The organism is Mesorhizobium erdmanii USDA 3471 (assembly GCF_000472705.1).
GTDB lineage: Bacteria > Pseudomonadota > Alphaproteobacteria > Rhizobiales > Rhizobiaceae > Mesorhizobium > Mesorhizobium erdmanii.
This window is the reverse complement of sequence record NZ_AXAE01000015.1, coordinates 1-54,925: the sequence shown is the minus strand read 5'-3', so window position 1 is coordinate 54,925 and position 54,925 is coordinate 1. Positions and strand designations below refer to the sequence as shown.

General features: G+C 63.5%; 58 protein-coding genes, 1 tRNA gene, 1 other RNA gene and 1 pseudogene. 44 read left to right on the top strand and 17 right to left on the bottom strand.

The window, feature by feature from the left end:
* Positions 1 to 19: 19 nt before the first annotated feature.
* A tRNA-Ser gene (locus tag A3AU_RS0112045) sits at positions 20 to 109 on the bottom strand.
* Between the two features lie 395 nt (positions 110 to 504).
* Between A3AU_RS0112045 and A3AU_RS0112040 the strand changes: the two genes are divergently transcribed.
* From A3AU_RS0112040 to A3AU_RS0112025, 4 genes are all read left to right on the top strand, one after another.
* Positions 505 to 1,173, top strand: a complete 669-nt coding sequence (locus tag A3AU_RS0112040) for a 50S ribosomal protein L21 (RefSeq protein WP_027053049.1) — start codon at positions 505 to 507, stop codon at positions 1,171 to 1,173.
* A gap of 98 nt (positions 1,174 to 1,271) precedes the next feature.
* Positions 1,272 to 1,541 carry a 50S ribosomal protein L27 gene (gene rpmA, locus A3AU_RS0112035; protein WP_027053048.1) on the top strand — a complete coding sequence of 90 codons (270 nt, stop codon included), beginning with the start codon at positions 1,272 to 1,274 and terminating at the stop codon, positions 1,539 to 1,541.
* Positions 1,542 to 1,678: 137 nt separating this feature from the next.
* On the top strand, positions 1,679 to 2,266 hold the full coding sequence (locus A3AU_RS0112030) for a GNAT family N-acetyltransferase (RefSeq protein WP_027053047.1): 588 nt from the start codon (positions 1,679 to 1,681) through the stop codon (positions 2,264 to 2,266).
* Positions 2,267 to 2,287: 21 nt separating this feature from the next.
* On the top strand, positions 2,288 to 2,821 hold the full coding sequence (locus A3AU_RS0112025; protein WP_027053046.1) for a GNAT family N-acetyltransferase: 534 nt from the start codon (positions 2,288 to 2,290) through the stop codon (positions 2,819 to 2,821).
* A 7-nt stretch (positions 2,822 to 2,828) separates the two neighbouring features.
* Here the strand turns inward: A3AU_RS0112025 and A3AU_RS0112020 are convergent, their stop codons facing one another.
* The gene (locus A3AU_RS0112020) at positions 2,829 to 3,698 is read right to left on the bottom strand and encodes an endonuclease/exonuclease/phosphatase family protein (protein WP_027053045.1); all 870 of its coding nucleotides are present in this window, start codon (positions 3,696 to 3,698) and stop codon (positions 2,829 to 2,831) included.
* 132 nt (positions 3,699 to 3,830) lie between these two features.
* Here A3AU_RS0112020 and obgE point away from each other — a divergent pair, with 132 nt between their 5' ends.
* From obgE to A3AU_RS0111995, 5 genes are all read left to right on the top strand, one after another.
* Complete coding sequence (obgE, locus tag A3AU_RS0112015; protein WP_027053044.1) at positions 3,831 to 4,862, top strand: GTPase ObgE; 1,032 nt, start codon at positions 3,831 to 3,833, stop codon at positions 4,860 to 4,862.
* A gap of 4 nt (positions 4,863 to 4,866) precedes the next feature.
* Entirely contained in the window at positions 4,867 to 6,000 is a 1,134-nt protein-coding gene (proB, locus tag A3AU_RS0112010) for a glutamate 5-kinase (protein WP_027053043.1), read from the top strand.
* 3 nt (positions 6,001 to 6,003) lie between these two features.
* On the top strand, positions 6,004 to 7,290 hold the full coding sequence (locus tag A3AU_RS0112005; RefSeq protein ID WP_032917255.1) for a glutamate-5-semialdehyde dehydrogenase: 1,287 nt from the start codon (positions 6,004 to 6,006) through the stop codon (positions 7,288 to 7,290).
* A gap of 72 nt (positions 7,291 to 7,362) precedes the next feature.
* The gene (locus A3AU_RS0112000) at positions 7,363 to 7,950 is read left to right on the top strand and encodes a nicotinate-nucleotide adenylyltransferase (RefSeq protein WP_027053041.1); all 588 of its coding nucleotides are present in this window, start codon (positions 7,363 to 7,365) and stop codon (positions 7,948 to 7,950) included.
* Positions 7,951 to 8,119: 169 nt separating this feature from the next.
* Positions 8,120 to 9,412 carry an MFS transporter gene (locus A3AU_RS0111995; RefSeq protein ID WP_027053040.1) on the top strand — a complete coding sequence of 431 codons (1,293 nt, stop codon included), beginning with the start codon at positions 8,120 to 8,122 and terminating at the stop codon, positions 9,410 to 9,412.
* A gap of 21 nt (positions 9,413 to 9,433) precedes the next feature.
* Here the strand turns inward: A3AU_RS0111995 and A3AU_RS0111990 are convergent, their stop codons facing one another.
* The gene (locus A3AU_RS0111990) at positions 9,434 to 10,285 is read right to left on the bottom strand and encodes a mechanosensitive ion channel family protein (protein ID WP_027053039.1); all 852 of its coding nucleotides are present in this window, start codon (positions 10,283 to 10,285) and stop codon (positions 9,434 to 9,436) included.
* A 320-nt stretch (positions 10,286 to 10,605) separates the two neighbouring features.
* On the opposite strand from A3AU_RS0111990, the gene rsfS reads away from it, so the two are divergent.
* The 10 genes from rsfS to A3AU_RS0111940 all read left to right on the top strand — a co-directional run bounded on the left by rsfS (position 10,606) and on the right by A3AU_RS0111940 (position 20,416).
* Complete coding sequence (gene rsfS / locus A3AU_RS0111985; RefSeq protein WP_023777607.1) at positions 10,606 to 10,983, top strand: ribosome silencing factor; 378 nt, start codon at positions 10,606 to 10,608, stop codon at positions 10,981 to 10,983.
* 72 nt (positions 10,984 to 11,055) lie between these two features.
* The gene (gene rlmH, locus A3AU_RS0111980; protein WP_027053038.1) at positions 11,056 to 11,538 is read left to right on the top strand and encodes a 23S rRNA (pseudouridine(1915)-N(3))-methyltransferase RlmH; all 483 of its coding nucleotides are present in this window, start codon (positions 11,056 to 11,058) and stop codon (positions 11,536 to 11,538) included.
* A 209-nt stretch (positions 11,539 to 11,747) separates the two neighbouring features.
* The gene (locus A3AU_RS0111975; protein WP_027053037.1) at positions 11,748 to 13,094 is read left to right on the top strand and encodes a murein hydrolase activator EnvC family protein; all 1,347 of its coding nucleotides are present in this window, start codon (positions 11,748 to 11,750) and stop codon (positions 13,092 to 13,094) included.
* Between the two features lies 1 nt (position 13,095).
* Positions 13,096 to 14,427 carry a S41 family peptidase gene (locus A3AU_RS0111970; protein ID WP_023777611.1) on the top strand — a complete coding sequence of 444 codons (1,332 nt, stop codon included), beginning with the start codon at positions 13,096 to 13,098 and terminating at the stop codon, positions 14,425 to 14,427.
* Between the two features lie 185 nt (positions 14,428 to 14,612).
* Positions 14,613 to 15,794: a divergent polysaccharide deacetylase family protein gene (locus tag A3AU_RS0111965; RefSeq protein ID WP_027053036.1), complete on the top strand. Its 1,182-nt coding sequence runs from the start codon at positions 14,613 to 14,615 to the stop codon at positions 15,792 to 15,794.
* Positions 15,795 to 16,043: 249 nt separating this feature from the next.
* On the top strand, positions 16,044 to 16,565 hold the full coding sequence (locus A3AU_RS0111960) for an RNA pyrophosphohydrolase (protein WP_027053035.1): 522 nt from the start codon (positions 16,044 to 16,046) through the stop codon (positions 16,563 to 16,565).
* Between the two features lie 73 nt (positions 16,566 to 16,638).
* On the top strand, positions 16,639 to 17,784 hold the full coding sequence (gene alr, locus A3AU_RS0111955; RefSeq protein ID WP_027053034.1) for an alanine racemase: 1,146 nt from the start codon (positions 16,639 to 16,641) through the stop codon (positions 17,782 to 17,784).
* Between the two features lie 270 nt (positions 17,785 to 18,054).
* Positions 18,055 to 18,492: a nucleoside diphosphate kinase regulator gene (gene rnk, locus A3AU_RS0111950; RefSeq protein WP_027053033.1), complete on the top strand. Its 438-nt coding sequence runs from the start codon at positions 18,055 to 18,057 to the stop codon at positions 18,490 to 18,492.
* Entirely contained in the window at positions 18,492 to 19,034 is a 543-nt protein-coding gene (locus tag A3AU_RS0111945; RefSeq protein ID WP_027053032.1) for a GreA/GreB family elongation factor, read from the top strand. The genes rnk and A3AU_RS0111945 overlap by 1 nt, the downstream gene beginning before the upstream one ends.
* Positions 19,035 to 19,159: 125 nt before the next feature.
* On the top strand, positions 19,160 to 20,416 hold the full coding sequence (locus A3AU_RS0111940; protein WP_027053031.1) for a D-amino acid dehydrogenase: 1,257 nt from the start codon (positions 19,160 to 19,162) through the stop codon (positions 20,414 to 20,416).
* A 22-nt stretch (positions 20,417 to 20,438) separates the two neighbouring features.
* Here A3AU_RS0111940 and A3AU_RS0111935 read toward each other — a convergent pair whose 3' ends face one another.
* A complete protein-coding gene (locus A3AU_RS0111935; protein WP_081709511.1) occupies positions 20,439 to 22,577 on the bottom strand; it encodes a phospholipase D-like domain-containing protein in 2,139 nt (712 codons plus the stop codon).
* 17 nt (positions 22,578 to 22,594) lie between these two features.
* Positions 22,595 to 23,038: a hypothetical protein gene (locus A3AU_RS0111930; RefSeq protein WP_027053029.1), complete on the bottom strand. Its 444-nt coding sequence runs from the start codon at positions 23,036 to 23,038 to the stop codon at positions 22,595 to 22,597.
* 202 nt (positions 23,039 to 23,240) lie between these two features.
* On the opposite strand from A3AU_RS0111930, the gene A3AU_RS0111925 reads away from it, so the two are divergent.
* The gene (locus A3AU_RS0111925; protein WP_032917251.1) at positions 23,241 to 23,816 is read left to right on the top strand and encodes a hypothetical protein; all 576 of its coding nucleotides are present in this window, start codon (positions 23,241 to 23,243) and stop codon (positions 23,814 to 23,816) included.
* An 8-nt stretch (positions 23,817 to 23,824) separates the two neighbouring features.
* On the opposite strand, the gene A3AU_RS0111920 is transcribed toward A3AU_RS0111925, so the two are convergent.
* Positions 23,825 to 24,706 carry a LysR family transcriptional regulator gene (locus A3AU_RS0111920; protein WP_027053027.1) on the bottom strand — a complete coding sequence of 294 codons (882 nt, stop codon included), beginning with the start codon at positions 24,704 to 24,706 and terminating at the stop codon, positions 23,825 to 23,827.
* A gap of 159 nt (positions 24,707 to 24,865) precedes the next feature.
* Between A3AU_RS0111920 and A3AU_RS0111915 the strand changes: the two genes are divergently transcribed.
* Entirely contained in the window at positions 24,866 to 26,362 is a 1,497-nt protein-coding gene (locus A3AU_RS0111915) for a CoA-acylating methylmalonate-semialdehyde dehydrogenase (protein ID WP_027053026.1), read from the top strand.
* A 144-nt stretch (positions 26,363 to 26,506) separates the two neighbouring features.
* On the opposite strand, the gene A3AU_RS0111910 is transcribed toward A3AU_RS0111915, so the two are convergent.
* The gene (locus tag A3AU_RS0111910; protein ID WP_051355344.1) at positions 26,507 to 27,199 is read right to left on the bottom strand and encodes a GntR family transcriptional regulator; all 693 of its coding nucleotides are present in this window, start codon (positions 27,197 to 27,199) and stop codon (positions 26,507 to 26,509) included.
* A 69-nt stretch (positions 27,200 to 27,268) separates the two neighbouring features.
* On the opposite strand from A3AU_RS0111910, the gene A3AU_RS0111905 reads away from it, so the two are divergent.
* The 13 genes from A3AU_RS0111905 (at position 27,269) to A3AU_RS0111845 (ending at position 42,404) form a co-directional block, all read left to right on the top strand.
* A complete protein-coding gene (locus A3AU_RS0111905) occupies positions 27,269 to 28,204 on the top strand; it encodes a dihydrodipicolinate synthase family protein (protein ID WP_027053024.1) in 936 nt (311 codons plus the stop codon).
* A 14-nt stretch (positions 28,205 to 28,218) separates the two neighbouring features.
* Entirely contained in the window at positions 28,219 to 29,535 is a 1,317-nt protein-coding gene (locus tag A3AU_RS0111900) for an NAD(P)/FAD-dependent oxidoreductase (RefSeq protein WP_027053023.1), read from the top strand.
* 17 nt (positions 29,536 to 29,552) lie between these two features.
* Positions 29,553 to 30,554 carry a 4-hydroxyproline epimerase gene (locus A3AU_RS0111895; RefSeq protein WP_027053022.1) on the top strand — a complete coding sequence of 334 codons (1,002 nt, stop codon included), beginning with the start codon at positions 29,553 to 29,555 and terminating at the stop codon, positions 30,552 to 30,554.
* Between the two features lie 335 nt (positions 30,555 to 30,889).
* The gene (locus A3AU_RS0111890) at positions 30,890 to 31,792 is read left to right on the top strand and encodes a branched-chain amino acid ABC transporter permease (protein ID WP_027053021.1); all 903 of its coding nucleotides are present in this window, start codon (positions 30,890 to 30,892) and stop codon (positions 31,790 to 31,792) included.
* Positions 31,793 to 31,796: 4 nt separating this feature from the next.
* Positions 31,797 to 33,392: a high-affinity branched-chain amino acid ABC transporter permease LivM gene (livM, locus tag A3AU_RS0111885; RefSeq protein ID WP_027053020.1), complete on the top strand. Its 1,596-nt coding sequence runs from the start codon at positions 31,797 to 31,799 to the stop codon at positions 33,390 to 33,392.
* Positions 33,392 to 34,951 (top strand): ATP-binding cassette domain-containing protein, encoded by a 1,560-nt coding sequence (locus tag A3AU_RS0111880; protein WP_027053019.1) that lies wholly within the window; start codon positions 33,392 to 33,394, stop codon positions 34,949 to 34,951. The genes livM and A3AU_RS0111880 overlap by 1 nt, the downstream gene beginning before the upstream one ends.
* Entirely contained in the window at positions 34,951 to 35,679 is a 729-nt protein-coding gene (locus tag A3AU_RS0111875) for an ABC transporter ATP-binding protein (protein ID WP_027053018.1), read from the top strand. The genes A3AU_RS0111880 and A3AU_RS0111875 overlap by 1 nt, the downstream gene beginning before the upstream one ends.
* A gap of 110 nt (positions 35,680 to 35,789) precedes the next feature.
* Complete coding sequence (locus A3AU_RS0111870; RefSeq protein WP_027053017.1) at positions 35,790 to 36,137, top strand: DUF6867 family protein; 348 nt, start codon at positions 35,790 to 35,792, stop codon at positions 36,135 to 36,137.
* Between the two features lie 137 nt (positions 36,138 to 36,274).
* A complete protein-coding gene (locus A3AU_RS0111865; protein WP_027053016.1) occupies positions 36,275 to 37,390 on the top strand; it encodes a branched-chain amino acid ABC transporter substrate-binding protein in 1,116 nt (371 codons plus the stop codon).
* 293 nt (positions 37,391 to 37,683) lie between these two features.
* Positions 37,684 to 41,142, top strand: coding sequence for a pyruvate carboxylase (gene pyc / locus A3AU_RS0111860; protein WP_027053015.1), 3,459 nt, complete (start codon positions 37,684 to 37,686; stop codon positions 41,140 to 41,142).
* 159 nt (positions 41,143 to 41,301) lie between these two features.
* Complete coding sequence (locus tag A3AU_RS0111855) at positions 41,302 to 41,562, top strand: DUF2312 domain-containing protein (protein ID WP_027053014.1); 261 nt, start codon at positions 41,302 to 41,304, stop codon at positions 41,560 to 41,562.
* Between the two features lie 101 nt (positions 41,563 to 41,663).
* Complete coding sequence (locus A3AU_RS0111850; protein ID WP_027053013.1) at positions 41,664 to 42,104, top strand: hypothetical protein; 441 nt, start codon at positions 41,664 to 41,666, stop codon at positions 42,102 to 42,104.
* Positions 42,105 to 42,404, top strand: a complete 300-nt coding sequence (locus A3AU_RS0111845; protein ID WP_027053012.1) for a hypothetical protein — start codon at positions 42,105 to 42,107, stop codon at positions 42,402 to 42,404. It abuts the gene before it with no gap.
* Between the two features lie 60 nt (positions 42,405 to 42,464).
* Here A3AU_RS0111845 and msrB read toward each other — a convergent pair whose 3' ends face one another.
* The 5 genes from msrB to A3AU_RS0111820 all read right to left on the bottom strand — a co-directional run bounded on the left by msrB (position 42,465) and on the right by A3AU_RS0111820 (position 46,373).
* On the bottom strand, positions 42,465 to 42,869 hold the full coding sequence (gene msrB, locus A3AU_RS0111840; RefSeq protein ID WP_027053011.1) for a peptide-methionine (R)-S-oxide reductase MsrB: 405 nt from the start codon (positions 42,867 to 42,869) through the stop codon (positions 42,465 to 42,467).
* A 111-nt stretch (positions 42,870 to 42,980) separates the two neighbouring features.
* Complete coding sequence (locus A3AU_RS0111835; protein WP_027053010.1) at positions 42,981 to 43,778, bottom strand: MBL fold metallo-hydrolase; 798 nt, start codon at positions 43,776 to 43,778, stop codon at positions 42,981 to 42,983.
* Between the two features lie 18 nt (positions 43,779 to 43,796).
* Positions 43,797 to 44,987: a vWA domain-containing protein gene (locus tag A3AU_RS0111830; RefSeq protein WP_027053009.1), complete on the bottom strand. Its 1,191-nt coding sequence runs from the start codon at positions 44,985 to 44,987 to the stop codon at positions 43,797 to 43,799.
* Positions 44,988 to 44,995: 8 nt separating this feature from the next.
* Positions 44,996 to 45,442 carry a GNAT family N-acetyltransferase gene (locus A3AU_RS0111825; RefSeq protein ID WP_027053008.1) on the bottom strand — a complete coding sequence of 149 codons (447 nt, stop codon included), beginning with the start codon at positions 45,440 to 45,442 and terminating at the stop codon, positions 44,996 to 44,998.
* 91 nt (positions 45,443 to 45,533) lie between these two features.
* Complete coding sequence (locus A3AU_RS0111820; RefSeq protein ID WP_027053007.1) at positions 45,534 to 46,373, bottom strand: AAA family ATPase; 840 nt, start codon at positions 46,371 to 46,373, stop codon at positions 45,534 to 45,536.
* Between the two features lie 146 nt (positions 46,374 to 46,519).
* Here A3AU_RS0111820 and A3AU_RS0111815 point away from each other — a divergent pair, with 146 nt between their 5' ends.
* The 5 genes from A3AU_RS0111815 (at position 46,520) to A3AU_RS0111800 (ending at position 49,536) form a co-directional block, all read left to right on the top strand.
* A complete protein-coding gene (locus A3AU_RS0111815) occupies positions 46,520 to 46,945 on the top strand; it encodes a DUF4345 domain-containing protein (protein ID WP_027053006.1) in 426 nt (141 codons plus the stop codon).
* A 25-nt stretch (positions 46,946 to 46,970) separates the two neighbouring features.
* Positions 46,971 to 47,126: non-coding RNA, 6S RNA (gene ssrS / locus A3AU_RS1000000137790), on the top strand.
* 97 nt (positions 47,127 to 47,223) lie between these two features.
* A complete protein-coding gene (locus A3AU_RS0111810) occupies positions 47,224 to 47,811 on the top strand; it encodes a 5-formyltetrahydrofolate cyclo-ligase (RefSeq protein ID WP_027053005.1) in 588 nt (195 codons plus the stop codon).
* A 64-nt stretch (positions 47,812 to 47,875) separates the two neighbouring features.
* Positions 47,876 to 48,700: a TIGR00282 family metallophosphoesterase gene (locus A3AU_RS0111805; RefSeq protein ID WP_027053004.1), complete on the top strand. Its 825-nt coding sequence runs from the start codon at positions 47,876 to 47,878 to the stop codon at positions 48,698 to 48,700.
* A gap of 68 nt (positions 48,701 to 48,768) precedes the next feature.
* Positions 48,769 to 49,536: a TerC family protein gene (locus A3AU_RS0111800; protein ID WP_027053003.1), complete on the top strand. Its 768-nt coding sequence runs from the start codon at positions 48,769 to 48,771 to the stop codon at positions 49,534 to 49,536.
* 24 nt (positions 49,537 to 49,560) lie between these two features.
* Here A3AU_RS0111800 and A3AU_RS1000000136830 read toward each other — a convergent pair.
* From A3AU_RS1000000136830 to A3AU_RS0111785, 3 genes and pseudogenes are all read right to left on the bottom strand, one after another.
* Positions 49,561 to 49,928, bottom strand: a pseudogene (locus A3AU_RS1000000136830) (VOC family protein).
* A gap of 61 nt (positions 49,929 to 49,989) precedes the next feature.
* Entirely contained in the window at positions 49,990 to 50,382 is a 393-nt protein-coding gene (locus tag A3AU_RS0111790; protein WP_027053002.1) for a VOC family protein, read from the bottom strand.
* 17 nt (positions 50,383 to 50,399) lie between these two features.
* Positions 50,400 to 50,882: an SRPBCC domain-containing protein gene (locus A3AU_RS0111785; RefSeq protein WP_027053001.1), complete on the bottom strand. Its 483-nt coding sequence runs from the start codon at positions 50,880 to 50,882 to the stop codon at positions 50,400 to 50,402.
* A 51-nt stretch (positions 50,883 to 50,933) separates the two neighbouring features.
* Here A3AU_RS0111785 and A3AU_RS0111780 point away from each other — a divergent pair, with 51 nt between their 5' ends.
* From A3AU_RS0111780 to A3AU_RS0111770, 3 genes are all read left to right on the top strand, one after another.
* Entirely contained in the window at positions 50,934 to 51,257 is a 324-nt protein-coding gene (locus A3AU_RS0111780; RefSeq protein WP_027053000.1) for an ArsR/SmtB family transcription factor, read from the top strand.
* A gap of 203 nt (positions 51,258 to 51,460) precedes the next feature.
* A complete protein-coding gene (locus A3AU_RS0111775) occupies positions 51,461 to 52,210 on the top strand; it encodes a YebC/PmpR family DNA-binding transcriptional regulator (protein WP_027052999.1) in 750 nt (249 codons plus the stop codon).
* Positions 52,211 to 52,227: 17 nt separating this feature from the next.
* A complete protein-coding gene (locus tag A3AU_RS0111770) occupies positions 52,228 to 52,539 on the top strand; it encodes an Rdx family protein (protein ID WP_272481088.1) in 312 nt (103 codons plus the stop codon).
* Between the two features lie 34 nt (positions 52,540 to 52,573).
* On the opposite strand, the gene A3AU_RS0111765 is transcribed toward A3AU_RS0111770, so the two are convergent.
* Positions 52,574 to 53,053 (bottom strand): anthrone oxygenase family protein, encoded by a 480-nt coding sequence (locus A3AU_RS0111765; RefSeq protein WP_027052997.1) that lies wholly within the window; start codon positions 53,051 to 53,053, stop codon positions 52,574 to 52,576.
* Between the two features lies 1 nt (position 53,054).
* Positions 53,055 to 53,882: an NAD(P)H-binding protein gene (locus A3AU_RS0111760; RefSeq protein WP_027052996.1), complete on the bottom strand. Its 828-nt coding sequence runs from the start codon at positions 53,880 to 53,882 to the stop codon at positions 53,055 to 53,057.
* Positions 53,883 to 54,006: 124 nt separating this feature from the next.
* Between A3AU_RS0111760 and A3AU_RS0111755 the strand changes: the two genes are divergently transcribed.
* Together A3AU_RS0111755 and A3AU_RS1000000140115 are read left to right on the top strand one after the other, a co-directional pair.
* The gene (locus tag A3AU_RS0111755; protein WP_027052995.1) at positions 54,007 to 54,636 is read left to right on the top strand and encodes a TetR/AcrR family transcriptional regulator; all 630 of its coding nucleotides are present in this window, start codon (positions 54,007 to 54,009) and stop codon (positions 54,634 to 54,636) included.
* A gap of 84 nt (positions 54,637 to 54,720) precedes the next feature.
* Positions 54,721 to 54,925: hypothetical protein (locus A3AU_RS1000000140115; protein WP_032917242.1), on the top strand; the 205-nt coding region annotated here is incomplete at its 3' end.

Sequence of the window (54,925 nt, the reverse complement as noted above, 5' to 3'; positions counted from 1 at the left end):
GTGTGATAGCTGAAAATGATGGCGGAGAGGGAGGGATTCGAACCCCCGATGGGCTTGCACCCATGCCGCATTTCGAGTGCGGTGCATTCGACCACTCTGCCACCTCTCCGCGGTCATGGTCGGCCGTTGCCGGCGCGGCGCACTAGATAACGGCTGAACGGACAGGTTACAAGGCCAATCCGCGAGATATTTGGCTTGCCGGACGAGCCGTGGATTCAAGATGGTGTTTACCGTCGAGCCAACGCGGTTTTGCGGCAGCCACGCATCGTCGTCGTGGTAACGCTGGCTCGTCATGGTGACACGACCAATGGTTTGCCCGCCAATGACAAGTCTCGGCGCGGCCGTTTGCCTTGACTCCCGCTCAACCTTCGGTTACGGACAGCGCGCAATCGGCGTGGAGGGTTCTTCCGCGCCGCTTGTTTTTTGAACCCGCAGACTGACAAAAAGACGGCCGAACCGCCTCAGGTGGTTCATCAAGGCCGACCGAACAGCGAAAGGCAAAAAATGTTCGCAGTCATTAAAACGGGCGGTAAGCAGTATCGCGTTGCCGCCAACGATCTCCTGAAGATCGAAAAAGTCGAAGCCAATGTCGGCGATATCGTCGAGATCGGCCACGTGCTCGCGCATGGCGAGGGCGAGAATGTCACGTTCGGCGCGCCGTTCGTCGATGGTGCCCTGGTTACCGCCGAAGTCGTCGAGCAGGGCAAGAACCGCACGGTCATCGCTTTCAAGAAGCGCCGCCGCCAGAATTCGCGCCGCAAGATCGGCCATCGCCAGCTTTTGACCACCGTGCGGATCGCCGAGATCCTGCTGGGTGGCGCCAAGCCCGCCAAGAAGGCCGCCGTCAAGGCGGAAGCCAAGGCAGAGGTTGCCGCCGAGGCGAAGGCCGAGCCGAAGGCAAAGAAGGAAGCCGCCCCGAAGGACGACGTGAAGGCCGAGACGGCCGCGGCGCCGCTGTTCAAGGCGCCGAAAGGCGAGCCGGACGACCTGACCGTGATCAAGGGCATCGGCCCGGTCGCCGCCAAGGATCTCGCCGAGCAGGGCATCATCACCTTCGCGCAGCTGGCCAAGCTGTCCGACAAGGATGTCGCCAAGATCGACGAGCACATGCCGTTCAGCGCCGAGCAGATCAAGGACTGGCGCGAACAGGCCAAGGAACTGGCGAAGAAGTAATTTTTCCGGCGATCAGGTCGCCGGATCGGACTTGAAACGGAACGCGAACGCGTTCATAAGGCCTTTTAGGCGCCTTGCGGCGCAACGGAGTTAGTTAGATGGCACACAAGAAAGCTGGCGGCTCGTCGCGCAACGGTCGCGACTCGCATTCCAAGCGTCTGGGCGTGAAGAAGTTCGGCGGCGAAGCCGTCATCCCGGGCAACATCATCATTCGTCAACGCGGCACCACCTGGCATGCCGGCGTCAATGTCGGCATGGGCACGGACCATACGCTTTTCGCGCTCGAATCCGGCGCCGTGACGTTCAACAAAAAAGCCAACGGCCGAACCTACGTATCGGTCAATCCGATTACCAAAGCCGCGGAGTAGCCGGTTCCGCACTAGAACACCGGCGCCCATCTCGGGAACCGGTGTCTGGAAGCCAGGAAGTTTGGCAAAGCCAGGAAAAGGATCAGGGGAGATGGGTTTCCATCTCCCCTTTTTCTTTGTGCCTGGAGGACTTTGAAATGGTTGCCGAAGCGGAAGACTCAGAAGACGAAAGTTACGCGATAGACTGCCCGGTGCTGGTCACCGAGCGGCTAGTGATGCGGGCGCCGCACGAGGGCGATGTCGCGCAACTGGTCGAGCTTGCCGACAACCGCCATGTCGCCGAAATGCTGGCGCGCATGCCGCACCCCTATGGCGAGGCCGAGGCGCGCGCCTTCCTGGCGATGACCAAGACGCGCCGCGCCGGCATCGTCTATGCGCTGACGCTGGCCGGCACCGACACCTTCGTCGGCTGCGCCGGCCTCAACACCACCGATCGCGGGCTGGAACTCGGCTACTGGATCGGCGAGCCTCACTGGAAGCGCGGCTATGCGACGGAAGCCGCCCATGCGCTGGTCGACCTCGCCTTCCAGAGGACCTCGACCCAGGTGCTGCATGCCTCGACGCGGGTCATCAATCCGGCCTCGCGCCGGGTGATCCACAAATGCGGCTTCCAGTATGCCGGACAGGGCATGCTGAACTCCATCGTCGCCGGCCAGGTGCCGGTCGAGCGGTACAGGCTGGACAGGAAGACGTGGACCAGCCTCAGGAACTGGGTGCACTTTTGATGGATGGCGCCGGGCAAGCCAATGGTCGATGACAGCAACGATCTTGAAACGATCGCGATCGCGCCGATAACGCCGGACGACGTCGAAAGCTTTCATCGCGCGCTTGATCTCGTCGCGCGTGAGCGGAAGTACCTGTCCTTCCTCAAGGCGCCACCACTGGATCAAACCCGACGATTCGTATTGGACCGTATCGCGAGAGGCGATCCGGGTTTCATCGCTGTTGTTCGTGGCGAGGTCGTCGGTTGGTGCGATATCTCACGCCATGATCGACGCATCCATGCCCATCGCGGAGCCCTCGGAATGGGAATTGTTGCCTCCCATCGAGGGCGTGGCCTTGGATTGCGGCTTATCAATGCGACCCTGACGCAGGCACGCAAGGTCGGCTTTGTCCGCGTCGAGCTGTGCGTACATGCCGACAATGCCCGCGCCATCGCTCTCTATGACAAGGTCGGGTTTGTCAGGGAGGGTGTGCAGCGCGACGCTATCTGTATCGACGGACAATACGGCGATACGATCATGATGGCGATCGTCGAACGCGAAAACGCAGACGGATGACGAGGCATCAGCCCAGTTCGACCCATACCGGTCGATGATCGGAGCCGACCGATTGCCCGTCGACCCACAGGCGCTTCAGCGACCGGGCAAGCGAGGCGCTGGTGAAGACGTAGTCGATGCGCTTGTGGAGGTTGGCGTTGGCGGCGTCGTTGGGGTCGACCCAGCTGACGAGATCGTCGCCGGCGACATTGAGGCGCACGGCGGCATCGACGGCGAAGTCGGCGGTCAACGGCATGCCGAATTCATGGTCCGGCCGGCCGGCAAGTTCGACATATTCGGGCGAGCCAGCCAGCATGTTGAAATCGCCCATGGCGACAAAGGCCTCGGGATGCGGCAATTCCGGCAGGCCGATCTCGGCGACGCCGGACAGCGCGCCACCTTCGAGCGCGTAGTTCAACAGGCGGCGGCGCAGGAACTGAATCTGGCTGGCGCGTTCGACCGGGCTGCGGTGATCGAGATGGATGGAATAGAAGCGGATGAAACCAAGCGGCGTCTCGATCAGCGCCTCCAGCGCGCCGCGCTGGAAATTCATCATCTCGAAGCTGCGGCTGCGCGGCAAAAGCAGGTTGCGCGACAGATGGATGGGCGTTTTCGACAGCATCATGTTGCCGAGCTGAAAGGTCGTGGTGATGGCGCGGCCGTTTTCGATGCGCGAGCCGATATTGGCCTCGAAGTTGCTGCCATAGACGGCGAAATAATCGGGCAGCGCCTCGCCGATCTCGGCGACCATGTCGCGCCCGCCGTTCCTGGGATTGTTGCGGGTGACCTCTTGCAGCGCGATCACGTCGGCGCCGCGCACCGCGTCGGCAATGCGCGCGACATCGTAGTGGCCATCAAGCCCGATGCCGTATTGGATGTTGTAGGTTACAAGCTTCATGCCAGGATTTCTCCGGCCGAACCCACGCGGCCTTTGTCACAAAACGGCCTCGCCCTTCGCCGCGCCTTGGTTTAGAGCAAGGCGCAAGGTTTAGAGCAATGCCGCAAGGCCAATAAAAGAAACTGCAATCCCATGAAATTTCTCGATCAAGCCAAGGTCTATGTCCGCTCGGGTGACGGTGGCGCCGGTTCGGTGTCGTTCCGGCGCGAGAAATTCATCGAGTTCGGAGGGCCGGATGGTGGCGATGGCGGGCGTGGCGGCGACGTCTGGCTGGAAGCGGTCGACGGGCTGAACACGTTGATCGACTATCGCTACCAGCAGCATTTCAAGGCCAAGACCGGCGTCCACGGCATGGGCCGCAACATGACCGGCGCCAAGGGCGCCGACGTCACGCTGAAAGTGCCGGCCGGAACCCAGGTTTTCGAGGAGGACAATGAGACGCTGATCTGTGACCTCACCGTCGTCGGCCAGCGCTTCCTGCTCGCCAAGGGCGGCAATGGCGGCTTCGGCAACCAGCATTTCAAGACCTCGACCAACCAGGCGCCGCGCCGCGCCAATCCCGGCCTTCCCGGCGAGGAGCTCAACATCTGGCTGCGGCTGAAGCTGATCGCCGATGCCGGGCTGGTCGGGCTGCCCAATGCCGGCAAGTCGACCTTTCTCGCCGCCGTCACCGCGGCCAAGCCGAAGATCGCCGACTATCCCTTCACGACGCTGCATCCCGGCCTCGGCGTCGCGCGCATCGATGCGCGCGAATTCGTCATCGCCGACATTCCGGGCCTCATCGAAGGCGCGCATGAGGGTGTCGGCATCGGCGACCGCTTCCTCGGTCATGTCGAGCGCACGCGCGTGCTGCTGCATCTGGTCTCGGCGCAGGAGGAAAATCCCGGCAAGGCCTACAAGACCGTGCGCGCCGAACTCCAGGCCTATGGCCACGGCCTGACCGACAAGGTCGAAATCTTGGCGCTCAGCCAGGTCGATACGCTCGACGCCGATGAACGCAAGAAGAAGGTCGCTTCGTTGAAGCGCGCCGCCGGTCGGGCGCCGATGCTGCTGTCGGCCGTCACCGGCGAGGGGGTCGAGGCGGTGCTCCGAGCGCTGATGGCAGTCGTGGCCGAGGCGCGGGCGCAGATCGCTGCCCCGGTCGAGACGCGCTGGGAAAAGTAAGGCCATGCAGTCGCTGAAAAAATACCGGCGCATCACCGTCAAGATCGGCTCGGCGTTGCTAGTTGATCGCGCAACCGGGTTGAAGCGCGACTGGCTGGCCTCGCTCGCCGACGACATTGCCGTGCTCGCCCAGGGCGGCGCCGAAATCCTCGTCGTGTCTTCCGGCGCCATCGCGCTCGGCCGCACCATTCTCGGCCTTGGCAAGCGGGCGCTGAAGCTAGAGGAGAGCCAGGCTGCGGCAGCCGTCGGCCAGATCGCGCTCGCCGGCGCCTGGTCGGATGCGCTCGGCAAGGGCGCGCTGAAATCCGGCCAGATTCTCTTGACCCTTGGCGACACCGAGGAGCGCCGCCGCTACCTCAACGCGCGGGCGACGATCTCGACGCTGCTCAAGATGAAGGCGGTGCCGGTCATCAACGAGAACGACACGGTGGCCACCTCCGAAATCCGCTACGGTGACAATGACCGGCTGGCGGCGCGGGTGGCGACGATGATGGGCGCCGATCTTCTGGTGCTGCTCTCCGACATCGACGGGCTCTATACCGCCCCGCCGGCGCGTGATCCCAATGCCAGGTTCATCCCGGTCGTCGACCGCATCACGCCTGACATCGAGGCGATGGCGGGGGCGGCTGCGTCGGAGCTGTCGCGCGGCGGCATGCGGACAAAACTCGATGCCGGCAAGATCGCCACCGCCGCCGGCACGGCGATGATCATCACTTCAGGCACGCGGCTGTCGCCGCTGATGGCAATCGAGCGCGGGGAGCGCGCTACCTTCTTCCGGCCGAGCGCCAATCCGGTCAAAGGCTACAAGACCTGGATCGCCGGCCAGCTCGAACCGGCCGGCCGGCTGACGGTCGATGCCGGCGCCATCGGCGCGCTCACATCGGGCAAATCGCTGCTTCCGGCCGGCGTCAAGCTGGTCAGCGGCAACTTTTCACGCGGCGACACGGTGGCGATCCTGTCGCCCGAGGGCCGCGAGATCGCGCGCGGGCTGGTTGCCTACGATGCCGCCGATGCCGTAAGGATCGCAGGCCTGAAGACGGCCGAGATCGAAACCGTGCTCGGCTACGAGGCGCGTTCGGCGATGATCCACCGCGACGATCTGGTGGTGAGTCATTCCGATGACATAGACAGAGGATGAGCCATGCTGAAGCTGCATGAAAAATCCGGGGACGACACCGTGGCGCTGATGGCGGATATCGGCCGCCGCGCCCGCGCTGCCGCCCGACCGCTGGCCATCGCCATCACCGCCGTCAAGAACACCGCGCTGCTTGCCATGGCCGACGCGATCGTGGCTCGGGAGCAAGACATTCTCGACGCCAATGCCATCGACATCGCGAATGGCCATGAGTCCGGCCTGTCCGGCTCTTTCATGGACCGGCTGAAGCTGAACCCGGATCGCATCCGCGCCATGGCCGCCGGCATTCGCGAGATCGCCGAACTGCGCGATCCTGTCGGCGACGTCATCGCCGAGTGGGACCGGCCGAACGGCTTGCATATCGAGCGCGTGCGCACGCCGCTCGGCGTCGTCGGCGTCATCTATGAAAGCCGGCCCAATGTCACCGCCGATGCCGGTGCGCTCTGTCTCAAGGCCGGCAATCCGGTAATCCTGCGCGGCGGCTCGGATTCGCTCAATTCATCCGCCGCCATCCATGCCTGCCTGGTCGAAGGCCTGAAGGCCGCCGGCCTGCCGCAAGACGCCATCCAGCTGGTGCCGACAACCGACCGCGCCGCCGTCGGGGAGATGCTGAAGGGGCTTGGCGGTACGCTCGACGTCATCATCCCGCGCGGCGGCAAAAGCCTGGTCGGGCGGGTGCAGAGCGAGGCGCGCGTGCCGGTGTTCGCCCATCTCGAGGGCATCTGCCATCTCTACATCGACCGCTCGGCCGAGCTCGACATGGCGGTGAGGATCGCCGTCAACGCCAAGATGCGGCGCACCGGTGTCTGCGGTGCCGCCGAAACGCTGCTGGTCGACCGCGCCGTGGCATCCACCCACCTGGTGCCGATCCTCGACGCGCTCCACACCGCCGGCTGCGAGATCCATGCCGATCAAGAGGTGCTGAAGGTGTTTTTCGACGCCAAGCCGGCGACCGATGCCGACTGGGGGACGGAATATCTCGACGCCATTATCGCGGTGAAGCTGGTCGATGGCATCAGTGGTGCGATCGAGCATATCGAAACCTTCTCCTCGCATCACACCGAGGCGATCATCGCCGAGGATGCCAATACCGTTGAGCGGTTCTTCAACGAGATCGATTCGGCCATCCTGCTGCACAATGCCTCCACGCAGTTCGCCGATGGCGGCGAGTTCGGCATGGGTGCCGAAATCGGCATCGCCACCGGCAAGATGCATGCGCGCGGGCCGGTCGGCGTCGAGCAGCTGACCTCGTTCAAATACCGCGTGCGCGGGTCGGGACAGGTGAGGCCTTGAAGCTTTTCGTCGTCAGAGCCTGAGGCAATGCTGGCATCTTCCGAACCGGCGGTACCCTCCCGTTACCTGAAGATGCCGCATGCCGAAAAGGGTCTCGCCGTCGGGCTGTTCGGCGGCTCGTTCAACCCGCCGCATGCCGGTCATGCGCTGGTCGCCGAGATTGCGCTGAGGCGCCTGGCGCTCGACCAGCTGTGGTGGATGGTGACACCGGGCAATCCGCTCAAGAGCACCAGGGAACTGGCGCCGCTGGCCGAGCGGTTGCAACTGTCGGAGCGGATCGCCAAGAACCCGAAAATCAAGGTCACCGCCTTTGAGGCGGCGCATCACGTGCGCTATACCGCCGACACGCTGGCGCTGGTCAAGGCGCGCAATCCCGGCGTCGACTTCGTCTGGATCATGGGCGCGGACAGTTTGCGCGATTTCCATCGCTGGCAGCGCTGGCGCGAAATCGTGCTGACCTTTCCGATCGCGGTCATCGACCGGCCGGGCGCGACGCTGTCGTTCCTGTCGTCCGTCGTTGCCAAGACCTTCGACTATGCCCGCATCGATGAAGGCGACGCGCCGCTGCTGGCGCGCATGAAGGCGCCAGCCTGGACCTTCATCCACGGCCCGCGCTCGTCGCTGTCGTCGAGCGCGATCCGCAGGATGGCCAGGTCGTGACCGATCTCGGCCTGCCGGCGGTTCGTGCTTTCCGGACTTGCGGGCCGGCCGGGCCGAGCCGACCTCGCCGCTGGGCGAAATCCTGGTCATGTCAAGCCCGCGCTGGCACCCGTCCGGCGATGTCGCTTTTGCGGCGGTCTTTTGCCCGGGGGTAGGCGATGCTGCGCGGATGCTGGAGAAGAACCGCACCACGATCGAGCCGGAGCATGGCAGCGCGCCGACACCGCTGATCGCGATCGCCAGCGTCATCGTGTCGATGGCGCTGATCGCCATCGGCAATGGGCTGATGTTCGCCTACATCCCGGTTCGGCTCGGCGTCGAGGGTTTCGACCCGACCTGGGCCGGGCTGATCATAACCGGCCTGTCGGCCGGCGGCCTCGCCGGCTGCATCCTGACCGGACCGCTGGTGCGCAGGGTCGGCCATGCCCGCGCCTTCATGGTGCTGTCGGCGCTGATCGCGCTCGCCAATGCCGCCGTCGGCGCCGGGCCGTATCCGGTCTTGTGGATCGCCGCACGTGCCCTTTACGGCTTTGCCATATGCGGCCTGTTCATCGTCGCGCAGAGCTGGCTGAACGATGCGGTCGCCAATGCCATACGCGGCAGGGTGATGGCCTTCTTCTATGTCGCCTACGTCGCCGGGCTGGGTGTCGGCTATGCGACGCTGGCGCTGGTCGATATCAAAACGGCAGACGCGCCGCTGATCGGCATCGCCTTCACCGCTCTGTCGATCCTGCCCGTCGGCATGACGCGGCTGGCGCAGCCACCCGCTCCGCAGGCGGCCTCGGTGGCGCTGGGTCGGGCCTGGCGGATTTCGCCGGTCGGCGTCGCCGGCATGCTGGCGGTCGGCGGGCTGTCCATGTCAATTGCGGGTTTCGCGCCGATCCATGCGACGGCCAAGGGTTACAGTCAGGCCGATGTGGCGCTGCTGCTTTCGGTGATGCCGCTCGGCACGCTGATCCTGCAGCTTCCCTTCGGCTGGATTTCCGACCGCACCGACCGTCGTTACGTGCTGATCGGAGCGTCCGCGCTTGCCGCGGCGTCCGGCATGTTCGCGCTCGGTTTCGACGGCGGCGCGCTGCCGGCGCTGCTGGTGATCTACGTCTTGTGGGACGGCGCCTCGGAATCGATCTATTCGCTGTCCAGCGCGCACGCCGCCGACCGCGCCGGCAAGGAGGACATGGTGGCGCTGTCCAGTTCGCTGTTGTTTGCCTGGTCGTTGGCCGGGTTTGTTGTTCCGGGCATCGTGACGGCGCTGTCAGCCGTGTTCGGGACGCAGGCCTTCATCTACGTGGCCGTCGTCATCGCCTGTGCATTCTGCCTGTTCGCGCTGTTGCGCGTGTTCACCACGCAGGCCGTGCCTGCCGCCGAGACCGGCAGCTTCGCGCCGATGACGGCGCAGGCACCGCTGCCGGTGGAACTTGCCTATGCACCGGATGAGCAGACGGTTCGGACCAAGGACTGAAAGGCTGATTCCCGCAACCGCCTACTGCTTACGAGCCTCGGGCGCCGGGGCTTCCGGCGGCGGCAGCGGGATGGAGATGCCCTCGCTGTCGAAAGCCTGCTTGGCGCGTTTGGTCATGTCGATGTTCGTCGAGAAGTAGTCGGCCGCCGAGGTCCAATAGCGCAAGGTGAGCGAAACGGTGCTGTCGCCGAGACCGGCCACGAAGGCGATCGGCGCCGGTTCGCGGCGGATGCGCTTCTCGGCACCGGCAATGGCAAGCAATGTCTTCTGGGCGCGGTCGATGTCGTTCCACGAGCCGATGCTCACGCCGATGTCGGCGCGACGCACGCCATTGCGCGAATAATTGCGCACGGGCTGGTTCCACAACGTCGAATTGGGCGCCAGGATGTAGACGCCGTCGGCGGTCCTGAGCTTGGTGGCGAACAGGCCGATTTCCTCGACCGAGCCCGATATCGCGCCGACCTCGACGGACTCGCCGATGCGGAACGGCCGCAGCGCCAGGAGCATGATGCCGGCGGCGATGTTCTGCAGCGTGCCTTGCAGCGCCAGGCCTATTGCAAGGCCGATGGCGCCGATCGCGGCGATGATCGAGGCGGTCTGCACGCCGAACTGGCCGAGCACCATGATGACGACCAGGATCAGGATGGCGTAGCGCACGATCTTGGAAAAGAAATGCCGCAGCGTCGCATCGAAGCCGTGGATGTGGCCAAGACCGGCAAAGATCGAGCGCTCTGCGAGGCCGGCGACGATGTAGCCGACCACCAGGAGGATGACAGCGCCGATGGCCGAGAAGGAATAGGAGACGATCAGCGTGCTGAGCTGCGCGAGACCAGCCTGGACGGTGAGAAGGGTGTTTTGCGGGTCGATCGGCATGGCTGGGTTCCCTGTTGTTTCAACCAATTCCTAAGGAAGCGCGCTGCGCGCTTTTCTCGGGAAACCGCTTCGCACCTATCCTGGAATTGCTTCTGGTCGGTCAGCCGATAACCGCTGCGCGACGCCTGGGTTCCGATCTTTTTGCGTGCCGTATGGAACAACCGGGCAACCGGCGAGTTCGCATGAGTTGGGGCTGCGTCTTGAAACTGTCAGGGAACTCTGCCTATCTAAGCGGTGTCGCCCGCTTTTGGGGTGATTTGGTTGTTCTTGCTGCGAAAGGAAATACACTGAGAACAGCACTGCGGAAGAAGGCCGATATCATGCCTTCGCCGGCCAGGATCAGCGTAGACGACGCCGTGTCCCGTGCCATCAAGACAGTCCTTGCCAGTCTGGAAGACTCCAAGGCCGAAAATATTGTCTCAATCGACATTCAGGGGAAATCGAGCCTCGGCGACTACATGGTCGTCGCGTCGGGCCGATCGCACCGCCATGTCTCGGCTGTCGCCGACCATCTGCTCAAGGCGCTCAAGGATGCCGGCCTCGGCACCGCGCGCGTCGAGGGGCTGTCCGGCGCCGACTGGGTCCTGATCGATTCGGGCGATATCATCGTCCATGTCTTCCGCCCCGAAGTCCGCGAATTCTACAATCTTGAAAAGATGTGGCAGGCGCCGGATCTCGAGGAAGAGACCCTTCATTAAGCTGCCCGGTGTCGTTTCCCAAAAGCGGATTTTACCTTTGGGTGACATGCACTAACGGCTTATAGAGGCGGGATGAAGATTTCAGTTCATGCCGTGGGCCGAATGAAAACCGGCCCCGAGCGGGAGTTGGCCGACCGCTATTTCGAGCGCTTCGCCAAGAGCGGGCCAGCGGTCGGGCTCGAATTCGCCGGGATCACCGAGATCGCCGAGGGCCGGTCGCAGAGCGCCGCCGAACGCCAGCGCGACGAAGCCTCCAGGCTGCAGGCGCAGTTGCAGCCGGGCACGGCCCTTGTCCTGCTCGACGAGCGCGGCAAGAGCCTTTCCTCGCCGGATTTCGCCAATCGCATCGGACAGTTGCGCGACGGCGGGCGCAAGGCGCTGGTGCTGGCCATAGGCGGCGCCGACGGCCACGATCCGTCGCTGCGCGACCAGGCCGATCTGGTGCTGTCGTTCGGTGCCCTGACCTGGCCGCATCAACTGGTGCGGGTGATGCTTGGGGAGCAGCTCTACCGAGTGGCGACGATCCTGTCCGGCCATCCCTATCATCGCTCGTGAGCCTGCCGCTACAGTTGTCGCCGATTGTGATTCGCGCCTGCCGCCTGGATTTCCGCCCCAATGCCGCGCAAGATCGAAGATCCTTGGTTTCTGTGTATGTCGTTTTCCAAAGAACCGGGACCACTTTTGGGCGGCACGCCTCCGGGGGGCGGGCTCGTCAAACATGGTTGATGATTCGTTAACGAAGCCGCGGATAGTATAGATCGCGAATGTCTGAAGGCTGGAAATCGACACCGGGCTCAACAACGGGCTCATCAACCGGGCGCTTCGGCCGCGCGCGCTGCGGCATCGCCGCGGCCGCGATGCTTTTGTCGTTCCATGCGGCGCGGGCCGAGAACACGCTCGACATGGCGCCCGATCCGGACCAGAGCCGCGCAGAGTACGAACAGGTTTCCAAGGAGATCACGCTGTCGTCGGAACGGCTGGCCAAGCTCGCCGCCGATATCGCCGCGGTCAAGAAGGACCACGCCTCGATCACTGCGGCGTTGATCCAGTCGGCGATGACCGAGCAGAAGCTTGGCCAGGACATCGAGGATATCGGCGCCAAGCTGGAAGGGCTGAAGGGCCAGCAGCAGAAGATCCGCGCCTCGCTCATGGCGCGGCGTGACGTGCTGGCCGAAGTGCTGGGCGCGCTGCAGCGCATGGGTCTCAATCCACCGCCGGCGATCCTGGTCAAGCCGGAGGACGCGCTGTCTTCGGTGCGCAGCGCCATCCTGCTCGGCGCCGTGGTGCCGGAATTGCGCCAGCAGACCGATAGCCTGCTGGCCGACCTCAAGGAACAGACCCGGGTGACGGCCTCGATCGAGGCCGAGCGGGCGCGGCTGACGGAGGCGGTCGGCGACCAGACGGCCGAAAAGAAGCGGCTCGGCATGCTGCTGGAGGCCAAGCAGAAGCTCGAGGCCGACACGCAGGCGCAGATGACGGCCGAACGGCAGCGTTCCGAGCAATTGGCGGCCAAGGCCTCCAGCCTGAAGGACCTGATCGCCTCGCTCGAAGCGCAAGCCGACAAGACCCGCAAGGCCGCGGATGCCGCCAAGGCAGCCGGCGCCAGCAGTGCGGGCGACGACAAGACGGCATCGCTGCCGGTCCCCGAAGGCAACCAACTCACCGCCGCGGCGCCCTTTTCGGCGCTGCAGGGGCAGATCGCGCTGCCGGTCACCGGCCGCATCAAACGCCGGTTTGGCGCCGATGACGGTAACGGCGCGGTGATGCTTGGAGACATGCTTGCGACACAATCGGGAGCCATCGTCACCGCACCGGCGGATGGGAATGTGCTTTATGCGGGGCCGTTTCGCTCCTATGGTCAACTCTTGATCCTCAATGCCGGGGACGGCTATCATGTCGTTCTGGCGGGGATGAGCAGAATCAGCGTCGTGACCGGCCAGTCGGTGCTCGCAGGAGAGCCGGTCGGCGCGATGGGAGAGGCCCGGGTGGCAAGCACCTCGGTTTCGAAGAATGGAAATGCCACGCCGGAACTCTATGTCGAGTTCCGCAAGGATGGAAAACCCGTCGATCCGGCCCCATGGTGGGCGGACCGTTTTTCTGGAAGGACGTGAAATGATGCGGAAACTGTCGCTTCTGTTTGCCGGTGCGCTGATGGGCGCATCCGCCATGAGCCTTGTCTATGGCGCTCCTGGCTCGTCGGCGAACGCTGCAGGATCGGAGACCTACAAGCAGTTGGCGATATTCGGCGACATCTTCGAGCGGGTGCGGGCACAATATGTCACGCCGCCCGACGACAAGTCGCTGGTCGAGAACGCCATCAACGGCATGCTTTCGTCGCTGGATCCGCACTCCTCCTACATGAATGCCGAACAGGCGCAGGACATGCGCGTGCAGACCAAGGGTGAGTTCGGCGGCCTCGGCATCGAGGTCACCATGGAGAACGATCTGGTCAAGGTGATCACGCCTATCGACGACACGCCCGCCGCCAAGGCCGGTGTGCTGGCCGGCGACTATATTGCGAAAATCGATGGTGAAGAGGTTCGCGGCCTGACGCTCAACGACGCAGTCGACAAGATGCGCGGCCTGGTCAACACGCCGATCAAGCTCACCATCCTGCGCCAGGGCGCCGACAAGCCGATCGAACTGACGGTGGTGCGCGACATCATCAAGGTCAAGGCGGTCAAGTTCCGGGTCGAGAACGACATCGGCTACATGAAGATCACCTCCTTCACCGAAAAGACCTATGACGATCTCGAGAACGCCATCGACACCATCAAGAAGCAGGTGCCGGACGACAAGCTGAAGGGCTATGTGCTCGATCTGCGCCTCAATCCGGGCGGTCTGCTCGACCAGGCGGTGAGCGTGTCGGATGCGTTCCTGAAGCGCGGCGAGATCGTCTCGACGCGTGGCCGCGATCCGAAGGACGTCACGCGTTTCGACGCCAAGCCGAAGCAGACCGACGACATCAACGGCAAGCCGATGATCGTGCTCGTCAATGGCGGCTCGGCCAGCGCTTCCGAGATCGTCGCCGGCGCGCTGCAGGACCTGCGCCGCGTCACGGTGGTCGGCACGCAGTCCTTCGGCAAGGGTTCGGTGCAGACCATCATTCCGCTCGGCGAGAATGGCGCGCTCCGGCTGACGACGGCGCTCTACTACACGCCGTCCGGCAAGTCGATCCAGGGCAAGGGCATCACGCCCGACATCAAGGTCGACCAGCCGCTGCCGCCGGAACTGCAAGGCAGGGATCTGACGCGCGGCGAATCCGATCTCAAGGGCCACATCAAGGGCGCCGACGAGAGCAAGACCGGCTCGGGCTCGGCAGCCTATGTGCCGCCGGATCCGAAGGACGACCTGCAGCTGATCTACGCCGAGCAGCTGCTGCGCGGACAGAAAACCGATCCGGCCTTCCCGCCCAATCCGGAAAAGGCCGTGCTCAACCAGTAAGCCGGCAACAGTCTGGCCGGTTGAACGAAGCAATGCGATGCTGCCGGGACCGAAAGGTTCCGGCAGTTTGATTCGGGGAGGCAAGGCGAGGCTTCCAGATACGGCGCCAGCTGCGCCAGGATTGATAAATTCGCGCATGTCGCCGAAGGGTTTGCCTTCGGAACCATGCGCTCCGGGGACAGGGCTTGGCTGATATCGGCAAGGACATCGAACGCCCGCTTGGACAGACCGTCCGGGCGCCGCGCGCCGCTGGCAAAATCAGCACAGGCATTGTCGCGGCGAGCGTCGTCGTGCTGGCGGTGGTTGGTGTTTCAGCCGCGATAGCGCTCCGGGAAAAGCCGTTTCGCAAGCCACAAGAAGTCGCCGTTTCGACGCCGAAGGTGACGGCGGCGGCCGAGCCCGCCGCGGCGCCATCCGCCTTGGCTCCTGTCACGGCGCCAAAGGTCGAAACGCCAACCAAGGCCGGTGGTCCGCAGATCATCCATGTGCAGAAGGAAGAGGGCGAAGGCCCGCCGCAGGCGGCCATCGTCATTCGAGACCCGTCGAGCATCGGGCAGAACCTGAAGATCGCGCATCTTCCCGACAAGGCGTTGATCGAAGCCAGCGACACCGGGCCGTTGCCGATGCGCGCGGCCGATGGCAGGCGGCCGTTCGATGTCTATGCGCGGCCCTGGTCCGGCGCGCGCGGGGCGCGGGTGGCGATCGTTATCGGCGGGCTCGCCGTCTCGCAGACCGGCACGCAAGCCGCGATTGCCAAGCTGCCGGCGGAAGTGACGCTGGCCTTCGCGCCGCAAGGCAATAGCATCGGCCGCTGGATGCAGGCCGCCAGGCAGAGCGGCCACGAGATCGTCATGCAAGTGCCGCTCGAACCGTTCGATTATCCCAACGTCAACCCCGGCCGCAACACGCTGACGGTGGCGGCGAGCGCGGACGAGAACCTGAAAAGCTTGCATTGGGCGCTGTCGAGGACGACGAACTACACCGGCGTCATGAACTATATGGGCGCGCGCTTTTCCGCCGACGCCGGGGCGATGGGACCGTTCATGGCCGAGCTCGGCAAAAGGGGGCTCGCCTATGTCGACGACGGTTCGTCGGCGCGCAGCCTGGCATCGGACATGGCGCTCAAGGACGGCGTGCCCTTCGTCGCCGGCGACACGGCGATCGACGCGGTGCAGGATCGCGGCGCCATCCTCAAGAAACTCGACAGTCTCGAAGCCACCGCGCGCGCCAAGGGCACAGCCGTCGGTATCGGCTCGGCCTTTGATCTGACCGTCGACACCGTCTCGTCCTGGATTGCCGAGGCCAAGAAGCGCGGCATCGAGATCGTGCCGATTTCGGCGGTGGCCATCGATCCGCAGAAAGGCTAACAGCCGTCTTGATAATTCTACTCCGGTGGGCATCTGGCGACGTTTTCTGCGCTACTACAGCGCCGCGCATCCTTTGGATGCGCAAAGGACGCTGTAGCTTTTTTGATTTGCGTATGATCCTTTCCGAAAATCGGTTTCGATTTTCGGGGTCATACGCTGCTCACGTACTTTAAAGTACGCTCCGCTCCGGTTCTCGAAACCGCTCGCCACCTGCCTCACCAGAACGAATTCTCAAAACGGCTGGAAATCTTGCCTATGGCCAAAAAAATCGACCGGGAAACGCTGCCCTATCGTCCCTGTGTCGGGCTGATGATCCTCAATGGCGAGGGCCTGGTCTGGATCGGGCATCGCATCGCCGAACCCGACAGCGAATTCGCCGGTACGACGCAGCTCTGGCAGATGCCGCAAGGCGGCATCGACAAGGGCGAAGAGCCGCTGCCGGCGGCCGAGCGCGAGCTCTATGAGGAGACCGGCATGCGCAGCGTCTCGCTGCTCGCCGAGGCGCCGCATTGGATCAACTATGATCTACCGGACGATCTCGTCGGCATTGCCCTCAAGGGCAGATATCGCGGCCAGACACAGAAGTGGTTCGCCTTCCGCTTCCACGGCGATGTCAGCGAGATCCAGATCAATCCGCCTCCCGGCGGCCACACCGCCGAATTCGACGAATGGTCGTGGCGGCCGATGCGGGACCTGCCCGACCTGATCGTGCCGTTCAAGCGCAAGGTCTATGAAGAGGTGGTGGCGGCGTTCAGCCATCTGGCGCGATAGTCGCGAAAACTCTCGTCGAGGTTGCCGCACCCATGCGGTGGTCTTATTGATGGCTGATGCAACGAGGGTCGCCATGAACGACACCGTCAACCGGGCTGCCGCGGACACTGTCGCCGATTGGCCGGTCGGCGAAGCGGCGGCTGGCGCAATCCTGACCATCGATTTGGGCGCGATCCGCGAGAACTACCGGCGGCTGAAGGCGCGGCTGGCCGGCGTGCGCTGCGCCGGCGTGGTCAAGGGCAATGGCTACGGTCTCGGCGCAGCGCAGGTGGCATCGGCCTTGACCCGGGAAGGCTGCGGCATCTTCTTCGTCGCGCTGCTGGCCGAAGGCATCGCGCTGCGCAAGGCGATCGGGAGCCGACCAGACATCTACGTGCTGAACGGGCTGCCGCCGGGCTCCGAGCCGGAAGCGGTGACGGCTGATCTCTGCGCGGTCGTCAACAGTGGCGCGCAACTACATGCCTGGCGCGCGGCGGCGCATGCCGCCGGCCGTCGGCTGCCGGCCGCCATCCAGGTCGACAGCGGCATGTCGCGGCTCGGCATGGCGCCTGCCGAAATCGAGACCGTCGCGGGGGATGCCAGCGCGTTCGATGGCATCGATGTCAGATACGTGATGAGCCATCTCGCCTGCGCCGACGAGCCGCGCCATCCGGCCAACGAACAACAGCGGCTGGCTTTCGAGCGGCTGCGCACCATGCTGCCAAGGGCGCGCGCCTCGCTCGCCAATTCGTCCGGCATCTTTCTCGGGCCGTCCTATCACCACGACCTCGCTCGTCCCGGCGCCGCGCTCTACGGCATCAACCCGACGCCCGGCGAGCCCAATCCGATGCTGCCTGTCGTACGGTTGCAGGCCAAGGTGGCGCAGACCCGTCATGTCGAGAAGGGCACGGGCATCGGCTATGGCCACACTTATCATGCGGACGGTCCGCTGAGCCTGGCGACGATCTCGTTCGGCTACGCGGATGGTTGGCTGCGCCGCTCCGCTTCGGCGGCCTGGTTCGAGGGCGTGCGCCTGCCTTTCCTCGGGCGCGTGTCGATGGATTCGATCATTCTCGACGTGTCCGCCCTGCCGCCCGGCAGGCTGCGCGAAGGTGATCTCGTCGAGTTGCTGGGTCCCTCGCAAAGCGTCGACGATGCCGCCGGCCATGCTGGCACCATCGGCTATGAAATCCTGGCCAGTCTCGGCCCGCGCTTTCACCGGCACTATGTCGGCGGTTGAGCGGTTTGGCCGCGCTTGACAAGCGGGCGCCTGTCGGCAAGGTTCGGGGCATGAGCAACCTCGCTTATACCAGAACCTTGTTCAGGGTCTGCCCGATCGCGGGATCGTAGCCCCGGCGCGGCCGCCTGTCGGCGTCCGTTCGTATCGGGGCATCCATACATCCAGTCTCCATCAAGCCGTCCAGCCTTTCGCCGCTGCCGGCTTTTCGTAACGCCGCCAGTGCGGCGGCAAGCGCGCATTCGTTCGATGCGCCGATCCATGAGGTTTGCCATGCAACATGCAACGGGACTGCGTCCAAGCAGCCGGATTCTGATCAGCGACACCGACCATGACAGGTTGACCGGCCTGGCGAGAGCCTTGCTAGACCGTGCCCCCGAGACGGCCGAAGAACTGCTTTCGGAAATGGACCGGGCTACCGTCACGGACGCTGCGGCGATGCCGGCCGACGTGGTGCGTATGGGTTCGATCGTGACGGTCCGCGCCGAAGGCGGCGATACCCAGCGCATCACGCTGGTCTATCCCGGCGAAGCCGACATTGCCGAAAACAGGATTTCGGTGCTGACGCCGATGGGAACGGCGCTCATCGGAGCGGCGATAGGGCAGGCGGTGTGCTGGAGCAGTCGTGACGGCCGTGAACTGTCGGTTACCGTCGAAGCCGTCGACACGCCAGCTGCCGAACCGCGGCTGCGCGGATCGTGGAGGCGGTGATGATGAACCCAAATTGCTGCCTGACAACCAAGGACCGCGCTGTCCTCGAAGTCATGCTGGAGCGCCGGCGGGCCTTCGCCGATCCGATCGTGGACATGCTGGAACACAAGCTTTCAAGCGCCGATGTGGTCTCGATCGATACGGTCGGCCCCGATATCGTTACGCTGAACAGCAGGGTGGTGTTCAGCATCGATGCCGGTCAGGCCGAGACGCGTACCCTGGTGCAGAACGAGGCGCGCGGGCCGGTCGGCTCCAGCCTGTCGGTCGCGACCAGGCGTGGTCTCGGCATGCTTGGCATGGCTCGGGGGCAGACGGCTTCTATAGAACACGCCGATGGCCGGCGAGAGTCGATCCTGATCGAGGCCGTACTTTACCAACCGGAGGCTGCCCAGAGCGCGGTCAGGCGGAAAGACCGGGCCGACGGGCGGCGACCGCACGGGCTCACTCTCGTCCACAGCGCCTCGGCCGATTGGCGGCCTCTTGGCGTGACGGCTGGAATGCGGCAGACAGAAGACGACGACCCCGGTCCTTCGGCGGCGTGAATGGGCAGCAGCGCATGGTTCTCGAAAATCGGCATCGATTTTCACTTGGGATCATGCGCAAATCGAGAAATGCGGTCGCGGCCGCGGGCGTCCTTGGGGCCGCCCGGCGCGGCAAGGAGTGAACGATGAAGATCATGGTGCTGGGCGGTGGCGTCATCGGGGTGACGACGGCCTATTATCTTGCCGAGGCCGGCCACGACGTGACGGTGCTCGACCGCCAGAAAGGCCCGGCGCTGGAAACCAGCTTCGCCAATGCCGGCGAGATTTCGCCAGGATACGCTTCGCCCTGGGCCGGACCCGGCATTCCGCTGAAGGCAATCAAATGGCTGTTGATGAAGCATGGCCCGTTGGTGGTGCGGCCGGCCTTCGATCCGCATATGTGGACCTGGCTGGTCAAGATGCTGCGCAACTGCACGGCCGAACGCTATGCGATCAACAAGTCGCGCATGGTGCCGCTGGCCGAATACAGCCGCGACACGCTGAAGGCGCTGCGCGAGGCGACCGGCATCAGCTATGACGAGCGGACCCAGGGCACGCTGCAGCTGTTTCGCACGCAAAAGCAGCTTGACGGCACCGGTGGCGACGTCGAGGTGTTGAAGAAATATGGCGTGCCCTACGAAGTCCTCGACCCGGACGGCTGCATCGCGGCGGAGCCGGCGCTGGCCGGCGTGCGCGGGAAATTCGTCGGCGGGCTGCGGCTGCCGCATGACGAGACCGGTGACTGCAAGATGTTCACCGACAAGCTGGCCGCGCTCTGCGTGGCGCGCGGCGTCAAATTCGAATACGACACGACGATATACCGCGTCATCCGCAGCCGTAACCGCATCGCCAACCTCAGCACCAGCAGGGGCTTCAAGGTCTCCGACGCCTATGTGATGGCGCTGGGCAGCTACTCGGCGGGCTTCATGCGCCGGATGAAACGGTCGATCCCGGTCTATCCGGTCAAGGGCTATTCAATTACCGTGCCGATCAAGGATGCCGCCCTGGCGCCGGTGTCGACCGTCATGGACGAAACCTACAAGGTGGCGATCACCCGGCTGGGCGACCGCATCCGCGTCGGCGGTACGGCCGAGATTTCTGGCTTCGACCTTAGACTGCACGAATCGCGGCGCCGTACGCTCGAACACTCGGTCGGCGATCTCTTTGCGGGCGCCGGCTCCATGCGCGAGGCGACGTTCTGGTGCGGGCTGCGGCCGATGACGCCGGACGGGCCGCCGCTGATCGGTCGCACCGAGCTTTCCAATCTCTATCTCAACACCGGCCATGGAACGCTTGGCTGGACCATGGCCTGCGGATCGGCCAAGGTGCTGGCCGACATCATGTCGAACCGCGTGCCCGATATCGATGCCCGTGCCCTGGCGCAGGAACGCTACCTGAAATAACGGATGCGTCCTCGATGCATGTCTAGAATGCCTGCCTGACCCAGGTCTCGTCGAACAGCAGCCGGTAGGCCCACGGGATCGTCACGTTGGTGGGAACCGGGTTCGAGTGGGCGAGATAGTCGTCATAGATCGGCTTCATCCTGACGTAGAAGGCGGGATCGAGCACCATCATGCCGTTCTCCGAATCGTGGATGAAACTGCGGTTGTTGAGGTTGACCGAGGAGATGGCGACCAGCCTTTCGTCGATCATCATGATCTTGGAATGCAGCACCACGTCAGGCGCCTTGAACTCGCGGATGTTGATGCGGTCGCCATATTTCTCGACGAACAGCTTGTTGAGCGCGGTGAGGAACTTGCCGCCAATATCGCCCTTGAGGTCGATGCGGCCGACAATGTCGATTTTGACGCCGCGGGCGAGCGCCCGGTCAAAGGCCAGGGCGAGGCTCGGTGTCAGATTGAGATAGGGGTTGACGATCTGGATATGGTGCCGGGAGGCGTCGACCAACTCGACGAAATAGGCCTCCAGCGCATGGTCGTCCTCATAGGGCACTGAAATGAAATGCCGGGCATTGCCTCGGGGCCGGCCATCGCCGTGGACCGGAATGGAGAAGGGACGCGCCAGATTGGTGTCGGCGTCGCGCAGCCACAGGGTCGACAGGTGCGCGGCGAGGGTCTCGACCGTCGCGTTGTCGGCGAACTCGATGTCGAAGTCGCTCCAGTTCGAATAATAATTCAGCGAAAAGCCGTCGGTCTTGCCGTATTGCTCGAGGTCCGGTTCGCGCGACAGGTCGATCGGCTGATGGAACAGGAAGCCGTCATGAATGTTGCGGCCGCCGATAATGACGCGCGAGCGCGCAGGGTCCTGCGCCAGCGTCGCCAGCATCTTGATGTGAAGGACCTTGTGCAATTGGGAAATCTGCTCATCGATCGGCGCGCCGTGATCAGCGCGCCAGCGGTATTCCTGTAGCTGGACATTAGGGAACTCAGCCGCCAGCCGGTGCAGCATGGCATCGTCCTTGTCGCGTTCCAGCACATCGGTGACCATGATGCGCACCTTCGTGCCAAGGGCCGCATGATGGCGGATCAGCCGTTCGATGATGCGGCCCGAAAAGTCCGCCTTGAATTCCAGCGAGGACAGATAGATCAGCTTCAGCCTCGGCGCGTGCGAGAAATCGAGCGGCAGTTCCGGATCGCCTTTGTCTATTGCCGCGTCCGACAGTGGCGCGCCCATCAGCGCCTCGACCTTGGCGTTGAAGCCGTCGCGCGACTTGCGCAGCAGCCTGGGATCGCCGATCGGCAGGGCGCAGGTCTGCGACAGCCAGCGGCTGGCATAGAAGGCGCGCTCGAGTGCGTCGAGGCCGGCGCTGTCGGGGACCGGACAGCGCTGGTAGCGGCTGTCGAAGCTGGCGAGTGCCGGATCGGCGGTCTCCTCGCGCTGGATGGTGAGCGGCGCGCCGTTCGGGGCAAGGCTGGAACGGATTGTTGCCGTGCAGCGGTTCAGACCATCGCTGGGAAACAGGCTGACCGCGTCATCCTCGCCCGAAAGGCGAAAGCGGAACGCCGCGCCGGCGGCGATGCTGCGTGAGGCGCCGGAGGCGCGGATCGCCAGGGGACCGTCGCAGGTGGCCTCGATGTCGGCCGGCTGTTCGCCCGCCTGGCGCACGATGATCTCCGTGCTGCGTGCCTGCAGGCCGGAGAAATCGAACGCCTTGGGGGCTGATGGCCGCGCTGCCGCATCGATATAGAGCGTCTGCCGCGACACCCGCCAGCGGCCATCGAAACGACCCTCGCCGCTGCCGCCATTGGCCGGCGGCAGATGCGTCCTGGCGACCGGTCCGGCGAGTTGCTGCAGCGTCGAGTAGGTCGCCTGGAAGTCGCTGTTCTGCACATCGCGCCGGTTGCGCCCGAACGGGCCGGTGCCGTTGGCGCGATCCATGGCGCCGAGCTGGTTGTGAGCGAGCAGCGCCAGGAAGCCTCTTTCGTAGTCGCTGGCGCCGGCAGTGCCGAAAAACTGCGACGCCGCGGCCTGCGGGCCGGGCGTGCTGGCCGACAGAGAGGGCGGCGCGCAGGCTTCTTGCCCCGGCAGGAGATCGCAGGCATCGCGGCCCGTGCCGGTACAACCGGCAAGGACAATGAACGCCAGCCCGATGAGGGCAGGCATGATGGATGCGCGGCGGTTCACCCGTTGGCTCCGGCCTTCATGGCGCTCAACTGCGCCGGATCTCGCGGCGGCATGAAGCCTTGCGGAAAAACCTTGCAGACGGGAATAGCGAAAGTGGCGATCAGCAGTTCCGCCTCGTTGCGCATTTTCCGAGGTGCTGTCTTGTCATCTCGGATTGCCCTGGCGGAGGCGACAAGAGCGCCATCGCAGTCGCAATGATTGTGGCGGGCAATGTAGCAGGCGTCATGGGTCCGGCACACCGCGTCCAGGCGGTCGACCGGCCGGGCCGACAGATCGCCGGTGCGGGTGCCGGGACCACAGTAATTGCCGATGACGAAGGGCGAAGGGCGCGCCATGGCGGAGCGGATCGGCTTGGGCAATTCGGCTTCCGGCACCTTGGTCCATGGGTTGGCGCAGGCCGAAACGAAAACCAGCGGCAGGATGGCAAGAACGGCTCGCATTTTTTCCGCGCCAGCTTTCTGAACGATTGTCCCCACCCGGTGGCCCTGCCTTGTGGCCGACGACCGCATGCCTGATGCCACACTTGCAAGTTTTGTGGCAAGGAAAAGGCGGCCTATGTCACCTTGCCGTGTTATCGTCGCGGCGGCATACCTGACTTCATCATGGCGCAGATCTCGCCATGCTATTTTGCGAGGATCGGTGATGCATATCGGCTTTCCGCCCCTGGCTGCCGCGCTTTTGTTCTGCGCCTCGGCGGCTCATGCCGCCGACAAGACCGTCCACGACCAGGACAACGGGTTCTCCCTGACCTTTCCGGAGGGATGGACCATCGAGCCACCTTCCGGCGAAACGATGCGGCTGAAGGTCAAGTCCGGCGACCAGGGCCTTACCTGCCGGGTATCGGTCGGCCGCTACGACCCGCAGGCGTCCGGTTCGCCGGCCGATCCCAAGGCATTCATCGAAACGGACTGGTCCGTGGAGGCCTGGCAGGAGATGGTCGGAGCCGCCTTTACCTCGGCCGTTTTCAGCAGCGATAAGTTGATACGGTTCCCGGATGGCTACCCGGCACGCATGGCCGACATGGATTTCCGGATCGACGACGGCAACGCTGGTTCCCCTGGCCACGCCAAGGTCGTGCTTTCGCTGCGCGGCACGCATTACGGCCTGGTGACCTGCGGGCTCACTGGCGACAGTGTCGAGCAAATGAAGCAGAAATGGGCTCCACTGGGAGGTGAAGCCGAACGGGTGGCCAGCTCTTTCGTTCTCGATGGTCCCTGACCGAGCCCTTACAGAAAGAGGCCTCTTTCCCGCTCCACCGCCTTGGTGATGAAGCTGGCGACGATCTGGACGCGGCGCAGCGGCCTCACCGATTCGTGGTAGACGAGCCAGTAGGCGCGGCGGATGGGCGCCACCACATCGACAGCCACAAGTTCCGGCATCGAGCGGGCGACGAAAGTGTGCAGGATGCCGATGCCGGCGCCGGAGCGCACGGCTTCGGCCTGGCCGAGTGCCGAGGAGATGGCGAAACTGGTGCGCCAGTCGGGGCTGAACTCGGCGGCATAGTCGAGCGAAGGGCTGACGATCAGATCCGGCACATAGCCGATCAGCGTATGCTGGGAGAGTTCAAGGGCGGTCTTGGGCAGACCATTGGCATCCGCATAGCCACGCGATGCAAACAGACCGAGCGAATAGTCGACCAACTTTCCCGCCACCAGCCGGCCCTCCGTCGGCCGCTCGACCGTGATGGCAATGTCGGCCTCGCGCCGGGAGAGGGAGAACGAACGCGGCACCGGCACGAGCTGGATGGTGAGCTCGCGGTGGAGTGCCGTCAGTTCGCCGAGCCGCTTGGCGAGGAAGGCGACGCCAAAACCGTCCGGCGCACCGATGCGCACCGTTCCCGAGACGTCATCGCCCTCGCCCGATATGGTTGAACGAGCGGCGATCATGTCACCCTCCATGCGCTCGGCGATGTCGAGGAAGCGCTCGCCTGCCGGCGTCAGTTCGCTGCCGGTGGTCAGGCGGCGGAAGAGTTTTGTGCGCAATGCGTCTTCGAGCGCTGCGATGCGGCGCGAGACCGTGGCGTGGTTGAGTTCCAGCCGCTTGGCGGCGCCCAGGATCTGGCCGGCACGCGCGACGGCGAGGAAGATGCGGACGTCATCCCAATTCATGGAATCCCCGGAGATATCTTGTAACGGGCCATTTGCGAGAATTGATGCTCTCTGGTCAATCGATATCTAATTTTCGCACAACGGTTGCGTTCTCCCTCACGTTGCCTTCGCCACTGCAAAGGCGGAGAATGCAGCATCACAAAACCAGGGAGAGATATCATGATCGAATACGGTCATTTCATCGGCGGCAAGCGTGTCGCCGGCACCAGCGGCCGCAAGCAGGACGTCATGCAGCCTATGGACGGTTCCGTGCGCGGCACGGTGGCGCTGGCCTCGCAGGCGGAACTGCGCGCGGCTGTCGAGAACGCCAAGGCGGCGCAGCCCAAGTGGGCCGCCACCAACCCGCAGCGCCGCGTGCGCGTGCTGATGAAGTTCCTCGAACTGGTCGCCCGCGACTATGACGAACTGGCCGACATCCTGGCGCGCGAGCACGGCAAGACGATCGCCGACGCCAAGGGCGACATCCAGCGCGGCCTCGAAGTGGTCGAGGTCTGTATCGGTGCGCCGCACATGATGAAGGGCGAATTCACCGATGGCGCCGGCCCTGGCATCGACGTCTATTCGATGCGCCAACCGCTGGGCGTCGTCGCCGGCATCACGCCGTTCAATTTCCCGGCGATGATCCCGCTGTGGAAGATCGCGCCGGCGATCGCCTGCGGCAATGCCTTCATCCTGAAACCGTCGGAACGTGACCCGGGCGTGCCGATCCGCATCGCCGAATTGTTCCTCGAAGCTGGCCTGCCGGCAGGCATCCTCAACGTCGTCAACGGCGACAAGGAAGTCGTCGACGCGATCCTCGACGATCCCGACATCAAGGCCGTCGGCTTTGTCGGCTCGACGCCGATCGCCCATTACATCTATTCGCGCGGCACGGCCGCAGGCAAACGCGTGCAGTGCTTCGGCGGCGCCAAGAACCACATGATCATCATGCCCGACGCCGACATGGACCAGACTGTCGACGCGCTGATAGGCGCCGGTTACGGCTCGGCCGGCGAGCGTTGCATGGCGATCTCGGTGGCCGTCCCGGTCGGAAACGACACCGCCAACCGGCTGATGGAAAAGCTGATCCCGCGCGTCGAGAGCCTGAAGGTCGGCCCGTCGACCGACTCGGCCGCCGATTTCGGCCCGCTGGTGACGGCGCAGGCGCTGGAGCGGGTCAAGGGCTATGTCGACACCGGCGTGAAGGAAGGCGCAAAGCTGGTCGTCGACGGCCGCGGCTTCAAGATGCAGGGCTATGAGGACGGCTACTATATGGGCGGCTGCCTGTTCGACAATGTGACGGCGGACATGCGCATCTACAAGGAAGAGATCTTCGGGCCGGTGCTCTCGGTGGTGCGCGCACCGACCTACGAGAGCGCGATCAAGCTCGCCAACGACCACGAGATGGGCAATGGCGTCGCCATCTTCACCCGCGACGGCGATGCCGCGCGCGACTTCGCAAGCCGTGTCCAGGTCGGCATGGTCGGCGTCAACGTGCCGATCCCGGTGCCGATCGCCTATTACACGTTCGGCGGCTGGAAGGCGTCGTCCTTCGGCGACCTCAACCAGCATGGTCCCGATGCCTTCCGCTTCTACACCAAGACCAAGACGGTGACCTCGCGCTGGCCGTCCGGCATCAAGGACGGTGCCGAGTTCGTCATCCCGACGATGAACTGACCGGACGGTTTCTTGCTTGAGCATCCTCGCCTTCGGCTGCGGGCGGGCATCAGGGACGGAGCGGAATTCGTCCCGACGATGAATTGAGTCCGACAGAGATTTTTGAAAAAGGCGCGGCGTTGGTCGCGCCTTTTTTTGTTTGGCCTACCGCGTTGCAGCCGTCTCCGCATGGCCGCGCAGCAGCGCCATCAGCCGCTTGGCGTCCTTGGCGGCCCCCTCTTCATCGCCGTCGAGGATCGAGCGGATCAGCGCGACGTGATGCTCGGCGGACTCGGCGAGACCCGTGTCCGCCTTGTAGCGGAACCAGAAGCGACGGCTGTGGGTCTGCAAGGGGGCGGCCAGCCGGGCGGCGAACGGATTGTCGGCGGCCAGCGCCAGGGCCTCGTCGAGCGCCTTGTCGGCCTGGATGAAGGCAAGCACATTGCCCGAGATGACCGCCTTCTGCATGGCGAGGGCCGCCTCGTGAAACAGGTCGGCGGCCTCGCGGGTGACGAAGCGTGCGGCCGAGCGGGCAAGCACCACCTCGACACCGCGGCGAGCGTCGAGCACGCGCAGCCAGTCGCCGGGATGCAGCGGCGCGATCGCGATGCCGGCGCGTGGCCTGACATCGAGCAGCCCTTCCCAGGCCAGCCGCTGGATGGCCTCTCGTACCGGCGTGCGGCCGAGCGCCAGCTTATCGATGAGCGCTCCTTCGGTGACGAAACTCGCCGGCGACAGTTCCAGCGTGACGATCATGTGCTCGAGCACGCGATAGGCCCTGGCCGCCGCCGGCTCGGATGTCATGGTTGCTTCCATGGATATCAAAGGCGATCTCCTGATATATCCTGAATATATCATAACAGATTCCGCATTGACAGCGCGTTTCCTAACAGATATACGACTGATATATCAGATGGAGCAATGATCATGTGGACCGGAGTTTTCCCCGCCGTCACGACCAAATTCACCGCCGACGACCGGCTCGACGATGCCGAAATGGAGCGCTGCTTCAGCCTGCAGATGGAGGCCGGCTGCGACGGCATCATCGTCTGCGGTTCGCTCGGCGAGGGGCCGATGCTGTCGCCTGACGAGAAGATCGAGGTGCTGAAGACGGCGCAGAAGGTCGCAGGCAGCAAGCCGGTACTGATGACGGTCAATGAAGCGGGTACCCGCGAGGCGGCCAGCATCGCCAGGCGCGCCGCCAAGGAAGGCGCCAATGGGCTGATGGTGGTTCCGAGCCCGATCTATCACACCAACCAGGAAGAGACGGTTGCGGCGCTGCGCGCGGTCGCCGAGGCCGGCGACCTGCCGGTGATGATCTATTCCAACCGGCTCGCCTACCGCGTCGACGTCACCGTCGACCAGATGGAGGAGCTGGCATCGGACAAGCGCTTCGTCGCCATCAAGGAATCCTCAGACGATATCAGGCGCTCGACCGAGATCATCAACCGGCTTGGCGACCGCTACGATCTGTTCACCGGCGTCGACAATCTCGCCTTCGAGGCGCTGTCGGTCGGCGCCATCGGCTGGGTAGCCGGCCTGGTCACCGCCTTTCCGCGCGAGACCGTCGCCATCTACCAGCTGATGAAACAGGGCCGGCGCGAGGAGGCGCTTGCCATCTACCGCTGGTTCAGGCCGCTGCTCGACCTCGACGTCTCGACCTATCTGGTACAGAACATCAAGCTTGCCGAAGTGCTGGCAATCGATACCAATGACCGCGTGCGCATGCCGCGCCAGCCACTGTCGGGTGAGCGCCGCAAGGCGGTGGAAACAATCGTCCGGGATGCGCTGGCGGTGCGTCCGAAGTTGCCGTCGTTTGAGAGTTCTTCTCGGCCAGCGGAGCAGATGGTGGCGGCCGAATAGGGGCAGCAGCAGACGTGCAGCAGGATTCCAGATCGGCGGAAGCGGGGCGCCGCTCCTCATCCGCCCTTGAGGCACCCTCTCCCCGTGAACAGGGAGAAGGCGGCGTCGCCATCATCGGCGGCGGCATCATCGGCATCTGCGCGGCCGCCTTCCTCGCCGAGGCAGGCCTGGATGTCACGGTCTTCGACCGCACCGGCATCTGCGAAGAGACGAGTTCCGGCAACGCCGCCGCCTTCGCCTTCTCCGACGTGCTGCCGCTGGCGCACAAGGGAATGATCAAGAACCTGCCGAAATGGTTGGCCGATCCGCTTGGCCCGCTGAGCATTCCGCCGGCCTACCTGCCGCAGCTGCTGCCCTGGCTGATCCGCTTCTGGCGCGCCGGCGCGCCGGCAAAATACGAGGCCAGCCTCGCCGCTCAGGCCGGGATGATGAAGCTCGCCGAAGCGGAGTGGATGGGCTTGCTCGATCGTTCCGGCACGCGGCCGATGCTGCGCGAGGACGGCTCGCTGGAACTCTACGAAAGCGAGGCCGAGTTTCGCGCTGGACTATCCGGCTGGGCGGCGCGCGAGCGTTTCGGCATCGGCTTCCGTCATGTCGAGCGCGAGGAACTGGCGACGCTGCAAGCCGGCCTTTCGCCGCGCTTCGTCAAAGGTACGTTCGTGCCGGGATGGAAGACGGTCGCCGATCCGAAGCTGCTCGGCAAAGCGGTGTGGGCCTATGCCGAGGCCAAGGGCGCGCGCTTCGAAATGGCCCGCATCGATCGCGTCGCGGCGGATCGGGATGGCGCCACACTGACGCTGGCCGACGGCACGACCAGGCATGCCAAGCGTCTCGTCGTCGCGGCCGGCGCCTGGTCGCATCGCCTGGCGCGGCAGCTCGGCGACCGCATTCCGCTGGAAACCGAGCGCGGCTACAACACGACCTTGCCGAAGAGCGCCTTCGACGTGAAGCGGATGCTGATCTTCTCCGGTCATGGCTTCGTCATCACGCCGCTCGCGACGGGCCTGCGCGTCGGCGGTGCCGTCGAGCTCGGCGGCATCGAGCGGCGGCCCAACTACGACAGGTCGAAAGCGCTGCTGCTCAAGGCGCAGGCATTCCTGCCGGGGCTCGATCCCACAGGCGGGCGCGAATGGATGGGATTCCGGCCTTCGCTGCCGGATTCGGTGCCTGTCATCGGCGAGGCGCCAGCAAGCCCGTCGGTGCTCTATGCCTTCGGTCACGGCCATCTCGGCCTGACCCAGGCTGCGGCAACCGGACGATTGATCCGGGAACTCGTCCTGGGGCAGACTCCGCCTGTTGATCTGGCCCCCTTCAGCCCGCAACGTTTTTGAATTCTTCGAGGAGCGACATGGCCAAGAAATCCTTCTTCTGCATCGACGGCCACACCTGCGGCAACCCGGTGCGGCTGGTCGCCGGCGGCGGCCCGCTGCTCGAGGGCTCGACGATGATGGAGCGGCGGGCGCACTTTCTCGCCGAATATGACTGGATCCGCACCGGCCTGATGTTCGAGCCGCGCGGCCATGATGTGATGTCGGGCTCGATCCTCTATCCGCCGACGCGCGAGGATTGCGATATCGCCATCCTGTTCATCGAGACCTCGGGCTGCCTGCCGATGTGCGGGCACGGCACCATCGGCACGGTGACGATGGCCATCGAGCACGGACTGATCAAGCCGAAGACGCCGGGTGTGCTGAGGCTCGACACGCCGGCCGGGCTGGTCATCGCCGAGTACAAACAGGTCGGCGAATATGTCGAGGAGGTGCGCATCACCAACGTGCCGTCGTTCCTTTATGCCGAAGGCCTGACGGTCGAATGCCCCGGTCTCGGCGAGCTTACCGTCGATGTCGCCTATGGCGGCAATTTCTACGCCATCGTCGAGCCGCAGGCGAACTTTCGCGACATGGCCGATCATACCGCCGGCGATTTCATCGCCTGGAGCCCGGTGGTGCGGCAGCGGCTGAACGAGAAATACTCTTTCGTGCATCCGGAAAAGCCCGGCATCACTGGGTTGTCGCACATGCTGTGGACCGGCAAGCCGACGGTGGAAGGGGCCGACGCCCGCAACGCCGTCTTCTACGGCGACAAGGCCATCGACCGCTCGCCGTGCGGCACCGGCACCTCGGCGCGCATGGCGCAGCTCCATGCCAAGGGCAAGCTCAAGGCCGGCGACGCCTTCGTGCATGAATCGATCATCGGCTCGCTGTTCAAGGGCAAGGTCGAAAAGGAGGTCACCTTGGCGGGAAAGCCGGCGATCATTCCCTCGATCGGCGGCTGGGCGCGGATGACCGGACTGAACACGATCTTCATCGACGACCGCGATCCGTTCGCGCATGGTTTCGTGGTCAAGTAGCAAGAATCCTGACCTTGCGGAAGCAGTGTGACGAAAAGGCGAATCATGTCAGCAACGCAACGATTCGTCCTATCACCTAATCTTGACGGTGGTTTCTTCGAAACGGGGCGCATGATGCGGCCGAATCGTCAAAGACATTGCGTTATGCCAATGATAGGGTCCGCGATAGTCCAGGGGTCGAATACAAAAAACGGGCGATCGAAACGACGTGAATCGGGAACACGCGGGGCGATCAAAAAAATCACGTTGCAATCCGGCCTCGAAACTTTACGACTAGGGGAAATACGAAAAGGAATGCGTCTGCATGGGCGACATTCCAGGGGAGCCATGTACACATGCAGTATTTTGTCCAGCAGCTTATCAACGGGCTGACGCTGGGATCGATCTATGGGCTGATCGCGATCGGCTACACGATGGTCTACGGCATCATCGGCATGATCAATTTCGCCCATGGCGATATCTTCATGGTGGGCGCCTTCGCGGCGCTGATCGTCTTCCTCATCCTCGGCGCGCTGTTCTATTCGGTGCCCGTGGTCATCGCGCTGCTGGTCATGATGATCGTGGCGATGCTGCTCACCAGCCTCTACAACTGGACGATCGAGAAGGTGGCCTATCGGCCGCTGCGCGGTTCGTTTCGGCTGGCGCCGCTGATCACCGCCATCGGCATGTCGATCGCGCTGTCGAATTTCGTCCAGGTGACGCAAGGCCCCCGCAACAAGCCGATCCCGCCGATGGTGTCGACGGTCTACAGCATCGACGGTGTCAGCGTGTCGCTGAAGCAGATCATCATCGTCATCGTCACCGCGCTGCTGCTGGCGGTGTTCTGGTACCTGGTCAACAAGACCTCGCTTGGCCGCGCCCAGCGCGCCTGCGAGCAGGACCGCAAGATGGCCGCGCTGCTCGGCATCGACGTCGACCGGACCATCTCGATCACCTTCATCATGGGCGCCGCCCTTGCCGCCGTCGCCGGCACGCTGTTCCTGATGTATTACGGCGTCGTTGCCTTCTCCGACGGCTTCACACCTGGTGTGAAAGCCTTCACGGCGGCGGTGCTCGGCGGCATCGGCTCACTGCCGGGTGCGGTGCTCGGCGGGCTGTTGATCGGTTTCATCGAGAGCATGTGGTCGGCGTATTTCTCGATCGACTACAAGGACGTCGCGGCGTTCTCGATCCTGGCGATCGTGCTGATCTTCCTGCCTTCCGGCATTCTGGGCCGGCCAGAAGTCGAAAAGGTCTGAGATCATGGCCGTCACCGTATCTCCCGAGCGCGACACCGTCGCCACCCCCACCCAACGCGCGCTTAAGGAAGCGTTCTATGCCGGCGCCATCTCGCTTGGCCTGTTCGTGCTGTTCATCGGGCTGAAGACCGGTCAGAACATGCGCAATGAACTGGTCGTGACGACGCGCTGGGGCCTGCTCGCCGCCGTGGTGATCGCCACGGCTGTCGGGCGCTTCCTCTATATCGCCTATGGCCAGCCCTTCATGGCCAACCAGAAGATAACCAATGTCGCCACCGGCCTGTTGCCGGCCAGCGTGGCGTCACGATTCTTCCAGCTGCCGTGGTTCATCGCGGCTGTTGTCGCGATGGTGCTGCTGTTTGCATTGAACAACTCGCTCGCCGGATGGGTGGGAGCAGAACCGGCCGGCTATCTGCAATTCCTGCGCGCCCTGGCGGTCATCTATGTGCTTGCTTGCGTGATCTACTACTTCCGAGCCTTCATCCATGCCAACTTCACGAAATTGGGCATCACGGCGCTGGTGCTGTACCCGATCCTCGTGGTCGCGGTGCTGTCGCTGAACGCCTGGTCGATTGCTGGAGGGCTGCAGGGCTCGCTGAAATGGGTCGACAATTTCGGCATCCAGATCCTGATCTATGTGATGCTGGCATGGGGGCTGAACATCGTCGTCGGCCTCGCTGGCCTGCTCGACCTCGGCTACGTCGCCTTCTATGCACTTGGCGCCTATGCGTATGCACTTCTCGCCACGCATTTCGGCCTGTCTTTCTGGATCCTGTTGCCCGCCGCCGGCGCGATGGCCGCTCTCTGGGGCGTGCTGCTCGGCTTCCCCGTGCTACGCCTGCGCGGCGACTATCTGGCGATCGTGACGCTGGCTTTCGGCGAGATCATCCGCCTAGTGCTGATCAACTGGCGTGATGTCACCAACGGCTCGGCCGGCATTTCCGGCATTCCGAAGGTTTCCTTCTTCGGCCTGATGTCGTTCAACGTCTCGGACCCGAATTACATCGCCAAGGTTCTCGGCATTGCCCAGTCAGGCGCCTACTACAAGATCTTCCTCTATTACCTCATCCTTGCGCTCTGCCTGCTCACCGCCTTCGTCACCATCAGGCTGCGCCGTCTGCCAGTCGGCCGTGCATGGGAAGCCTTGCGCGAGGACGAGATCGCCTGTCGCTCGCTCGGCATCAACACCACCACCACCAAACTGACCGCCTTTGCCACCGGCGCCATGTTCGGGGGGTTCGCCGGCTCTTTCTTCGCCGCGCGGCAAGGCTTCGTCAGCCCGGAATCCTTCGTCTTCCTGGAATCGGCCATCATCCTGGCGATCGTCGTTCTCGGCGGCATGGGCTCGCTGGTAGGCATTGCGGTTGCCGCGATGGTGATGATCGGCGGCACCGAGGCGCTGCGCGAACTCGACTTCCTCAAGCAGATCTTCGGGCCGGACTTCACGCCTGAACTCTACCGCATGCTTCTCTTCGGCATGGCCATGGTCATCGTCATGCTGTGGAAGCCACGTGGCTTCGTCGGCAGTCGCGAACCGACCGCTTTCCTGAAAGAGCGAAGGGCTGTCTCCGGTTCCTTCACCAAGGAAGGACACGGCTGATGAACGCGAGTTCGATTCAGGGGACCAATCCGGGCATGAAAGACGCCATACTGCAGGTCGAACATCTGTCGATGAAGTTCGGCGGTCTGGTCGCCATCGGCGATCTGTCCTTCGCCGCCAGGCGCGGCGAGATCACGGCGCTGATCGGCCCCAATGGCGCCGGCAAGACCACCGTGTTCAACTGCATCACCGGCTTCTACAAGCCGTCCGAAGGCATGATCACGCTCAATCGGAATGATGGCTCGAGCTTCCTGCTCGAGCGGTTGCCCAACCATGAGATCCCGGCGCGCGCCAAGGTTGCGCGCACCTTCCAGAACATCCGCCTGTTCTCGGGCATGACGCTCTTGGAGAACCTGCTGGTCGCTCAGCACAACAAGCTGATGAAGGCATCGGGCTATACGATCCTGGGCCTGTTCGGCTTCAGCGGCTACCGCAAGGCCTCGGCCGAATCGGTGGAGCTTGCCAGACACTGGCTGGAGAAGGCCGATCTCATTGACCGCGCCGACGATCCGGCTGGCGACCTGCCCTACGGCGCGCAGCGGCGTCTCGAGATCGCGCGCGCCATGTGCACAGGGCCAGAGCTTCTTTGCCTCGACGAGCCGGCAGCCGGCCTCAATCCGAAGGAATCGGCGGCGCTCAACGAACTGCTGATCGACATCAAGAACAACACTGGCACCTCGATCCTGCTGATCGAGCATGACATGTCGGTGGTCATGCAGATCTCCGACCATGTCGTGGTGCTGGAATATGGCCGCAAGATCTCCGACGGCAGCCCGCAGTCGGTGCGCACCGATCCGCGCGTCATCGCCGCCTATCTCGGCGTCGACGACGAGGAGGTCGAGACCGTGCTGACCGAGGTCGGCGACGAGGACGTTATCGAGCAGCTCGACATAGGCCCTGATGCCGCGCATGGCCCGGGGACATCGTCGTCATACATGGCCGGACCGGTGAGCGACACCGTCGGACACAGCGAGGGCGAGCGCGTCACCGTGTCGAAGGGGGCCTCCAAGTCGGCGCAGGTCGATGCCCGCGCGGCCTCCGTGGCCAGCAGGCCTGTCGTGCCGCCGACCCCATCCAAGCCAGCCGCGAAGGCGGGCGCGGCGAAAGCGGCGCCGAAGAAAACCGCCGCCAAGGCACCCACGGCAAAGGCGCCCACCGCAAAGGCCGAAGGCATTTCGAACCGTCTCGCTGCCCCGCGTGGCGGCAAGGCCGACAATTTGACCCGCATCAAGGGCATCGGCACGGTCAACGAGAAGAAGCTCAACGAACACGGCATCTTCCATTTCGACCAGATCGGCGCCTGGAAGAAGGCTGACGTCGAGACTGCCGAGGCCTATCTGGCCTTTGACGGGCGCATCGCGCGCGAGGAATGGGTCAAGCAGGCCAAGCTGCTCGGCCAGGGCAAGGATACGGAATTCGCGCGCCGCGTCGACGCGGGCAAGGTGGCGACCAGCCACGCTTCGGCAAAGGCTGCCAGCGGGACATCGAAGAGCGCAAAAGCGGCTTCGAGGAAGGCAACGGCCAAGCCCGTGTCGGGCAAGCGTGGAGGGGGCAAATAATGGCCGGGACAACGCTGCTCGATATCAAGGGCGTACAGACATACTACGGCAATATCCGCGCCCTGAACGGCGTCGATGTCACCGTCAAGGAGGGTGAGATCGTGGCGCTTATCGGCGCCAACGGCGCCGGCAAGTCGACGCTGATGATGACCATTTTCGGGGCACCGCGCGCCCGCACCGGCACCATCACCTTCGCCGGCACAGACATCACCCAATTGCCGACGCACGAGATCGCGCGCATGCGCATCGCCCAATCGCCCGAAGGCCGGCGCATCTTCCCGCGCATGACGGTGATGGAAAACCTGCAGATGGGCGCCAGCCTCGATAACCTCAAGCACTATGACGAGGACGTCGAGAAGGTATTCACTCTGTTCCCGCGGCTGAAGGAGCGCATCGCCCAGCGCGGCGGCACGCTGTCTGGCGGCGAGCAGCAGATGCTGTCGATCGGACGCGCTCTGATGGCGCGGCCGAAGCTGCTTCTGCTCGACGAGCCGTCGCTGGGGCTGGCGCCGCTGATCGTAAAGCAGATCTTCGACGCCATCCGCGAGTTGAACCGCACGCAAGGGCTGACCGTGTTCCTGGTCGAGCAGAACGCGTTCGGCGCGCTGAAGCTCGCCACGCGCGGCTATGTCATGGTCAACGGCAATGTGACGATGAGCGGTACCGGCAAGGAACTGCTCGCCAATCCCGAAGTGCGCGCCGCATATCTCGAAGGCGGGCATCACTGAGTCTGGAGCTGAATGTGCATCCGGTATTCCGTTCCAATTTGTTTGTTTGTCGCATGATCTTTGTCCGAAAAGTCCGCGACCTTTCGGGATCATGCTAGGGAGACTTCATCATGCAGGGCATTCTCTATGAGGAACCCTCGATCTGGCAGTTCTTCTTCGTCACCTGCCTGCTCGGCGGCTGGGCAGCCTGGATGACCGGCAAGGCCAGTGCGCAGACATGGCGCAGCTTCATCCAGCTTTTTGCCTATCTGCTGGGTCTCGGCATCGGCGTCCGCTTCATCCATCACGCGCTGTTCGACGGCACGATGTTCTCGCTACAATACTATATCGTCGACACCATCGTGCTGATGATACTGGGCTTCGTCGGCTATCAATACACACGCACCAACCAGATGGTCACGCAGTATAATTGGCTCTACGAAAGAGCTTCAATCTTGAGCTGGAAACCGAAAGGTTGACGTTCATCATTAACGCCGGGTCAGGGATGAATCGGCGTGACAAGTGCCTGAAAATCGGCAAACTATGCTTTCTGCGATAAGGGTGGGCATCGCATGAAAGCTTCATCCACGCCCACTCCGTTAATGGGAGCGTTTAAATGAAAAAGACACTTTTGTCCGCCGTGGCCCTGACCGCGCTGGTCGCGTTCGGCGGCAACGCGTGGGCTGATGTAATGTTCGGCGTCGCCGGTCCGATCACCGGCCCGAACGCGGCCTTCGGCGCACAGCTGCAGAAGGGCGCCGAGGCGGCCGTTGCCGCGATCAATGCCAAGGGCGGCATCAATGGCGAGCAGATCAAGCTCGAAGTCGGCGACGACGTCTCCGATCCGAAGCAGGGTATCTCGGTCGCCAACAAGTTCGTCGGCGACGGCGTCAAGTTCGTGATCGGCCACTTCAACTCGGGCGTGTCGATCCCGGCCTCGGAAGTCTACGCTGAAAACAACATCGTCGAAATCACGCCGGCCGCGACCAACCCGAAGTTCACCGAGCGTGGCCTGTGGAACGTGTTCCGCACCTGCGGACGCGACGACCAGCAGGGCAGCATCGCCGGCGCCTATATCGCCGCGAATTTCAAGGATGCCAAGGTCGCCGTCGTCCATGACAAGACCCCTTATGGCCAGGGCCTCGCCGACGAAACCAAGAAGGCGATGAATGCCGCCGGCGTCAAGGAGGTCATGTATGAAGGCATCAATGTCGGCGACAAGGACTTCTCGGCGCTGATCGCCAAGATGAAGGAAGCCGGCGTTACCCTGATTTACTGGGGTGGCCTGCACACCGAAGCCGGCCTGATCATCCGCCAGTCCGCGGACCAGGGCCTCAAGGCAACGATGATGTCGGGTGACGGCATCGTCACCGACGAACTCGCCGCGATCGCGGGCGACGCCGTCGCCGGTACGCTCAACACGTTCGGACCCGATCCGCGCCTGATCCCGGCCAACAAGGAACTCGTCGAGAAGTTCCGTGCGCAGGGCTTCGAGCCGGAAGCCTACACGCTCTACGCTTACGCCGCCGTGCAGGTGGTCGCCGAGGCAGCCACCGCCGCCAAGACGAACGACCCGCAGGCCGTCGCCAAGGCCATGCATGAAAGCGGCCCGTTCCCGACCGTTCTGGGCGATCTCGCCTATGACGCCAAGGGCGACCCGAAGCTGCCGGGCTACATCATGTACGAGTGGAAGAAGAAGGACGACGGCAAGTATTCCTGGTTCCCGAAATAAGCCGCTCAGACAGGTATGAGACCAATGATGCCCGGCGCTTCGCGCCGGGCATTTTCTTTGGCGCGCTCCGGCGGCCGATGACGTTGCTTGTGAGCTCTTGTCAGCACGGGCAGAGCGCATCCAGGATCGAAATTGTCGCCCTTGTTCCGTCCGTTCGGACCGAAGCATGCGAGTGTTGGCCGGATAATTGATTTAAATCGGTTTAAATCGGCGCTGATTTTGTTTGCACTGCAGCATTTTCACGCTAATCATTGCACCGATTTCCCGTCCCTTCCGCTGCTGGAGCCCAATCCTTGGCCATCACGAAGATACTCGTTGCCAACCGGTCAGAAATCGCCATCCGCGTCTTCCGCGCGGCCAACGAGCTGGGCCTCAAAACCGTGGCGATCTGGGCCGAGGAGGACAAGTATTCGCTGCACCGCTTCAAGGCCGACGAAAGCTATCAGGTCGGGCGCGGCCCGCATCTCGGCAAGGACATGGGACCGATCGAGAGTTATCTGTCGATCGAGGAGGTGATCCGCGTTGCAAGGCTTTCGGGCGCCGATGCCATCCACCCCGGCTACGGGCTTCTGTCGGAAAGCCCCGAATTCGCCGACGCCTGTGCGCAAGCCGGCATCACCTTCATCGGCCCGAAGCCGGACACGATGCGCCGTCTCGGCAACAAGGTCGCGGCGCGCAACCTGGCCATCGAGGTCGGAGTGCCTGTCATTCCCGCCACCGATCCGTTGCCGGACGACATGGAGGCGGTCAAGAAGCTGGCCAAGGAGATCGGCTATCCCGTGATGCTGAAGGCGTCTTGGGGCGGCGGTGGACGCGGTATGCGCGCCATCCGTGCAGAGGCCGACCTCGCCCGTGAGGTCACCGAAGGCAAGCGCGAGGCGAAAGCCGCTTTCGGCAAGGACGAGGTCTATCTCGAAAAGCTGATCGAGCGCGCCCGCCATGTCGAGGTGCAGGTGCTTGGTGACACGCACGGCAATGTCGTGCATCTGTTCGAGCGCGACTGCTCGATCCAGCGCCGCAACCAGAAGGTCGTCGAGCGGGCGCCGGCACCCTATCTCGAAATGTCACAGCGCGAGGAGCTTTGCGGTTACGCGCTGAAGATCGCGCGCGAGACCAGTTATATCGGTGCCGGCACGGTCGAGTTCCTGCAGGATGCCGATACCGGTAAATTCTATTTCATCGAGGTCAACCCGCGCATCCAGGTCGAGCACACCGTCACCGAGCAGGTGACCGGCATCGATATCGTCAAGGCGCAGATCCACATCCTTGACGGCTTCGCCATCGGCACGCCGGAGTCGGGCGTGCCGGCGCAGAAGGATATCAGGCTGAACGGCCACGCCTTGCAGTGCCGCATCACCACCGAGGATCCAGAGCACAATTTCATCCCGGACTATGGCCGTATCACCGCCTATCGCGGCGCCACCGGCTTCGGCATCCGGCTGGACGGCGGCACTGCCTATTCCGGCGCGGTCATTACCCGCTTCTACGATCCGCTGCTGGAGAAGGTGACGGCGTGGGCGCCGACGCCGGCCGAGACTATCGCCCGCATGAACCGCGCGCTGCGCGAATTCCGCATCCGCGGCGTCGCCACCAACCTCACCTTCCTCGAAGCGATCATCAACCACCCGAGCTTCGCCGACAATTCCTATACGACGAAGTTCATCGACACGACGCCGGAGCTGTTCCAGCAGGTCAAGCGCCAGGATCGCGCCACCAAGCTCATCAACTATCTGGCCGACGTCAGTGTCAACGGCCATCCCGAGACGCGCGGCCGGCCGATGCCGAAGGCCGATGCGGCTGCTCCCGTGGTGCCTTACCTCAACGGCAATGTACCGGGCGGCAGCAAGCAGAAGCTCGACGTGCTCGGCCCGGAGAAATTTGCCGGCTGGATGCGCGAGCAGAAGGAAGTGCTGGTCACCGACACGACGATGCGCGACGGCCACCAGTCGCTGCTCGCCACGCGCATGCGCACGCACGACATCGCCAATATCGCCGGCACCTATGCGCGCGCCCTGCCGCAGCTACTGTCGCTGGAATGCTGGGGCGGCGCGACCTTCGACGTCGCCATGCGCTTCCTCACCGAGGACCCGTGGGAGCGGCTGGCCAAAGTGCGCGAGGCGGCGCCTAATCTGTTGTTGCAAATGCTGCTGCGTGGCGCCAACGGCGTCGGCTACACCAACTATCCCGACAATGTCGTGCAGCATTTCGTCAAGCAGGCAGCGAGCGGCGGCATCGATCTGTTCCGGGTTTTCGACTGCCTGAACTGGGTCGAGAACATGCGCGTCGCCATGGACGCCGTCGGCGCCGAGGGCAAGCTGATCGAAGCGGCGATGTGCTACACTGGCGACATTCTCGATCCAGCACGCGCCAAGTACGACCTGAAATATTATGTCGGTCTTGCCAGCGAATTGCAGGCTGCCGGCGCCCACATCATTGCCGTCAAGGATATGGCCGGCCTCCTGAAGCCGGCCGCCGCCCGCGTACTGTTCAAGGCGCTGCGCGAGGCGACCGACCTGCCGATCCATTTCCATACCCACGACACGTCGGGCCTGTCGGCGGCGACCGTGCTGGCGGCGGTGGAGAGCGGCGTCGACGCCATCGACGCGGCGATGGATGCCTTTTCCGGCAACACGTCGCAGCCTTGCCTCGGCTCGATCGTCGAAGCGCTGAAGGGCACCGAACGCGACCCGGGCCTCGACCCGCAATGGATCCGCAAGATCTCGTTCTACTGGGAGGCGGTGCGCAACCAGTACGCCGCCTTCGAAAGCGACTTGAAGGGGCCGGCCTCGGAGGTCTACCTGCACGAGATGCCGGGCGGGCAGTTCACCAACCTCAAGGAGCAGGCGCGTTCGCTCGGGCTGGAGACGCGCTGGCACGAGGTGGCGCAGACCTATCATGACGTCAACCTGATGTTCGGCGACATCGTCAAGGTGACGCCGTCGTCCAAGGTCGTCGGCGACATGGCGCTGATGATGGTGAGCCAGGACCTGACCGTCGCCGATGTAGAGAACCCGGCCAGGGACATCGCCTTCCCGGACTCTGTGGTCTCGATGCTGCGCGGCGATCTCGGACAATCCCCCGGCGGCTGGCCGGCGGCGCTGCAGAAGAAGGCGCTGAAGGGCGACAAGCCGATCACGGCGCGGCCCGGCTCGCTGCTCAAGCCCTCCGATCTCAAGGCCAGCCGCAAGGAGATCGAGGAGAAGCTGGAGCGCAAGCTCTCGGAATACGAATTCGCCTCCTGGCTGATGTATCCGAAAGTGTTTACCGACTTTGCAGGCGCGCAGGAGACCTACGGCCCGGTCAGCGTGCTGCCGACGCCGACCTATTTCTACGGCATGAAGTCGGAAGACGAAATCTTCGTCGACATCGAGAAGGGCAAGACACTGGTGGTGCGGTGCCTGGCCATCGGCGATGTCGACGACAAGGGCATGGTCACCGTGTTCTTCGAGCTCAACGGCCAGCCGCGGCGCGTCAAGGTGCCGGACCGGGCGCATGGCGCCTCCGCCGCCAAGGCGCGCCGCAAGGCCGAGCCCGGCAACGAGGCGCATGTCGGCGCGCCGATGCCGGGCGTGGTCTCGGCACTTTCGGTGGCGGCCGGCCAGGCGGTGAAGGCCGGCGACGTGCTGCTCTCCATCGAAGCGATGAAGATGGAGACGGCGCTGCATGCCGAGCGTGACGGCACCGTCGCCGAGGTGCTGGTCAAGGCCGGCGACCAGATCGATGCCAAGGATCTGCTGATCGCCTTCAACTGAGAGCCCGCAAGGAGCGGACAGGCTGTCGGCTTCTGTCGGCAGCCCTTGGCGAGCTGTTCGATAACAGCTTGACCCGCCGCCGCCGGTCGGGCATCGAACCGGCTCAAATTCGCCGCGGTCTTTCCCCGAGTCGTGGCGCGGAGCCAATTGGAGAAAAACATGGCCGACGATATCACCGAGACCAGCCAGACTGTTGCCGCCGGCCAGCTGCGTGCCCTGATCGAACGCATCGAGCGGCTCGAGGAAGAGAAGAAGACGATCGCCGACGACATCAAGGAAGTGTTCGCCGAGGCCAAGGGCACCGGCTTCGACACCAAGGCGATCCGCACCATCATCCGCCTGCGCAAGAAGGACCAGGCCGAGCGCCAGGAAGAGGATGCCATCCTCGACCTGTACATGGCCGCACTCGGAATGGAGTAGAGACTGTCTGAAATTCCATTCTGACGGCCACCATCATAGGGTTCGCCAGAGCGAATTTCGAAACAGCCCCTGACGGGTGATGCTGGGAGCGGCATCGAACCATGAGCGAATTCGACTTCGGCGGCCGCCGCGCCTCGGAATTTCGCCATCGCGGCTTCTGGTCGCTGTTCGCTGAACGGCATCCGGAAGAAAGAGCCCGGCTGGCGCGGCGTGGGCCCTGGTTCTGGCAGCGCGGGCTGCCCGACTTCGCGCTGGTCCTTTCCATGTATGTGGCGCCGGCGCAGAACCATGTCGGCGTCTTCTTCGGCCGCAATGAGAAGTTCGGCGCCACGGACAGCTGGTCGCGGCTGAAGCCCTTCCAACCGGCGATCGAAGACAGGCTGAAGCTCAGGCCGGAGCAAAGCTGCGAGGGCCTCGGCATCAATTCAATGTGGCGGGTGAACTGCTATGCCGAGGACAATTGGCCTGCCATGACCGACTGGCTGGTGAGCGAATGCTCGCGTGTCGAGCGAGCGGTTGCCGACGTGCTGGGGCAGGATTGAGTGTTCGCGGATTTCTTCCGCCTTCGTTGGCTTGGCCGGGCGCCGCTCGACCGGCTGTTCTGGCGCGATATGATCCTGGTCGGGACCGGGATCAACGTTGCTTCGTCCGCGGCTGCACTCGTCCTGCTTGGTTCGAAGCTGCCGCTCGGCCTCGTGCTGGCGGTGCATTTCGCACCGGTGCCCTACAATGTCTTTCTCATTGTCGCGGTCTGGCGAACGGCTGAGAAATCCGACGGCGCCAAGGCTTCATTGATGATGCTGGGCTCGGCGCTCTGGCTCATCGCCACGGTGGTGGTCTGAGGTTCGTATGCGAAAAAGGGCGGCCGAAGCCGCCCTTTGCAGAAAGCCATCCGATACCGGTCACGCGGCCGGATCGAATTTCAGCGCCACGCCGTTGATGCAATAGCGCAGGCCGGTCGGCGGAGGGCCGTCCTCGAAGACATGGCCGAGGTGGCTGCCGCAGCGGGCGCAGTGGCATTCGGTGCGGACCATGCCGTAGCTGCGGTCGATGGTGTTCTCGACAGAGCCGGGCACCGGGTCGTTGAAGCTCGGCCAGCCGGTGCCGCTCTCGAACTTCAGCTTCGATTCGAACAGCGGCTGGTCGCAACCGACGCAGGAAAATGTGCCGGCGCGCTTTTCATAAAGCAGGGCGCAGCTTCCCGGCCGCTCGGTGCCATGGCCGCGCATGACCGCATACTGCTCCGGCGTCAGCCGGGCGCGCCATTCGGCATCGGTGCGGGTGACAGGGTAGGTGTGGGTGTCCATTTGATCTCCTCAGCCTTGGCGGCTCGTTATTAGTTGCAACCTCATATTCGCTCCAACATAGGCGTTTGTTACGGATTTGCCCATATTTTCGCTCGGGCCGCCTGGGATTCCTCAGGCGATCGCCGCGAGATAGCGGGCAACTGAAGTGGCGACTGATTCCTTTCCGCCGCCGATGATGTTCAGATCCCACCATGCGCCGCGGACATCGTCGAAGTCGAATGGTTCAAGCGCCGCCGCGATGCGGCGCACGGCCGTTGCATTGAGCGGAATCTGGTTCGGATAGCTGTACATGAAGCTGACATGCCTTCGGGTCGGCGTGACCTGCACGGTGTCGCCGGTCAACAGGGCGTTGCCGCCTTCGCGCCGCCAATGCAGCACCTGGCTGCCGGCAAAATGGCCGCCGCAGCGGATGAGGGTCAGCGAGGGGTTGATTGTCAGCGTCTCGCCTTGCCAGCTGACGATCGAGGGATGTGGCCGCATGATCCACTGCCGGTCGTCGGCATGGAGATAGATCGGCACGCCGCCGAAAGCGTCGCTCCATTCGGCCATTGCCGAGTAGAAGTGGCAGTGCGAGATGGCGATGGCCGCCAGGCCGCCGCGCCTGACGATCTCGGCCACAGCCTCGTCGCTCACCATCGGGATGCAATCCCACAGCACATTGCCATAAGGCGTCTGCACCAGTTGCGCTCGCTGGCCGATGGCCAGGCGTGGCTCGATGCCGAAGCCGAGCACACCGGCATCGTCCCTCATCACCAGCCTATGTCCGGCCGCAAGGTCTTGCGGTGTGATCCACGCCTGCCCCTCCCAGCGCACGAACTGCCGCTCATCCTCGCAGATCAGACAGCGTTGCGGCGGCGTCTCCGATGCGGCGAACTGGACACCGCATTGCAGGCAGAGGAAACAGGTCATGATGGCTCCGGAAATTGCTCAGTGTTTCCTTGAAAGCTGCTTCGTCGCGCCTTCCAGGCCGGCCAGCGTCAGGGGAAACATGCGGCCGCCGAAGATGTCGCGGATCATGGCGATGGAATGGGTGTAACCCCAGTTCTTTTCGCTCTCGGGGTTGAGCCATACCGCGTTCGGCCATTGCTGCAGCAGACGGCCGAGCCAGACGGCGCCGGCCTCCGGGTTCCAGTGTTCGACCGAGCCGCCGGGGTGGGCGATCTCGTAAGGGCTCATCGAGGCGTCGCCGACGACGATCGCCTTGTAGTCGGGCCCGTATTTGTGGAGGAGGTCCGATGTCGGGATCACCTCCGCATGGCGGCGGCGATTGTCCTTCCACACGCCCTCGTAGAGGCAGTTGTGGAAGTAGAAATATTCAAGCTGCCGGAATTCGGCGCGGGCGGCCGAGAACAGCTCCTCGACGCTCTTGATGTGGTCGTCCATCGAGCCGCCGACATCGAAGAACATCAAAAGCTTCACGGCGTTGCGCCGTTCAGGCCGCGTCCGCACGTCGAGATAGCCATGCTCGGCGGTGGCATGGATGGTGCCGGGCAGGTCGAATTCTTCCTCCGCGCCCTCGCGCACCCAGCGGCGCAAGCGCTTCAGCGCGATCTTGATGTTGCGGGTGCCGAGTTCGACCGCATCGTCGAAATTCCTGAACTCACGCTTGTCCCAGACTTTCACGGCGCGGCGGTTGCGGCTTTCATGCTGGCCAATGCGTACGCCTTCGGGATTGTAGCCATAGGCGCCGAAAGGCGAAGTGCCGCCGGTGCCGATCCATTTCGAGCCGCCCTGATGACGCCCCTTCTGCTCCTCGAGCCGCTGCTTCAACGTCTCCATCAGCTTCTCGAAGCCGCCCAGCGCCTCGACCAGTTTCTTCTCTTCTTCCGTCAGGTGCTTTTCGGCGAGTCGGCGCAGCCATTCCTCGGGAATATTGGCGACGTCGACCCCATCCGGTCCGCCCAGCGCTTCAATGCCTTTGAAGACATGCGCGAACACCTGGTCGAAGCGGTCGATATGGCGCTCGTCCTTCACCAGTGCCGCGCGGGCGAGGTAATAAAAACCCTCGACGTCGTAATCGACCAGCCCGGCTTCCAACCCCTCCAGCAGCGACAGATATTCCCTGAGCGAAACGGGAACACGCGCTGCCTTCAGTTCGAGGAAGAAGGGGATGAACATCGTTCTATCTACAGCAGATCATACTCAATGAAGCCGGTGCGGCGCGCCACATGGTCGTAGAGCTTGCGTGCGGTGGTGTTGGTCTCGTGCGTCATCCAGTAGACGTTCTTGACGCCGATTTTTTCAGCCGTGTCCTTCACCGCCTTGATCAGCGCGGCGCCGATGCCCTTGCCGCGCACGTCCGGGTCGGCGAACAGGTCCTGCAGGTAGCAGTTGTTTTTCTCCGACCAGCCTGAGCGGTGGTACAAATAGTGGGTGAGGCCGACAGCCTTGCCGTCGAGGGTGGCGATAAAACCCTTCGGCTCGAATTCACCTGTCGTGAACAGCCGCTTCCAGGTGATGGCATAGACCTCTTCCGGCAGCTTGGTCTCGTAGAAGGTGAGGTAGTCGGTCCACAGTCGCTTCCAGTCGGCGTGGTCGGACTGCGCGAGTGGGCGGACAACAATCTCAGACATTTCATTCCTCCGAATGTTCTGGGCAGAAGCTGCCTTTCCGGCCGACCGGCAGCAACGGTCCACAGCCGAGGAAAGCGCTACGGCTGCCTGCCTATTGCTGCCTTCTGGCCATGAAGGCCAGCCGCTCGAACAAATGCACGTCCTGTTCGTTCTTCAGCAGCGCGCCATGCAGCTTGGGCAGCGCGTTCTTGGGGTCGGCGCGCAAATCCTCGGGCGCGATGTCGTCGGCGACCAGCAGGCGGATCCAGTCGAGCGCTTCGGAAGTCGATGGCTTCTTCTTCAGGCCCGGCACGTCGCGGATTTCGTAGAATTGGGTAAGGGCCGCGCGCACCAAATTCTGCTTGATGCCGGGATAGTGGACGTCGACAATCCTGTGCAGCGTGCCGACGTCGGGAAAGCGGATGTAGTGGAAGAAGCAGCGGCGCAGGAAGGCGTCAGGCAGTTCCTTCTCGTTGTTGGAGGTGATGATGACAATCGGCCTGATAGCAGCGCGGATGGTCTCGCCGGTCTCGTAGACGAAGAACTCCATCCGATCGAGTTCCTGCAGCAGGTCGTTGGGGAATTCGATGTCGGCCTTGTCGATCTCGTCGATCAAAAGCACGGCCTTCTTGCCAGCCGCGAACGCCTCCCAGAGCTTGCCGCGCTTGATGTAGTTCTTGATGTCGTTGAACCTGATATCGCCGAGCTGGCTGTCGCGCAGCCGCGAGACGGCGTCATACTCGTAGAGGCCCTGTTGCGCCCTAGTGGTTGATTTGACGTGCCATTCGATCAGGTCGAGGCCGAGCGCCGATGCAACCTGGCGGGCAAGCTCGGTCTTGCCGGTGCCGGGCTCGCCCTTGACCAGCAAGGGCCGCTCCAGCGCGATCGCCGCGTTGACCGCCACCATCAGATCCTTGTCGGCGACATAGGCCGCCGTGCCTTCGAAACGCATTTCTTTTCCTTCGCTGTTCATCGCGACCGTAAGGATGAGGTCCAAGCTGTGCAAGGGTGCGCCGGCTGCGACGAATGGGCTTGAAACCCGTGGCGGCGGCATCCGTTTCTATCGCAAGGCCGCTCGGCGGGCCGAAGGGTGGCAACATGAATGAACAGACATCTGGCAAGGCGGCCCTGCAGATCGTCGTCGCGGTGCTGGCGGCAACACCGGTCCTGGCAGGCATTGCGGGCGTCGTCTCCGGCCCCGAATTCCTGCATGTCCCAGCTCCGTGGCCCGTCGATCTCGACAGCCACTTGCGCTTCCTGTCGGGGTTTTTCCTGGCCGTCGGCCTCGCCTGGTACAGTTGCATTCCCGGCATCGAGGCAAAGACGGAGCGGTTCAGATTGCTTGCGGCCTGCACCTTCTGTGGCGGTCTGGCACGGCTTTTCTCGCTGCTGGCGGCCGGCGAGCCATCGGCGGGCCACATCGCCGGACTGTGCGTCGAGTTGCTGGTCGTGCCGGCACTGGTGTGGTGGCAGGCGCGCGTCGCGAATAAAGCCGCGCCCCATGCTCGTCTCACTGGCGCTTGATCGAGGAGCGGCCTATATTGACGGAGACGGTCTGCGCTTCCCGGCAGGAGACACTTTTCCCCGGGGCCTTAACGATCCTTAGGGAGCTGTCCCTGGGAAGACCCGTGGGTTTTCTCACACGGCGCCCACCTACTTTGTAGGCACCCGGGATCGACCTCTCCACCGGTTGTGTGGATCGTCACTGATTGCTCCCGCATTCACGCATTTCGGTGGATGGTGCGGTAGAAAACGTCGCTCCTGAAACCCCATCCGTATCCGACCTTTTCTATCGTCCTGATATGACATCCTCAAAAGTTTTGAAAAAGCAGCTTCGCTTGGAGGCACTCGGGCGCCGCGATGCACTCGATGAGTTCTGGCGGGTCGAAGCGGCACTCGAAATGGCCGAGACGGCGCGCGATCATCTCGCGATCGAGCCGGGCCAGATCGTATCGGGCTTCTGGCCGATGCGTTCGGAAGTCGACGTGCGGCCGCTGATGTTTGCCTTGCGGGAAAAGGGCGCCAGGCTTTGCCTGCCGGCCATTCTCGACAAGACCACGATCGTCTTTCGCGAACTGGTGCGCGGCGCGCCGATGGTGGATATGGGCTTTGGCACGATCGGGCCCCATGCGGAGGCCGAGGTACTCGATCCCGTGGTCATGCTGGTGCCGCTCGCCGCTTTCGACAGCCGCGGCCACCGGATCGGCTATGGCGCGGGCTATTACGATCGCGCCATCGCGAAGCTCGTCGACAAGGGGCATGCGCCCCGGCTGGTCGGCATCGCCTTCGATTGCCAGGAGGTTCCTCGGGTTCCGGAAGAACCCCACGACGTGGTCCTCCCGGAAATACTGACAGAGAGCGGGTTGCGCCGCTTCGCGCCAGAATTGTAGATAGTTCTTTGGGACGCATGATCTTTAACCGAAAAGTCATGCAGCTTTTCGGGATCGGGCGTAGATGAGACTTCTTTTCCTCGGTGACATGGTTGGAAAAACAGGGCGCACGGCGGTGTGGGAACAACTGCCTGGGCTGATCTCCGACTTCAAACTCGACTTCGTCATCGTCAATGGCGAGAACGCCGCCGGCGGCTTCGGCATTACCGAAGAGATTTTTCGCGAGACGATCGCTGCCGGCGCCGATGTCGTCACCACCGGCAACCATGTTTGGGACCAGCGCGACGCGCTCGCCTTCGCGCCGCGCGAACAGCGTTTCCTGCGTCCCTCCAATTTCCCCAAGGGCACGCCCGGGCGCGGCTCGGGCGTCTATATCGCCAGGAGCGGCGCGCGCGTGCTGGTCGCCAACATCATGGGCCGGGTGTTCATGCATCCCGAACTCGACGATCCATTCCAGGCCGGCGAACGCGAGCTTGCCGCCTGCCCGCTCGGCGAGCAGGCCGATGCGGTGGTCATCGACTTCCACGCCGAGGCGACCTCGGAAAAGATGTGCTTCGCCCATTTCGTCGATGGCCGTGCCAGCCTCGTCGTCGGCACCCACACCCACCAGCCGACCGCCGACCACCAGATCCTCAATGGCGGCACCGGCTATCTGTCGGATGCCGGCATGTGCGGCGACTACGATTCCTCGCTCGGCATGGACAAGGAAGAGCCGCTCAACCGGTTCCTGTCGAAAGTGCCGAAAGGGCGCTTCGAGGCGGCGACCGGACCGGCGACATTGTGCGGCGTCGGCGTCAATATTTCCGACCGTACGGGACTGACCGAGAAGATCGCGCCGTTTCGTCGCGGGCCACGATTGGAAGAAACGGCTCCGTCCTTCTGGTCATGACATTGATATAGGAGTTCACAGTACCTAATTGCCGGCGACACTGCTCTAGATCGTAGGGGACGACCTCCATGCAGCTTATTGAATTCCTGGCGCCGCATTTTCATTTCGTTTCTGATCCAACGGCCTGGGTCGCGTTGCTGACGCTGGTGGTGCTTGAGATCGTGCTCGGCATCGACAATCTGATCTTCATCTCGATCCTGACCAACAAGCTGCCGGAAGCGCAGCGCGCCCGCGCCCGCCGGCTCGGCATCTCGGCGGCGCTGGTCATGCGGCTGGTGCTGCTGGCCACCATCTCGATCATCGTCCAGTTGACGACGCCGGTGTTCACCGCCTTCGGCCACGGCTTCTCCTGGCGCGACCTGATTCTGATCGCCGGCGGCCTGTTCCTGGTGTGGAAGGCGACCAAGGAAATCCATCACACGGTCGATCCCGACGACCATCAGGACACGATGCTGGGCGGGACGCTGCAGATCAGCCTTGCCGGCGCGATCTTCCAGATCCTGCTGCTCGATCTGGTCTTCTCGATCGATTCCATCATCACCGCCGTCGGCATGACCGACGAGATCGCCATCATGTACATCGCCGTGATCGTGGCCGTCACCGTGATGATGCTGGCGGCCGGGCCGCTGGCCAACTTCATCGCCAAGAACCCAAGCATCGTCATGCTGGCACTGGGCTTCCTGCTGATGATCGGCATGACGCTGATCGCCGACGGCATGGGCTACCACGTGCCCAAGGGCTACATCTATGCGGCGATGGGGTTCTCGGCGCTGGTCGAGGGGCTCAACATGCTGGCGCGGCGACGCAAGAGGGCAGGATCAGACGGCGGGCATTGAGGCTAGCTCGCCGGGGCTCTACGCTCACCAGGCGTCGGGTTCGCGCAGCATGTGAACGATGCCGGCGGGATTGGTGATCCAGCCACCTCGAAAGTTTTCGCCCAATGGCTCGATGGCATCGCACCGCACCGCACCACACCGGCCTCGGCGAAATGCGTGGCGGCTTTGGAAAAATCGTCGGTAAACAGTTCCAACCAGACCTCGGCCTGGCTCAGCATCGGCGCCTCATCGATCCACAAGCGGTTGGGGCCGAGTTCGAAGCCGATTGCCGGCGCCTTGGCCGTGAACGGCTTCAGGCCGACGAGGTCGCGATAGAATGCAATCGTCGCCTGATACTGGTGTGGCGGCACCTTCATGGCGATGTTGATGCCGCCGGTGATCGTTGCGGTCACTGCTGTCTCCTTGCGCTGCGATCAGATATTGGTGTTGTTGACCGGTTCGGCCGACATCTCGCTATGCCAGGTTGAGCTGCCAGGAGACTCCGAACCTGTCGTTTAGCCACGCGAAGCGGCGGCTGAAGCCGTAATTGTCGGGCGGCATCAGGAACCCGCCATCTTTTGCCAGCGTCTCGACAATGCGGTTCAGTTCCTCCTCGGAAGAACAGTCCACATACAGCGAGACCGACGGCGTGAACGTGAAGGCATGGTGTACGGGGCTGTTGTAGACCATGACTTCCAGGCCAGCGATGGAGACATGCGCCAGCTTGACTGTTCCTTGCGGGCCGTCTTTGCCGGGGCCGTAACGCGTGACGTCAAGGACGCCGCTGTCGGGAATGGTCTCGCAATAGAGGGTCATTGCCTCCTCGGCCTTGCCCTCGAACATCAGGAATGGCGTCACTTTCTTCATCGCTTTACCTCCGTCACTCAGATGTTGGTCTCGTTGGCGGGTTCGCCCTTCATCTCGCTGCGGTAATAGCCGTCGCGCAGGTTGATGCCGTGTTCGACATAGGCCTTCATGCAGGTCAGCATCTGCGACCAGCCCTCGCAATTGAGGTAGGATTTCTTCAAGCCGACCGCGCCTTCCCGCCATCCGCTCTCGGCTATGGTGACGAATGTGCCGCCATCGTCCAGCGGTTCGAAGTTCATCTCGATGCGGGTCTTGTAGGCCGGCCTGCCGTCGGCATCGGTGGCATCCCAGCGCAGCACGATGCGACTGTCCTTGATCACTTCGTCGACCTCGACCGGCACTTTGCCCCACCAGACGACGCCAACACCTGATACCAGCGGCGCGCTGGCACCGCCGATGGTGGTGAAATAGCCGCTGAGCTTCTTTGGATTGACGACGGCATCGAAGACTTCGGCGACCGGCCTGCCGATGCGTCCGGAAACCCTGAATCCGAGGGACATATCCACAGCTCCTTCCTTGATCGATCGAACAATATGTTATAGAAATATAACATGTCAAGCCAGTCGCAAGACGACGATGTTTTCAAGGCGCTGGCGCATCCGCGCCGGCGCGAAATGCTCGATCAGCTGAAGGACGAGCCGAAGACCACCGGCATGCTGTGCGATGCCTTTCCCGACATCGATCGCTGCACCGTCATGTTGCATCTCAAGGTGCTGGAGGAAGCGGATCTGATCGTGGCGCGCCGTGATGGGCGCGAACGCTGGAACCATCTCAATTCCCTGCCGATCAAGCAGATCCACGACCGCTGGATCAGCCAGTATGCCAGCCATGCGCTCAACATCATCGACCGGCTGAAGTCGGACCTGGAGGCGTAGAGCCCGCCGCCGGTTACGCCACGAACGTTGCGCGGCTGGACGAATTGAGCCGATTTATCTATAAGCCGGCCATTCCGACAGAGAACGCCGTGCTTCCGCGAGTTGCACTCGGACGCTCTGAAATTTTGAATTCGGGCATTTTGCAAAAGGCGAGGTGATGCATCTCGTTGCGGAATGCTCTAGCCGAACACGACAGGGGTGCCATGGCTGGCCATTCACAGTTCAAGAACATCATGCACCGCAAGGGCCGCCAGGACGCGGTGCGGTCGAAAATGTTTTCCAAGCTGGCGCGCGAGATCACCGTCGCCGCCAAGAGCGGCACGCCCGATCCGTCGATGAACCCACGCCTGCGGCTGGCGATCCAGAACGCCAAGGCTGTGTCGATGCCGAAGGACAACATCCAGCGTGCCATCAACAAGGCATCGATGGGCGACGCCGAGAACTACGAGGCCGTGCGTTATGAAGGCTACGGCCCGGGCGGCGTCGCCGTCATCGTCGAAGCCCTGACCGACAACCGCAACCGCTCGGCGTCGAATGTGCGCGCCGCCTTCACCAAGGCCGGCGGGGCGATGGGCGAAACCGGCTCGGTGTCCTTCATGTGGGATCGCGCCGGCGAGATCTACTATCCGGCATCGGCCGGCAGCGCCGACAAGGTCATGGATGCGGCGATCGAAGCCGGCGCCGACGATGTCGAAACCGATGAGGAAGGCCACACCATCTATTGTGCCTTCGAGAATGTGGGCGAGGTATCGAAGGCGCTCGAGGCCTCGCTCGGCGAAGCGGAATCAGTGAAGCTTATCTGGAAGCCGCAGAACACGGTTCCGGTCGATGAAGAACGGGCGCAGTCGCTGATGAAGCTGGTCGCCACGCTCGAGGATGACGACGACGTCCAGAGCGTCTACGCCAACTTCGAAGTCGATGAGGCGACATTGGCCAAGCTCAGCGCGGCATGAGCGAAGCTCAGCCCGGCATGAGCGGCAAGCCACTGCCCGTCATCCGCATCACCTATTGCACGCAGTGCCAGTGGCTGCTGCGCGCCGGCTGGATGGCGCAGGAGCTGCTCTCCACCTTCGCCACCGATCTCGGCGAAGTGACGCTCGTGCCTGGCACCGGCGGCATCTTCACCATCTCCTGCAACGACGTGCTGGTCTGGGACCGCAAGCGCGACGGTGGCTTTCCGGACGCGGCCAAGCTCAAGCAATTGGTGCGCGACGTCATCGATCCGGACCGCGATCTCGGTCATTCCGATCGCAAAGGCCACACGCAGAAAGACCCCGCCTAAAGCGAGGTCTTTTGCATTTGCGAATGGCCATTTTTCAGAGCAATGCGAGGATGAAGCAAGCCATCGCCACGATGGCGGTGATGGTGCGGACGTGATTCCACATCACCCATTGGCTCAGATGGTTCGCCCACACGGCGGCGCCTTCGGCGCTGGCCGGGTCGACGACGGCCAGCGCATCGTTGAGCGGCACGTTGAAGACCATGGTCACGATCGGGTTGCCGATCAGGTAGATCACCGCGCCGGCCAGCAGCCAGTACGAGCCGGACTGGCTCCAGCCGATGATGGCGGCGGCGATGAGCACCAGACAGAGCAGGCCGGTGCCGAACAGCGCCGTCATGAAGGTCGGCGTGATCACCGTGATGTTGATCGAATTCATCGCGGCGATGCCGCTTGGGACGGGCAGCCTGGCAAGCGCCGGCATGACAAAGTTGGAAAAGGCGAAGAACACGCCGCCGACGACGCCGGAGCCGATCGCGGCGATGAAGATCAAGGTGGGGAGCAGTTTGGTGAACATGTCAGTTGCTCCAGATCCGGGCAGCGGCGGTTTCGGTTGCGTAGGTCGAGAAGTCCTTCGGCGCACGGCCAAGCAGGCGCTGGACGCCGTCGGCGAGGCTTTCGTTGCGGCCGTCGAGAACCTGGGTGAACAGCTCGTTGAGCAGCCAGGCGAATTCAGGCGGCAGGTCATGCGACGCGACGGCGGCCGTGAACTCGTCGTGCGAAATTCGGACGAAGCCGATGTCTCGTCCTGTCGCCCTGGCAATTTCGCCGACCGCGTCGGCGAAGCTCAACAGCCGCGGCCCGGTGAGCTCATAGAGCTGGCCGACATGGCCGGACTGGGTCAGTACGGCTTCGGCGGCGTCTGCGATGTCGTCGACATCGACAAAGGGTTCACCGACAGGCCCGACCGGAAGCGCCACCTCGCCAGCCAGCAGCGGCTCGACGAGAAAGCCTTCGCTGAAATTCTGCGAGAACCAGGCGCAGCGCAGGATCGTCCAGTCGGCCCCGGAAGCTTTCAGCATCTCTTCGGCGCGCTGCGCCTCGTGCTCGCCGCGGCCCGACAAGAGCACCAGCCGCCGGACGCCATGCCGCACGGCAAGGCGAGCAAAGGCATCGATCACTTCGGCGGCGCCCGGCACCGCGATGTCGGGATAGTAGCTGATGTAGACCGCGCTGACGTCCTCGAGTGCAGGAGCCCAGCTTGCGGGAGCGTCCCAGTCGAAACGCGGCGTGCCGGAACGGGAGCCGATCCTTACCGGAATGCCGCGCGACGTCAGCCGCTCGGCAAGACGGCGGCCGGTCTTGCCGGTGCCGCCGAGGATCAGGATTGGTTTGGTGTCGGTCATGGTTATCTTCCTCTGTGTAAAAATATGAATAATCCTCACATTTGCTAAACGTGATAAACCCTCGTATTTTGTGAGTCAAGCTACTCCCCGGCGATTTTGCCGAATGCGTTTGTTGGAGACATTCATGGAAGGCACCCCGGCCAACGAGCAGATGGCCCCGCCACGACGGGCGCCAATTCAGCAGCGCAGCCGCGAGCGGGTGGAGCGCATGCTGGCGGCTGCCTCGGCGCTGATCGCCGAACAGGGCAGCGACGCCATGCGCATGGGCGAGGTCGCGGAACGGGCAGGGGTGTCGATCGGCTCGCTCTACCAGTTCTTTCCCGACAAGCGGGCGATCATCTGGGCGTTGGCCGAGCGCTACACCGCCGAAAGCCAGGCCTGCATCTCTGCCGAGCTCAAGGGTGTCAGCGACGCCGCAGGGCTGCGGCGGGCTTTCTCGGAGTTGGTCGACATCTATTACGGCCTGTTTCTGGCCGAGCCGGTGATGCGCGACATCTGGTCGGGTACGCAGGCCGACAAGGCGCTGCGCCAGCTCGAGCTCGCCGACAGCCGGGCCAACGCCGAATTCCTCGTAGCGGTGCTGAAGCGTTTGCGTCCCGGCGCCGATCCCGTCGCCCTGGAGACGACGGCATTTCTGGTCTGGCAGATGGGCGAGGCCGCCGTGCGGCTGGCGATCTCCGTCGAGCGGCAGGAGGGCTACAGGCTGGTCGCCGCCTACAAGCGCATGGCGCTCCGGGAGCTACTGGCTGAGTAAAATGTTCACCCTCTTCCCCACAAGGGTGTGTTTGGACCGGAGACATCGCGAACAGGTGTTCGGAGACATCGCGAACAGTTTTTGATGTTATCGCTTGAGAGCATTGAGGTCGATTGTTTCTATTTTCTGGTGTCGGAAGAAAGCATCGAAGACGCCGTCTGTTGCGGTTGGCCGGAAGGCGACGACCTTCCTGGCAAATGCCTTGCCAAGCTTGAAGGCGCATCCGAGGAGGCTGACAACCCCGGTCTGCTGGACGCGGCGGACAAGATCGTCCGTTGCATAGTCGAAC

Bases quoted from the DNA above. Each gene is read 5' to 3' on its own strand.
- A3AU_RS0112000 (WP_027053041.1), top strand. From the start codon at position 7,363: ATGCCGCATGCCGAAAAGGGTCTCGCCGTCGGGCTGTTCGGCGGCTCG.
- rsfS (WP_023777607.1), top strand. From the start codon at position 10,606: ATGCCTTCGCCGGCCAGGATCAGCGTAGACGACGCCGTGTCCCGTGCC.
- A3AU_RS0111855 (WP_027053014.1), top strand. From the start codon at position 41,302: ATGGCCGACGATATCACCGAGACCAGCCAGACTGTTGCCGCCGGCCAG.
- obgE (WP_027053044.1), top strand. From the start codon at position 3,831: ATGAAATTTCTCGATCAAGCCAAGGTCTATGTCCGCTCGGGTGACGGT.
- A3AU_RS0111910 (WP_051355344.1), bottom strand. From the start codon at position 27,199: ATGATATATTCAGGATATATCAGGAGATCGCCTTTGATATCCATGGAA.
- A3AU_RS0111825 (WP_027053008.1), bottom strand. From the start codon at position 45,442: ATGTCTGAGATTGTTGTCCGCCCACTCGCGCAGTCCGACCACGCCGAC.
- A3AU_RS0111770 (WP_272481088.1), top strand. From the start codon at position 52,228: ATGAGCGGCAAGCCACTGCCCGTCATCCGCATCACCTATTGCACGCAG.
- A3AU_RS0111990 (WP_027053039.1), bottom strand. From the start codon at position 10,285: ATGCCGATCGACCCGCAAAACACCCTTCTCACCGTCCAGGCTGGTCTC.
- A3AU_RS0111940 (WP_027053031.1), top strand. From the start codon at position 19,160: ATGAAGATCATGGTGCTGGGCGGTGGCGTCATCGGGGTGACGACGGCC.
- A3AU_RS0111920 (WP_027053027.1), bottom strand. From the start codon at position 24,706: ATGAATTGGGATGACGTCCGCATCTTCCTCGCCGTCGCGCGTGCCGGC.
- A3AU_RS0111850 (WP_027053013.1), top strand. From the start codon at position 41,664: ATGAGCGAATTCGACTTCGGCGGCCGCCGCGCCTCGGAATTTCGCCAT.
- A3AU_RS0111995 (WP_027053040.1), top strand. From the start codon at position 8,120: ATGCTGGAGAAGAACCGCACCACGATCGAGCCGGAGCATGGCAGCGCG.
- A3AU_RS0112005 (WP_032917255.1), top strand. From the start codon at position 6,004: ATGCTGAAGCTGCATGAAAAATCCGGGGACGACACCGTGGCGCTGATG.
- A3AU_RS0111975 (WP_027053037.1), top strand. From the start codon at position 11,748: ATGTCTGAAGGCTGGAAATCGACACCGGGCTCAACAACGGGCTCATCA.
- A3AU_RS0112030 (WP_027053047.1), top strand. From the start codon at position 1,679: ATGGTTGCCGAAGCGGAAGACTCAGAAGACGAAAGTTACGCGATAGAC.
- A3AU_RS0111895 (WP_027053022.1), top strand. From the start codon at position 29,553: ATGGCCAAGAAATCCTTCTTCTGCATCGACGGCCACACCTGCGGCAAC.
- A3AU_RS0111810 (WP_027053005.1), top strand. From the start codon at position 47,224: ATGACATCCTCAAAAGTTTTGAAAAAGCAGCTTCGCTTGGAGGCACTC.
- livM (WP_027053020.1), top strand. From the start codon at position 31,797: ATGGCCGTCACCGTATCTCCCGAGCGCGACACCGTCGCCACCCCCACC.
- A3AU_RS0112040 (WP_027053049.1), top strand. From the start codon at position 505: ATGTTCGCAGTCATTAAAACGGGCGGTAAGCAGTATCGCGTTGCCGCC.
- A3AU_RS0111865 (WP_027053016.1), top strand. From the start codon at position 36,275: ATGAAAAAGACACTTTTGTCCGCCGTGGCCCTGACCGCGCTGGTCGCG.
- A3AU_RS0111870 (WP_027053017.1), top strand. From the start codon at position 35,790: ATGCAGGGCATTCTCTATGAGGAACCCTCGATCTGGCAGTTCTTCTTC.
- A3AU_RS0111815 (WP_027053006.1), top strand. From the start codon at position 46,520: ATGAATGAACAGACATCTGGCAAGGCGGCCCTGCAGATCGTCGTCGCG.
- rlmH (WP_027053038.1), top strand. From the start codon at position 11,056: ATGAAGATTTCAGTTCATGCCGTGGGCCGAATGAAAACCGGCCCCGAG.
- proB (WP_027053043.1), top strand. From the start codon at position 4,867: ATGCAGTCGCTGAAAAAATACCGGCGCATCACCGTCAAGATCGGCTCG.
- A3AU_RS0111775 (WP_027052999.1), top strand. From the start codon at position 51,461: ATGGCTGGCCATTCACAGTTCAAGAACATCATGCACCGCAAGGGCCGC.
- A3AU_RS0111915 (WP_027053026.1), top strand. From the start codon at position 24,866: ATGATCGAATACGGTCATTTCATCGGCGGCAAGCGTGTCGCCGGCACC.
- A3AU_RS0111890 (WP_027053021.1), top strand. From the start codon at position 30,890: ATGCAGTATTTTGTCCAGCAGCTTATCAACGGGCTGACGCTGGGATCG.
- A3AU_RS0111755 (WP_027052995.1), top strand. From the start codon at position 54,007: ATGGAAGGCACCCCGGCCAACGAGCAGATGGCCCCGCCACGACGGGCG.
- rnk (WP_027053033.1), top strand. From the start codon at position 18,055: ATGCAACATGCAACGGGACTGCGTCCAAGCAGCCGGATTCTGATCAGC.
- A3AU_RS0111760 (WP_027052996.1), bottom strand. From the start codon at position 53,882: ATGACCGACACCAAACCAATCCTGATCCTCGGCGGCACCGGCAAGACC.
- A3AU_RS0111905 (WP_027053024.1), top strand. From the start codon at position 27,269: ATGTGGACCGGAGTTTTCCCCGCCGTCACGACCAAATTCACCGCCGAC.
- A3AU_RS0111925 (WP_032917251.1), top strand. From the start codon at position 23,241: ATGCATATCGGCTTTCCGCCCCTGGCTGCCGCGCTTTTGTTCTGCGCC.
- A3AU_RS0111835 (WP_027053010.1), bottom strand. From the start codon at position 43,778: ATGACCTGTTTCCTCTGCCTGCAATGCGGTGTCCAGTTCGCCGCATCG.
- A3AU_RS0111790 (WP_027053002.1), bottom strand. From the start codon at position 50,382: ATGAAGAAAGTGACGCCATTCCTGATGTTCGAGGGCAAGGCCGAGGAG.
- A3AU_RS0111785 (WP_027053001.1), bottom strand. From the start codon at position 50,882: ATGTCCCTCGGATTCAGGGTTTCCGGACGCATCGGCAGGCCGGTCGCC.
- A3AU_RS0111970 (WP_023777611.1), top strand. From the start codon at position 13,096: ATGATGCGGAAACTGTCGCTTCTGTTTGCCGGTGCGCTGATGGGCGCA.
- A3AU_RS0111830 (WP_027053009.1), bottom strand. From the start codon at position 44,987: ATGTTCATCCCCTTCTTCCTCGAACTGAAGGCAGCGCGTGTTCCCGTT.
- A3AU_RS0111800 (WP_027053003.1), top strand. From the start codon at position 48,769: ATGCAGCTTATTGAATTCCTGGCGCCGCATTTTCATTTCGTTTCTGAT.
- A3AU_RS0111930 (WP_027053029.1), bottom strand. From the start codon at position 23,038: ATGCGAGCCGTTCTTGCCATCCTGCCGCTGGTTTTCGTTTCGGCCTGC.
- A3AU_RS0112025 (WP_027053046.1), top strand. From the start codon at position 2,288: ATGGTCGATGACAGCAACGATCTTGAAACGATCGCGATCGCGCCGATA.
- alr (WP_027053034.1), top strand. From the start codon at position 16,639: ATGAACGACACCGTCAACCGGGCTGCCGCGGACACTGTCGCCGATTGG.
- A3AU_RS0111765 (WP_027052997.1), bottom strand. From the start codon at position 53,053: ATGTTCACCAAACTGCTCCCCACCTTGATCTTCATCGCCGCGATCGGC.
- A3AU_RS0111875 (WP_027053018.1), top strand. From the start codon at position 34,951: ATGGCCGGGACAACGCTGCTCGATATCAAGGGCGTACAGACATACTAC.
- A3AU_RS0111805 (WP_027053004.1), top strand. From the start codon at position 47,876: ATGAGACTTCTTTTCCTCGGTGACATGGTTGGAAAAACAGGGCGCACG.
- A3AU_RS0112020 (WP_027053045.1), bottom strand. From the start codon at position 3,698: ATGAAGCTTGTAACCTACAACATCCAATACGGCATCGGGCTTGATGGC.
- A3AU_RS0111945 (WP_027053032.1), top strand. From the start codon at position 18,492: ATGATGAACCCAAATTGCTGCCTGACAACCAAGGACCGCGCTGTCCTC.
- A3AU_RS0111935 (WP_081709511.1), bottom strand. From the start codon at position 22,577: ATGCCTGCCCTCATCGGGCTGGCGTTCATTGTCCTTGCCGGTTGTACC.
- A3AU_RS0111820 (WP_027053007.1), bottom strand. From the start codon at position 46,373: ATGCGTTTCGAAGGCACGGCGGCCTATGTCGCCGACAAGGATCTGATG.
- msrB (WP_027053011.1), bottom strand. From the start codon at position 42,869: ATGGACACCCACACCTACCCTGTCACCCGCACCGATGCCGAATGGCGC.
- rpmA (WP_027053048.1), top strand. From the start codon at position 1,272: ATGGCACACAAGAAAGCTGGCGGCTCGTCGCGCAACGGTCGCGACTCG.
- A3AU_RS0111780 (WP_027053000.1), top strand. From the start codon at position 50,934: ATGTCAAGCCAGTCGCAAGACGACGATGTTTTCAAGGCGCTGGCGCAT.
- A3AU_RS0111880 (WP_027053019.1), top strand. From the start codon at position 33,392: ATGAACGCGAGTTCGATTCAGGGGACCAATCCGGGCATGAAAGACGCC.